Annotated in this window: 39 protein-coding genes and 1 other RNA gene; 24 read left to right on the forward strand and 16 right to left on the reverse strand. The window is 59.8% G+C overall.

Annotated elements, in window-relative coordinates; all coding sequences use genetic code 11:
• Positions 1-92 precede the first annotated feature (92 nt).
• Entirely contained in the window at positions 93-2,162 is a 2,070-nt protein-coding gene (locus tag ACZ5DH_RS01670; protein WP_464255436.1) for an ATP-binding protein, read from the forward strand.
• A 2-nt stretch (positions 2,163-2,164) separates the two neighbouring features.
• Here the strand turns inward: ACZ5DH_RS01670 and ACZ5DH_RS01675 are convergent, their stop codons facing one another.
• Complete coding sequence (locus ACZ5DH_RS01675) at positions 2,165-2,326, reverse strand: hypothetical protein (protein WP_464255437.1); 162 nt, start codon at positions 2,324-2,326, stop codon at positions 2,165-2,167.
• A gap of 47 nt (positions 2,327-2,373) precedes the next feature.
• Here ACZ5DH_RS01675 and ACZ5DH_RS01680 point away from each other — a divergent pair, with 47 nt between their 5' ends.
• Together ACZ5DH_RS01680 and ACZ5DH_RS01685 are read left to right on the forward strand one after the other, a co-directional pair.
• On the forward strand, positions 2,374-3,735 hold the full coding sequence (locus tag ACZ5DH_RS01680; RefSeq protein WP_464255438.1) for a sigma-54-dependent transcriptional regulator: 1,362 nt from the start codon (positions 2,374-2,376) through the stop codon (positions 3,733-3,735).
• 41 nt (positions 3,736-3,776) lie between these two features.
• The gene (locus ACZ5DH_RS01685) at positions 3,777-4,142 is read left to right on the forward strand and encodes a diacylglycerol kinase (protein WP_464255439.1); all 366 of its coding nucleotides are present in this window, start codon (positions 3,777-3,779) and stop codon (positions 4,140-4,142) included.
• On the opposite strand, the gene ACZ5DH_RS01690 is transcribed toward ACZ5DH_RS01685, so the two are convergent.
• From ACZ5DH_RS01690 to ACZ5DH_RS01725, 8 genes are all read right to left on the reverse strand, one after another.
• Positions 4,128-5,624 carry a sulfatase-like hydrolase/transferase gene (locus ACZ5DH_RS01690; protein ID WP_464255440.1) on the reverse strand — a complete coding sequence of 499 codons (1,497 nt, stop codon included), beginning with the start codon at positions 5,622-5,624 and terminating at the stop codon, positions 4,128-4,130. The two genes, ACZ5DH_RS01685 and ACZ5DH_RS01690, sit on opposite strands and share 15 nt — an antisense overlap.
• 49 nt (positions 5,625-5,673) lie before the next feature.
• Positions 5,674-6,438, reverse strand: a complete 765-nt coding sequence (locus ACZ5DH_RS01695) for an NADH-quinone oxidoreductase subunit B family protein (RefSeq protein ID WP_464255441.1) — start codon at positions 6,436-6,438, stop codon at positions 5,674-5,676.
• 9 nt (positions 6,439-6,447) lie between these two features.
• Entirely contained in the window at positions 6,448-8,193 is a 1,746-nt protein-coding gene (locus tag ACZ5DH_RS01700; protein WP_464255442.1) for an NADH-quinone oxidoreductase subunit D-related protein, read from the reverse strand.
• 232 nt (positions 8,194-8,425) lie between these two features.
• Positions 8,426-9,919 (reverse strand): proton-conducting transporter transmembrane domain-containing protein, encoded by a 1,494-nt coding sequence (locus tag ACZ5DH_RS01705; protein ID WP_464255443.1) that lies wholly within the window; start codon positions 9,917-9,919, stop codon positions 8,426-8,428.
• A gap of 5 nt (positions 9,920-9,924) precedes the next feature.
• Positions 9,925-10,548, reverse strand: coding sequence for a hydrogenase-4 component E (locus tag ACZ5DH_RS01710; RefSeq protein ID WP_464255444.1), 624 nt, complete (start codon positions 10,546-10,548; stop codon positions 9,925-9,927).
• Positions 10,549-10,552: 4 nt separating this feature from the next.
• Complete coding sequence (locus tag ACZ5DH_RS01715) at positions 10,553-11,494, reverse strand: respiratory chain complex I subunit 1 family protein (RefSeq protein ID WP_464255445.1); 942 nt, start codon at positions 11,492-11,494, stop codon at positions 10,553-10,555.
• Entirely contained in the window at positions 11,491-13,539 is a 2,049-nt protein-coding gene (locus ACZ5DH_RS01720) for a proton-conducting transporter transmembrane domain-containing protein (RefSeq protein WP_464255446.1), read from the reverse strand. The genes ACZ5DH_RS01715 and ACZ5DH_RS01720 overlap by 4 nt, the downstream gene beginning before the upstream one ends.
• A 25-nt stretch (positions 13,540-13,564) precedes the next feature.
• Positions 13,565-14,521, reverse strand: coding sequence for a UDP-glucuronic acid decarboxylase family protein (locus ACZ5DH_RS01725; RefSeq protein ID WP_464255447.1), 957 nt, complete (start codon positions 14,519-14,521; stop codon positions 13,565-13,567).
• A 173-nt stretch (positions 14,522-14,694) separates the two neighbouring features.
• On the opposite strand from ACZ5DH_RS01725, the gene ACZ5DH_RS01730 reads away from it, so the two are divergent.
• The 10 genes from ACZ5DH_RS01730 to gcvPB all read left to right on the forward strand — a co-directional run bounded on the left by ACZ5DH_RS01730 (position 14,695) and on the right by gcvPB (position 26,309).
• Positions 14,695-15,516 carry a TatD family hydrolase gene (locus ACZ5DH_RS01730; RefSeq protein ID WP_464255448.1) on the forward strand — a complete coding sequence of 274 codons (822 nt, stop codon included), beginning with the start codon at positions 14,695-14,697 and terminating at the stop codon, positions 15,514-15,516.
• A gap of 522 nt (positions 15,517-16,038) precedes the next feature.
• On the forward strand, positions 16,039-16,875 hold the full coding sequence (locus ACZ5DH_RS01735) for a phosphate ABC transporter substrate-binding protein (RefSeq protein ID WP_464255449.1): 837 nt from the start codon (positions 16,039-16,041) through the stop codon (positions 16,873-16,875).
• Complete coding sequence (locus ACZ5DH_RS01740) at positions 16,862-17,815, forward strand: PstC family ABC transporter permease (RefSeq protein WP_464255450.1); 954 nt, start codon at positions 16,862-16,864, stop codon at positions 17,813-17,815. Before ACZ5DH_RS01735 ends, ACZ5DH_RS01740 begins: the two co-directional genes overlap by 14 nt.
• Positions 17,812-18,699, forward strand: a complete 888-nt coding sequence (locus ACZ5DH_RS01745) for a PstA family ABC transporter permease (RefSeq protein WP_464255451.1) — start codon at positions 17,812-17,814, stop codon at positions 18,697-18,699. The genes ACZ5DH_RS01740 and ACZ5DH_RS01745 overlap by 4 nt, the downstream gene beginning before the upstream one ends.
• Entirely contained in the window at positions 18,696-19,460 is a 765-nt protein-coding gene (locus tag ACZ5DH_RS01750) for a phosphate ABC transporter ATP-binding protein (protein ID WP_464255452.1), read from the forward strand. The genes ACZ5DH_RS01745 and ACZ5DH_RS01750 overlap by 4 nt, the downstream gene beginning before the upstream one ends.
• 489 nt (positions 19,461-19,949) lie before the next feature.
• Positions 19,950-20,936, forward strand: a complete 987-nt coding sequence (locus ACZ5DH_RS01755; protein ID WP_464255453.1) for a lipoate--protein ligase — start codon at positions 19,950-19,952, stop codon at positions 20,934-20,936.
• Positions 20,937-21,179: 243 nt separating this feature from the next.
• Entirely contained in the window at positions 21,180-22,262 is a 1,083-nt protein-coding gene (gcvT, locus tag ACZ5DH_RS01760) for a glycine cleavage system aminomethyltransferase GcvT (protein ID WP_464255454.1), read from the forward strand.
• A gap of 121 nt (positions 22,263-22,383) precedes the next feature.
• Positions 22,384-22,770: a glycine cleavage system protein GcvH gene (gcvH, locus tag ACZ5DH_RS01765; protein WP_464255455.1), complete on the forward strand. Its 387-nt coding sequence runs from the start codon at positions 22,384-22,386 to the stop codon at positions 22,768-22,770.
• A gap of 762 nt (positions 22,771-23,532) precedes the next feature.
• Positions 23,533-24,864, forward strand: coding sequence for an aminomethyl-transferring glycine dehydrogenase subunit GcvPA (gene gcvPA / locus ACZ5DH_RS01770; protein WP_464255456.1), 1,332 nt, complete (start codon positions 23,533-23,535; stop codon positions 24,862-24,864).
• On the forward strand, positions 24,861-26,309 hold the full coding sequence (gene gcvPB, locus ACZ5DH_RS01775) for an aminomethyl-transferring glycine dehydrogenase subunit GcvPB (protein WP_464255457.1): 1,449 nt from the start codon (positions 24,861-24,863) through the stop codon (positions 26,307-26,309). The genes gcvPA and gcvPB overlap by 4 nt, the downstream gene beginning before the upstream one ends.
• A 448-nt stretch (positions 26,310-26,757) precedes the next feature.
• Here the strand turns inward: gcvPB and secA are convergent, their stop codons facing one another.
• Together secA and ACZ5DH_RS01785 are read right to left on the reverse strand one after the other, a co-directional pair.
• On the reverse strand, positions 26,758-29,328 hold the full coding sequence (gene secA / locus ACZ5DH_RS01780; protein WP_464255458.1) for a preprotein translocase subunit SecA: 2,571 nt from the start codon (positions 29,326-29,328) through the stop codon (positions 26,758-26,760).
• A gap of 435 nt (positions 29,329-29,763) precedes the next feature.
• Entirely contained in the window at positions 29,764-30,129 is a 366-nt protein-coding gene (locus tag ACZ5DH_RS01785; protein WP_464255459.1) for a molybdenum cofactor biosynthesis protein MoaE, read from the reverse strand.
• A gap of 85 nt (positions 30,130-30,214) precedes the next feature.
• Here ACZ5DH_RS01785 and ACZ5DH_RS01790 point away from each other — a divergent pair, with 85 nt between their 5' ends.
• On the forward strand, positions 30,215-32,962 hold the full coding sequence (locus tag ACZ5DH_RS01790) for a tetratricopeptide repeat protein (RefSeq protein ID WP_464255460.1): 2,748 nt from the start codon (positions 30,215-30,217) through the stop codon (positions 32,960-32,962).
• Between the two features lie 436 nt (positions 32,963-33,398).
• Here ACZ5DH_RS01790 and ACZ5DH_RS01795 read toward each other — a convergent pair whose 3' ends face one another.
• A complete protein-coding gene (locus ACZ5DH_RS01795; protein ID WP_464255461.1) occupies positions 33,399-34,343 on the reverse strand; it encodes an AEC family transporter in 945 nt (314 codons plus the stop codon).
• A 234-nt stretch (positions 34,344-34,577) separates the two neighbouring features.
• Positions 34,578-36,200: a benzoylformate decarboxylase gene (gene mdlC / locus ACZ5DH_RS01800; RefSeq protein ID WP_464255462.1), complete on the reverse strand. Its 1,623-nt coding sequence runs from the start codon at positions 36,198-36,200 to the stop codon at positions 34,578-34,580.
• A gap of 671 nt (positions 36,201-36,871) precedes the next feature.
• Between mdlC and ACZ5DH_RS01805 the strand changes: the two genes are divergently transcribed.
• Complete coding sequence (locus ACZ5DH_RS01805) at positions 36,872-37,219, forward strand: DVU0772 family protein (protein WP_464255463.1); 348 nt, start codon at positions 36,872-36,874, stop codon at positions 37,217-37,219.
• A gap of 438 nt (positions 37,220-37,657) precedes the next feature.
• On the opposite strand, the gene mgtA is transcribed toward ACZ5DH_RS01805, so the two are convergent.
• The 3 genes from mgtA to ACZ5DH_RS01820 form a co-directional block, all read right to left on the reverse strand.
• The gene (gene mgtA / locus ACZ5DH_RS01810) at positions 37,658-40,360 is read right to left on the reverse strand and encodes a magnesium-translocating P-type ATPase (RefSeq protein ID WP_464255464.1); all 2,703 of its coding nucleotides are present in this window, start codon (positions 40,358-40,360) and stop codon (positions 37,658-37,660) included.
• Positions 40,361-41,382: 1,022 nt separating this feature from the next.
• Complete coding sequence (locus ACZ5DH_RS01815; RefSeq protein ID WP_464255465.1) at positions 41,383-41,922, reverse strand: protoporphyrinogen oxidase; 540 nt, start codon at positions 41,920-41,922, stop codon at positions 41,383-41,385.
• Positions 41,923-41,981: 59 nt separating this feature from the next.
• Positions 41,982-43,055 carry a spidroin-2 gene (locus tag ACZ5DH_RS01820; RefSeq protein WP_464255466.1) on the reverse strand — a complete coding sequence of 358 codons (1,074 nt, stop codon included), beginning with the start codon at positions 43,053-43,055 and terminating at the stop codon, positions 41,982-41,984.
• A 256-nt stretch (positions 43,056-43,311) separates the two neighbouring features.
• On the opposite strand from ACZ5DH_RS01820, the gene ACZ5DH_RS01825 reads away from it, so the two are divergent.
• From ACZ5DH_RS01825 to ACZ5DH_RS01865, 9 genes are all read left to right on the forward strand, one after another.
• The gene (locus tag ACZ5DH_RS01825; protein ID WP_464256586.1) at positions 43,312-43,893 is read left to right on the forward strand and encodes a manganese efflux pump MntP; all 582 of its coding nucleotides are present in this window, start codon (positions 43,312-43,314) and stop codon (positions 43,891-43,893) included.
• A 224-nt stretch (positions 43,894-44,117) separates the two neighbouring features.
• Positions 44,118-44,528: an OsmC family protein gene (locus ACZ5DH_RS01830; RefSeq protein ID WP_464255467.1), complete on the forward strand. Its 411-nt coding sequence runs from the start codon at positions 44,118-44,120 to the stop codon at positions 44,526-44,528.
• Between the two features lie 110 nt (positions 44,529-44,638).
• Positions 44,639-45,760 (forward strand): glycosyltransferase family 2 protein, encoded by a 1,122-nt coding sequence (locus ACZ5DH_RS01835; protein ID WP_464255468.1) that lies wholly within the window; start codon positions 44,639-44,641, stop codon positions 45,758-45,760.
• A 90-nt stretch (positions 45,761-45,850) separates the two neighbouring features.
• On the forward strand, positions 45,851-47,209 hold the full coding sequence (glmU, locus tag ACZ5DH_RS01840; protein ID WP_464255469.1) for a bifunctional UDP-N-acetylglucosamine diphosphorylase/glucosamine-1-phosphate N-acetyltransferase GlmU: 1,359 nt from the start codon (positions 45,851-45,853) through the stop codon (positions 47,207-47,209).
• Positions 47,210-47,468: 259 nt separating this feature from the next.
• Entirely contained in the window at positions 47,469-47,714 is a 246-nt protein-coding gene (locus ACZ5DH_RS01845; RefSeq protein ID WP_464255470.1) for a cell division protein ZapB, read from the forward strand.
• A gap of 6 nt (positions 47,715-47,720) precedes the next feature.
• Positions 47,721-47,993 carry a cell division protein ZapA gene (locus ACZ5DH_RS01850; protein WP_179981030.1) on the forward strand — a complete coding sequence of 91 codons (273 nt, stop codon included), beginning with the start codon at positions 47,721-47,723 and terminating at the stop codon, positions 47,991-47,993.
• Positions 47,994-48,003: 10 nt separating this feature from the next.
• Positions 48,004-48,188, forward strand: a non-coding RNA gene (gene ssrS / locus ACZ5DH_RS01855) — 6S RNA.
• A 211-nt stretch (positions 48,189-48,399) separates the two neighbouring features.
• Positions 48,400-49,959 carry a ribonuclease Y gene (gene rny / locus ACZ5DH_RS01860; RefSeq protein ID WP_464255471.1) on the forward strand — a complete coding sequence of 520 codons (1,560 nt, stop codon included), beginning with the start codon at positions 48,400-48,402 and terminating at the stop codon, positions 49,957-49,959.
• A gap of 32 nt (positions 49,960-49,991) precedes the next feature.
• Complete coding sequence (locus ACZ5DH_RS01865; protein WP_464255472.1) at positions 49,992-50,594, forward strand: TRIC cation channel family protein; 603 nt, start codon at positions 49,992-49,994, stop codon at positions 50,592-50,594.
• Positions 50,595-50,826: the final 232 nt, after the last annotated feature.

The following is a 50,826-nucleotide window of genomic DNA, read 5'->3' on the forward strand; positions in this document are numbered from 1 at the left end:
ATTGGCACGGCTGTGTCCAATTTTTACCAGCACCCTTGACCAGATGAGTAAAAAATACATAATAGGGACATTCAGCCACACAAGGACAGGCCATGAAGAGCAGATTTTCAAGATTATTCTCCATCAGAGGAGCGCGCGCCCTGCATTTGGGGCTTTCTCCCTGGATGATCGTGGGCATAGCCATTATTCTTGGTCTGACCATTTCGGCTCTTGCCGTGCGGAGCACCCAGCGCGGCAAGACGTATATGATACAGAACCTCCTGGACCGGGCCGAGGCCCTCATATGGGCCCTGGAGGCGGGCGCGCGCACGGGTTTGTGCACCCCTCTGGGCAATTCGGACGGGCTGCAGTCCCTGCTGGCGGAAACGGCCAAGCAGCCCGGCATTGTTTTTATGGCTGTGGCCAACAATGCGGGAGAAATGCTGGCCTACAGCGTGCCAGTGCGCACCCGCGACAGAAGCCGGGGCAATGATGGCAGATATGCAGCCGGGTCGGGATCAGTCGGCGACGGCAGGGTCGCCGCGCAGGCGCAACAGGGCGAAAAAGCTTTGACCATTATCATGCCCACGGCGGTGCAGGTGACGGAAAAACCCGCATGGCGTCTGCGCCAGTGGGGCGACAGAAAAGTTTTTGAGGTATACCGCGCTTTTGTTCCGCTGGAAGATGACCGCCCAATGCCTTTGCCCATGCGCGGGCACGGGCAGCACGGCATGGGGCGCAGCAGGGGCGTGGTGGGCACGGATATGCCCCATGGCCCCATGTCGCCCAGAAGAATGGAGCCACTGCCACAGCCCGCGGGGCCGGGCATGTCGGGCGTTACGGGCGGCCCGCAGCCGGACTTGAGGCGGCCCGCTCCCGGAATGCCGGGGGACGGCAGCGCCTGGCCGGCTGCCCAACTGCATCCGGGGCAGCCCCGTCAGCCGCAGGGCGTGGTCGTGGTGGGGCTTGATCTCAAACCCTTTGAGGCGGCGCTGGCGGCGGACCTGCGCTATAACGCCATGTCGGCCGCCCTGGTGGCGGCTTTGGGCCTTGCGGGCTTTGTTTCACTGTTCTGGGCGCAGAATTACCGCCATTCACGCAAGATGCTGCGCGATTCGCGGGCCATGGCGTCAGAAGTGGTCGCCAATCTGCCTCTGGGCCTTCTGACCAGTGATCCTTCGGGCAGGGTGGCCATGGTCAACGACACTGCCCTGCGCATGTTCGACCTTGACCGGGGCACGGCCTTGTACGCGCCCCTGACAGGGCTGCCGGGTCTGGACTGGAAGGCGCTGGTGGCGGAACTGGCCGGGGGCCGCAAGGTGCTTGAGCGCGAATGCGTCCTGACGACAGGGCGCGCGGGCGCGGTCATCAGCCTCAGCGCCGCCACCATGCGCAATCAGGACGGCGTTTTTCTGGGCAACGTATTTATTCTGCGCGACATTACCGAGGTCAAGCGCCTGCAGGCAGACGCGCAGCGCAACGACCGTCTTTCAGCCCTGGGGCATCTGGCTGCCGGTGTGGCGCATGAGGTGCGCAATCCTCTGAGCACCATCAAGGGCGTGGCCCTCTATATCGCCAAGCGCATGCTGCCGGGCGGCCGTGAAGAGGAAGCCGCCCAGCGCATGATTGATGAAGTGGACAGGCTGGACAGGGTCGTTTCCGAACTGCTGGAATTCGCCCGGCCAGGAGCCATCAGCACGACGGACGCCGACCTTGCCGAAATCATCAACCGGGCCCTGCGTCTGACCGAAGCCGATGTGCGCGCCAGAAACATCCAGGTCACTCTTGACGTGGCTTCTGACCTGCCGCCGGTAAGGGTCAATGCCGAACGCCTCACCCAGGCGCTGCTCAACCTTTTTCTCAATGCCGTGCAGGCCATGGGGGAAGGCGGGCAACTGCGCGTGGGCGCGCGTCTCTCGTCTGACGGGCAGACTTTCAGCCTTTCTGTCAGCGACAATGGCCCCGGTATCCCCAGAGACATTCAGGCGGCCATTTTTACGCCCTATTTTACCACCAAGCCCTCGGGCACGGGCCTTGGGCTGGCCATAGTCTACCAGATTGTCGAAGGGCACGGCGGCAGTGTGAGCGTCAATTCCGAACCGGGGCACGGCACGGAATTCATCCTTGTGCTGCCTGTCCGCGGCAGGGGCGAAGCCTTTTCGACCGGGCAGAGTAAAAAATAATTTCAGGACGCCGGGCCGGTACGGCAGGGCGTCCCCGGAGCAGCTTTACCCTGAAGCTGCTCCGGCAACTGCGGGAGCAGCCGTTCTCCGTGGAGGCGCAGTTTGTCCGCGCTGTTGCGCGCCGTAAAGGCCGTGCCGCAAGCCTTGGGAATGTATATTCGCATCGTTACCCTGCGCCAGCTATCAACCAGGATGATCAAGGAATATTGTCATGAGTGCGACTTCAGCTGTCAGACTGATGGTGGTGGACGACGACCGCAACCACCGCGAAATGCTGCGGGCCCTGCTGGAAGAATGGGGATATGACCCCGTTACCGTGGACAATGGGGAAGAGGCCGTGGCCATGTGCCAGGAAAGCCCCTTTGACCTCATCCTTATGGACGTGAGGATGGGGGGCATGAGCGGCATTGAGGCCACCCGCGCCATCAAAAGCTACAATCCCGCCATCCCTGTGCTGATCATGACGGCGTACTCCGATGTGGCCAACGCGGTGGAAGCCCTCAAGGCCGGAGCGTACGACTACCTTACCAAGCCCCTGGCCTTTGACGCCCTCAAGCTGGCGCTGGAGCGCGCGCTGGACCACGCCAATCTGCGCGACGAGGTGCGCGCCTTGCGTCACGAACTGGCCGCCAACGTCGATTCCCGCAACGTCATTGGCCAGAGTCCGGCCATGCGGCAGGTGCTTGGCCTGGTTTCAGCCATAGCGGCTTCCGAGGCCACGGTGCTCATCACCGGTGAATCCGGCACGGGCAAGGAGGTTATCGCCAAGCTGATCCACGCCAACAGCAACAGGGCCAAAGGGCCGTACGTGGCCGTCAATTGTGCGGCCCTTACGGAAACCCTGCTGGAATCCGAGCTGTTCGGCCATGAAAAGGGGGCCTTTACCGGGGCGGAAAAACGCCGCGAGGGGCGCTTTCTGGCGGCGAACAAGGGCACCATCTTTCTGGATGAAATTGGCGAGATTCCTTTATCCATGCAGGTCAAACTGTTGCGCGTCATTCAGGAGCGCGAGCTGCAACGTGTGGGCGGCGACCAGACCATCAAGGTGGATGTGCGCATTCTGGCCGCCACCAACAAGGATCTGGCCCTTGAAGTGGAGGAGGGGCGCTTTCGGCAGGACCTTTACTACAGGCTCAACGTGGTTTCATTGCAATTGCCGCCCCTGCGCGACCGGCATGAGGATATTCCTCTGCTGGCCATGCACTTCATGAAGATTTTTGCCGAACGTAACGGCAAGATGGTCAAGGGCTTCACCCCTGCGGCCATGGACAGGCTCGTCAAACACACATGGCCCGGCAACGTGCGCGAACTGGAAAACGCGGTGGAACGCGCCGTTGTGCTGCTGGTGGGGGAATACATCAGCGAGCGCGAACTGCCGCCCACCATTGCCGAAGCCGAAGAGGAAAGCCCGCGTTCGTCCAGACTGGATTTTGCCAACATGACGCTGGAAGAAATCGAGCGTCTGGCCGTGCAGGATACTCTTGAACAGGTCGGCGGCAATAAAAGCGAAGCCGCGCGGCGTCTGGGCATCAACCGCAAGACGCTGCTGGCCAAGCTGGGAGACGGCAAGTAGGGGGTAGGCATGATGCATGCGAACACAACCGGATTAATGCTATGCTAAAAACAATGTGCGATGTGTTGTATCGGCGGGCAGTCAAGGCGACGTTCTATTCGCTGGCGGGGTTTCGGGCCGCCTTTACCAAGGAAGAGGCCTTTCGGCTTGAGCTCACGGGATTGATCATCCTTGTTCTCATCATGTTTGTGGCGCCGTGGCCCCTCTGGAAAAAATTTGTGATGACGGGCTCGTATCTTTTGATCCTTATTGTTGAATTGTTGAACTCCGCCGTTGAAGATGTGTGCGACCTCGTGAGCACCGAATATTCCGATTTAATAAAAACAGCCAAAGACAAAGGGTCAATGGCTGTCTTAATGGCTTTGCTTGCCAATATGCTTCTGCTTGTGGGGCTACTGTTGTGGTAAATTGCAGCCCTGGGACAAAAGCGAAGCGAAGTTTCTTTTCAAATAAAAGTACATCTTGCTTCTGTTTAAAAGCGGATCTGACTCATGCAGGAAGGTGTGTTTTTGTCCGGTAATGAACAAAACAAAGGGGATGCATCCGGAACCTTCGGGGGTGTATGACCTGTGGTCACCCCAAAGGGCGACGGTGGTTCCTTCAGGCAGCTTGCTCGCATAGCTGGCAAGGGCTGCATCCGTATTTCTGCACAAAGAGTAGTAAACGTGCCGCGGTGTACCAGAAAAACACATGTTTTTGCAGACCTTTTCCGGCTGATCCATGACATGCATGTCCATTGTGATAATAAAATGGAAGAAGGAGCCGGTGTGGGGAATTTTTTGGGCGGCAAAGTCAAACAGGTCTGTGTCGGCAACAATGCCGTCAGTCCATACCTGGGTAATGCGAACCCCTTCGGCCTGCATTTTTTCCAGACCGTAATTATGCTGTACCCCCTGACTGCGATAGGTCTTTTCCTGATTCATATAATTGCCGGGTAAACCGTGAAAGAAATAGCTTGAGGCAACTTTTTTTGTCAAAAGCTGCGGTAATGCTTCTGAAAAATCCTTTTCATATTCGTAGTGCAGAATATTGTGCGAGGCGATGCGGCCAGTGAAGACTTCATAGTCGGAATTGGCGGAAGCCATTTTTTTTGTACCATCCAGGCGTATTGCCACTCCCTTTTCCTGAAGACTGTGCAGAAAAGGCATTACATACTCACCGTCAACATTGGCGGTGAGCATTTCATAATCTAATGATTCTACCTGAATACAAACGATTTTATCCGTGCAGGTAAGAAGCGGCAGACCTTCAGTGCCGTCCGGAGATTCCGTGGGTTGCGTCTGATCCTGCATGCGCCAAGGGTATCCTGTGGCAAGCTCCAGAACGAATGTGGCCAGATACCCCCGGGCGTGCAGTGAGCGCCGTTCGGGTGGAGTGGGGCTTACTTTGCCGCTTATGGAGTTTTGTGGCCAGAACGCCTTGAGCGGCAGGGTTGCAAAGCTGGTGGACATGGCAATGGCAAACGTTGCGAGAGCAAGACCGCCAACCCATTTACGACGCGGCAATTCTTTGATTTTGAATAAAAAAAAGAGTTGGGCAAAGGCGCAGACAACAAAGAATAACGATTTTAGCAGCGGCACGTGGAAGAAAAGTGAAAAACCAAGATGGCTTGCGTAACGTGTGCCGTGGACAAGTGTGGATAAATTCAAGGGCACTTTAAGGGTTTCGGCCACAGTCAGGCACACAATGCTGAACAGGCATTGCCCTATGATAAGCAATACGCAGATATCACGGCGAATCCAGGTGAAAAGGCACAGGGATGCAGCCAGATTTATGCCTACAACTGGAAAGCTCGGACGAATGCTCCACCATTGGCAAACTGAACTGGAAAGTGACATCAACAGAACCAGAAGCAACAGGTATAACCATGAAAGCTTCGCATCAGTCATGTCTCACTCCAGGTTTTGTTCACCCACTATTTCATATCACGAAAATCTTTTACCTGCGTAAAGCCAGCAGGCCGTCCAGTATGGTCCAGGGATTGGGCGGGCAGCCCGGCACAAAAAGATCCACTGGCAGGATGTCGGTAATGCCGTTATTGCACTGCGGCCCATTGCGGAAAAGCCCGCCCGATATGGCGCAGGCCCCCACCGCCGCCACAAGGCGTGGTTCGGGAATGGCGTCATAGGTGTCGATGACGGCCAGGCGCATGTTTTCAGAAACAGGCCCGGTGACCAGAATGCCGTCGGCATGGCGTGGCGAGGCCACAAAGTCAATGCCAAAGCGCGGCAGGTCAAAGACCAGGGTGCCAAGCACATTGCAGTCCGCCTCGCAGGCGTTGCAGCCCGCGGCGCTGACCTGACGCAGCTTGAGAGAACGCCGGAAAAGGGAAAATTTGCCGGGTGCGGAAGGTCTGGCCGCCTGCGGAGCCGGTTGGCCCGGAACCACCAGCAGGTCTTCACGCCTGAAAACCGCCATGCGGTGCTCGCCGGTGAAGGCGATGGCCTGTCGGGGGCAAACCTGGCGGCAGGCGCCGCAGAAGGTGCAGCGTCCCATATCCAGGGTGGGCGTGCCGTCGGGCGTGCCCTCGGTGGGCAGCAAGGCTCCTGTGGGGCAGGCCGCGTAACAGGCCGTGCAGCCGTCGCAGTTCACGGGCGTGAGGCTGGGCCTGCCCATAAACCTGGGCGAAAGCACGGGCTGCTGGCGGGGATAGTCCAGCGTGCGATATTTCTGACGGATGCGTTCCTTAATTATATGCAGCATGTCAAAGCCTTACAGGTCATGTCCGCAATAAGAGAGGTTGAAGCTCTTGTTGCAGAGAGGAAAGTCTGAAATCTGGTTGCCGCGCAGGGCCATGGCCAGTCCCGTCCAGTTGTGGAAGGAGGGATCTATCACCTTGTACACAAAGATGCGCCCACGCGAGTCGGTAAGCGCCACATGGCAGACTTCGCCGCGCCAGCCTTCCACCTGGGCCACGGCGAGGGTATGCGGCGGCAGGGCCGCAAAGTCGGTGGCCGGGCCGTCGGGCTCGTGCCCGGCCGTTGCAGAGTTCGTTTGTGCGGGTGCCGCATGGGCCTGGGCCGCATGGCCTGCGGACGCGGCGCAGGTGGGCGTTTCGACTTCCTGATCGGGCTGACCGGGCAGGGCCGCCAGACGGGTGAGGTCAAGCTCAAGCAGCCGCAGGCTGTCATCCAGTTCGCGGCTGCGCACACAGGTGCGCGCCATGACGTCCCCCGTGATCTCCAGCCGGGGAGCGCAGTTTTCGCAGGAAAGGTCGCTGAGGGGCATGTGAAAGCGCGCGTCCACGTCCAGGCCGCAGGCGCGGGCGGCCACCCCCACCAGTCCCAGTTCGCGGGCCACGGCGGGCTCCACCGAGCCGGTCTCCGCAAGGCGGTTGCGCACGGTCACGGCATCCAGCATGACATCCACAGAGCCGCGCGCGTCTTGCCAGGCCGACCGCACACGGTCGAGCAGATCCGCACATTCCTGCGGGGCGAGGTCATACGCCACGCCGCCGGGCCGCAACAGGCCACGCCCGAAGCGGTTGCCGCACAGGCTGGCGGTCATGTTCAGAAAATCTCCGCGAATGCGGCCGTTCCATGAGGCTGTGGGCAAAAAGCCAGTGTCCCCGGCAATGGCCCCAAGGTCGCCCGTATGGTTGGCCAGACGCTCCAGTTCCAGGCCGATACGGCGCACAAGCTGGGCGCGTTCGTCAGGCTGCTGCCCTTTCATGCGCTCAAGCACGACGCAGTATGCCGTGGCGTGGGCCACCGTGGAATCTCCGGCTGCGCATTCCAGCAGGGGAAGGCGGCGGGCGGCGGGGCCGTGAACGAGCATGCTCTCCAGCCCCCGGTGCTGGTACCCCAGGGCAATTTCCAGATGCAGCACATTTTCGCCATAGCACTGAAAACGGAAATGCCCCGGCTCTATGATTCCCGCGTGAACAGGGCCAACGGCCACCTCATGCACGTCCACGCCCTCGACCCGGTAAAAGGGGTAGGGCTGGGCTGGGTGCGGCGGGGCGGATTTTTCCGCCAGGGCTGCCGCTGGCGCAGCTTCGGGTAACGCGGCGGACTCCGCGCCCGAAGCGTCCGAGCCGGAAACATTCGCGCCAGAAACGCCCGCCGCAGTGCGCGCCTGGGCCTCGAAGCTGTCAGGAGTGCGCCGCACGCTTTTGAGCCAGGGATGTCCCACGGGCTCCACGCCCCATTGTTCGTAAATTTCGCGCTCGAAGTAGTGCAGTTGGGGCAGGTCTGGCGTCATTGACACAAAGGCCGTCACCGGCGGCGTGCGGCGGGCCATGAGACGGCGCGTGCCGTCATGGGCCAGCACGCAGCACAGGCTGACGGGCACGGGCTGTCTGGGTATGGTTTCTGCAACGTCTTCATCGGGAATGCCAAAAAAGGCCAGAACGCGCCAGCCGCCTGCAATGGCGTGGCGCAGGTGGTCACGCAGTTCGGTCACGGAGAAACGCGCCAGATTTTTCAGATCAACCGCCTCGCGGTAGTCGAACGACATGGTATCCTCCTGGACCAGATTGCCTTTGAAATACTTTACATCTCAATTTGTTATTCCGCCGAAAATATTATTTGCGGTAGCCGTTAGCGGGTCTTTGCCGCTTACGGATAGCGACAGCCATCAGTAGCTTCCTTCGTCGCAACGGCTAAAGCTCGGCAGAATCCGCGCACGTTGGCGCGCTGCGCTTTCGCGCAGCGACGGAGCATGTCCCTTTTTTCAAAGGTAAAAGGCTCTAGCCGCCGATGAGGGCAGCGCCCTGACGCAAAAAATTCCAAAGCCAGTCGGGTATCCACAAGCCAAGGGTCAGCACGGCCCCCCCAAGAACCAGGGGCGGCAGCACGCTCAGCAGCGGTTCCCGCACGGTTTGGGGCATGTCTATGGGGCGGTTGCCCTGCACCATACGCAGAACCGCGACGGAAAGGCCGACAAAAATCACGGCAAGGGCCAGCATATAGGCCGCGGCCAGCAAGGGCGAATTCGCCGCCAGCATGCCCTTGAAGATGATGAATTCACTGATGAAGATGCCGAAGGGCGGCGAACCGGCCACGGCCAGAAAACCGGCCATCCATAAGGCTCCTGTTACGGGCATGGTCCAGCGCATGCCACGGATGTCATAGCTGGAAAAGGTGTGGTAACGGGCCAGAATATTTCCGGAAAGCAGAAAGAGCATGCACTTGGTCAGCGAATGGCAGACGGCGTGCAGCATGGCTCCGGATACGGCCAGGCCGCCCACGCCTATGCCCAGGGCCAGAATGCCCATATGTTCCACGCTGGAGTACGCCAGCATGCGCTTGTAGTGTCCCTGCCCCACAATGAAGATGGCCGCCGTGATAAGCGAGATCAGGCCGAAAAAGCTGAGCAGCCCGCCGCTGAAGCCGCCAAGTCCGGCGGCCAGCATGATCTGGTGTCCGCGCAGGATGCCAAGCAGGGCACAGTTGAGCAACGCACCGGAGAGCAGGGCGGACACCAGGGAGGGGGCCTGACTGTGGGCGTCGGGCAGCCAGTTGTGCAGAGGGGCCAGGCCCATCTTGGTGCCATAGCCCACCAGCAGAAAGATATAGGCCGCCTTGAGCCAGGTTTCTTCACCGGCACGGGCGTGACTGACAAACCAGCCAAGCTGGTCCATGCCTTCCAGCATGGCTTCCATGCCTTCGGGCGTGTAGAACGCCACGGAAAGCAGAATGTTGCCCACCATGGCCAGGGCAATGCCCACGGAGCAGATGATAAGATACTTCCACGTGGCCTCGAGGGAACGCTGGTGCCTGTGAAAATAGATGAGCGGCGCGCTGGAAAGGGTGGTGCCTTCTATGCCCACCCACAAAGCGCCCAGATGGGGCGTGGTGGTCACAAGCGTCATGGATGAAAGAAAAAAGCACAGGCAGGCGGCAAGGCGGCGCTGGGGCGCGTTGGTAAAGCCGGGGCCGCCGTGGATGTCCGTATGGACTTCCAGTCTGTCTTCCTCACGCAGGTAGTAGACCGCATATACAGAAGCCGCCAGAAAGAGCAGGCTGGCCAGCATGAGAAAAAGCGCGCCAAGAGGGTCGGGGGCCAGCAGACCGTTCATGGCTCTGGGCTCGGCCCCCGTGCTGACGGCATGTGTCGTCCAGGCGGCCAGAACCGTATGGGCGAGAGCGGTCAGTGGCAGAAGAACCCGGCACATGGCCTTGGTGCCGAGCAGGATGATACAGCCCGCCCCGAGCGGGAGAAAAAGCAAGGCTTCCAGCATGGCGGTCAATCCCTGAGGCTGCGAAAGCGGCCAACGTCAATGGACTCAAAAGTGTTGCCAATATGGTTGATGGCAATGCCCATAACGAAAACAGCCACAAACACGTCCAGCAGCAGGGCAAGCTCAAACCACGTGGTTGCTGCGGTCATGAGCGGCATGCCCAGCAGAAAGATGCCGTTTTCCGCCACCAGATAACCAATGACCTGGGCCAGGGCCGTTGTGCGCCCCACCACCAGGATAAGTCCGCAAAACAGTGTGGTCAGGGCCGTGGGCAGCACCAGCGGCGGAAAAAGGGCAGGCAGGGTGAGCAGTCGCGCTTCAAGCCACAAAGAGAGCACAAGCCCCCCCATGCCGGCCAGTACGCCGATGGCCACGTGCATGCGGGGTCTCATGCGATGGTGGGAGTGCAGGCGGTTACGGGTGCGCCAGAGCAGGCCAGGCAGAAGCGCCCCCTTGATGAGCAGCACGGCGGCTGCCAGCAGGGCGTGGTCCATGCTCAGCAGCATGCCCGCCAGCAGTAAGCCCTGAAAGGCCGTGAAGCGTATGAGCCACATGATCCGTGTTGTGCCCAGCATGAGTAGGTTGTTCAGCATGAGCAAGAACAGGCAGCTTTGCAGTGCGGATTCCACGCTTTTACCTCGCCTGGGTCAGGATGAGGGCCAGAGCCGCCATGGCCGATGCGCTGCCCAGCAGAAAGGGCACGCGGTCCATGCGCAGACGGGCCATGACAGATTCGACAATGCCCACAATAACGGCCAGCAGCACCACGGTGGCAAGGCGCAGCCCCGCCTGTTGCCACAGGGGCAGGGCCGGGGTCATGAGACCGGCGATAAGCGCGGCGAAAAACCACAGCTTGAGGGCCGCCCCGTAGATGACCATGGCCAGGTTGGGGCCGGAGTGGTCAAGCACCATAACCTCGTGGATCATGGTCAGTTCCAGGTGCGTGTTGGGGTCGTCCACGGGAATGCGACAGTTTTCCACCAGCAGCAGAATAAAGAAAATGCAGGGCAGAAGCAGCAGTTCGCCCCGGCCCATGGCCCATGCCCCGGCGATCTGCCCGCCGAACAGGGATGAGAGGGAGAAGGCCGTATGCGGGCCGCGCCCCGTATCCAGCGTCACGCTGGTGAGCACCAGAAGAGCCAGGAAAAAAAGCGGTTCGGCCAGGGCCGCAAAAGTGGCCTCACGGCTGGCGCCCATGCCTTCAAAGGCCGAGCCGGTGTCCAGGGCGGACAGCATGATGGCGAAACGCCCCATGCCCAGCAGATAGGCCGCAAGAATAAAGTCTCCGGTGAAGGCCAGGGGCGAGGTGGCCCCGCCCAGGGGCAGCAGGGCCATGGCGCAAAACGTCGCGGCCAGGGATACGGCGGAGCCGCTGGCGAAAACCCAGGTGGTGGTGTGGCTGACGACCTCGCCCTTGCGCATGAGTTTGGCAAGGTCGTAGTAGGTTTGCAGAACGGGCTTGCCGTGCCTGCCCGCAAACTTTGCCTTTACCCGGTTGATGATGCCGGGCAGCAGGGGCGCCAGAACAAGCGCCAGAACAAGCTGCGCAAAATAAACGACCATGTCCTGTTTCATGCGCTCAGCCCCCAGATAAGCAGGCCCACCACAGTGGCAAGAATATACAGGATATAGAGGTGGATCTTGCCGTGCTGTATGATTTTACAGGCATTGCACAGGCGTTCCACAGCTTCGAACAGGGGTGTGTAGAACCCGTTGCGCAGGCGGTCCGGCGCAGAAACGCTCAAGGCGCCGCTTTGGGGAAACAAACGGGAATCAAGGTTCATACGCACGTTAAGCCCCATGCCCGGCGCAAAGATTTTGGCCAGTGGTTCGGAAAAACCGGCGTCCGTGTACTGGATGCGGGCCGAACCGCCCTGGTAGCCGCAGCCCCATGTGGGCATGGAACTCACGCTGCGTCGCCGGAGCATCCTTTTGCGCAGGATGATGCCCGCGAGGGAGAGCCCGAGGGCAATGGAACACACAAGCGATACCATGGCGAGACTGGCGCGCGCCTGATCCTGGCCTGCGGCGGCTGCGGCCTGCATGTCGTTGGGCATGGGCAGCGCGGCAAGGCCCGTCATGGAGGCGAGGTCAAAAAAGACCGGGGCCGCCAGCCCGCCAGCCACGCAGACGGCGGCGGGCAGCGCCAGAGGCCACAGGACCTTCCAGCCCAGGGGGCGCGCATTGGCCGCAAAGCCGGTGCGTGGCTCGCCAAGAAAGGTGATGCCATAAGCCTTGGTGTAGAGGACAGCGGCGAGCCCGCTGATGAGAGCGAGGCCCACCAGTGCCAGCAGAAGCCCCACCTGCCGCTCCAGCCCGGGAAGGCTGGGGCCGTCCAGAAGTGAGAGGGCCAGCACAAGTTCGCCCGCAAAGCCATTGAGCGGCGGCAGGCAGGCAATGGCGGCCGCGCCGAGGGCAAAGGCCGCGCCCAGCAGCGGCAGGCTTTTCTGCAGTCCGCCCAGCAGTTCCATACGCACGGTGCCCGTGGCGTGCAGCACTTCGCCCGCGCACAGGAAAAGCAGCCCCTTGAAGCCCGCGTGATTCAGCATGTGCATGAGGCAGCCCGCCATGCCGAGAGTCGCAATCCAGGCGTTGCCGCAGGACAGGCCGATAAGGCTCGCGCCTGCGCCCATGAGCATGAGGCCCATATTTTCAACGCTGGAATAGGCCAGCAGACGTTTGAGATTGCTCTGTCCCAGAGCTTTCAAAATACCCATGAGGCCCGTGCCCAGACCCACAAGCAGCAGGGCCCATCCCCACCATTCGGGAGCCGCGCCCGGCGCGGCCAGCATGCCCAGGCTGCGGATGATGCCGTAAAGGCCGGCGTTGATCATGGCCCCGGAAAGCAGGGCAGATACGTGGCTGGGGGCTGCGGGGTGCGCTTCTGGAAGCCAGACGTGCATGGGGGCAAGGCCCATCTTGGCTCCAAAGCCCAGAACGGCCAGCACAAAAAGGGCCGTCAGCACGTGGGGGCCAGCGTCGCGCACTACTCCCAGCATGACAGCGCCGCCCTGCAGGGCATCAAAGGACGTGGTGCCCGTGCTTTGCCAGAGCAGGACAAAAAAGGCCATGAGTGCGACCGCGCCAAGATGGGCTGCCACAAGGTAGACCCATGAAGCGTCGCGCACCTGACGGTCGCCGTCGTTAAAGTCGATGAGAAAAAAGGGCGCGAGGGACATGAGTTCCCACGACAGCATGAAGAGCACGGCATCGCGCGCGGCCATGACGAGAGTCAACCCCAGGAGCAGCAGCAGGTAGAAGAACCAGTGGGCTGCCAGGTTGTGTTCCTGCGGCCGCTCATGGCGCAGGGCAATGCCGCCGGAAATGGCGCACACAAGGCCAAGACCGAAGACCGGCAGCAAGAAGACCCTGCTTAAGGGGTCAAGCCCCAGGGTACAGGCCCCTATGGGCAGTCCCCAGGGCAGGCGTACTGCGACAGCCTCGCTCCAGGGGGAAAACGCCAGGGCGCACAGGCCAGCCACGCAACCCGCCGCGGCTCCGCAGGAGCCCAGAAGGTTGGCGGCCCGGCCATTGCCCGCCGTTGGCGGCAAAAAAGCCAGCAGCGCCGTTCCGGCGGCTGTGGCCGCCAGGATGAGCAGGGTTATGATAAAGAGCGTCATGGTATACGGAGGTTGCGGCCGGCGTTTAGGCCATGCCCTGTTTCAGCATGTCCTCAAAGTGCGCAATGGTTTTTTTCAGGCCGTCTTCGAGTTTGACCTGAGGCTCCCAGCCCAGTTTTTCACGGGCAAGGGTGATGTCGGGCTTGCGCTGCTTGGGGTCGTCGCCGGGCAGCGGCTCGTAGGTGATGGCCGATTTGCTGCCCGTCATTTCCACTACCTTTTCAGCCAGTTCGCGGATGGTGAACTCACCCGGGTTCCCCATGTTCATTGGGCCGATGAAATCCTCCGACGAGGCCATGAAGCGCACCATGCATTCGATGAGATCATCCACATAGCAGAAGGAGCGGGTCTGGCTGCCATCGCCGTAAATGGTGATGGGTTCGTTCTTGAGAGCCTGGATAATGAAGTTGGACACCACGCGCCCGTCGTTGGGGTGCATCTTGGGGCCATAGGTGTTGAAGATGCGTCCCACCTTGATGGGCAGGCCGCCCTGACGCCAGTAGGCGAAGAACAGGGCCTCGGCGCAGCGCTTGCCCTCATCGTAGCAGGAGCGGATGCCGTTGGGGTTCACGTGGCCCCAGTAGTCTTCGGTCTGCGGATGGATTTCGGGGTCGCCGTATACTTCGCTGGTGGACGCCTGATAGATGCGCGCCTTGAGCCTTTTGGCCAGGCCCAGCATGTTGATGGCCCCGTGAACGCAGGTCTTGATGGTCTGCACGGGGTCGTGCTGGTAGTGTATGGGCGAGGCCGGGCAGGCCAGATTGTAGATTTCGTCCACTTCCACGTAGAGGGGAAAGGTCACATCGTGGCGGATGAGTTCAAACCTTTTGTTGTCGAGAAATTCTTCAACATTGGCGCGGGCGCTGGAAAAAAAGTTGTCCAGGCAGAGAACCTCATGCCCTTCGTTGAGCAGTCTTTCGCACAGGTGGGAACCGAGAAAGCCTGAACCGCCTGTAACCAGTATACGTTTGCGGAGATGCATATTTCCCCCGGGAAGGTATTGTTAAATCATGCGTCGGTACAACAAAAACGCTTAAGCATAGTCCTATTGTTCAGGCTTTGCAATGGCATTCACGGCCACCTGGGCATATGTACGGCATGGGGGACGGCTTGCCCTTGCCTGCACGCGTTGCTATGTATCGGCGCGAGGTACACATGTCCAAGAAATCCGTTGAACGTATTGATCCCGTAACCGTGGCTCTGCCGCCTGAAGGCGTGGACAGCCATGCCCATCTGGACGGTGAGGAATTTGACCAGGACCGTGAGGCCGTGCTCGCGCGCGCCAGCGCCAGCGGCGTGGCCCATGTGGGCAATGTTTTTCTGGGGCCGGAAGACTTCGCCGCCAGACGGCGGTATTTCGAGGCCCATCCCCAGGTGTTTTTCCTGCTGGGCATCCATCCCTGCCACGGACAGAACTGCACGCCGGAAGCTCTTGCGGCCATGCGGCGCGCCTTTGGCCAGGACCCCCGCCTCAAGGCGGTGGGTGAGATAGGGCTGGATTTTTACTGGGACGACTGCCCCCGCGAGGTGCAGTACGAAGCCTTTGCCGCCCAGCTGCATCTGGCACGCGAAGTGGGGCGGCCTGTGGTGATCCATTGCCGCGAGGCTGAAGAAGAAACCCTTATGGTTCTGGAATCGCAGGGCTTTAAAGACTATCCCCTGCTGTGGCACTGCTTTGGCAAAGGGCCGGATCTGGCCGCGCGCATCCTGCGCAACGGCTGGCATATCTCCGTTCCCGGCCCTGTCACCTATAAGGCCAACGAAGACCTGCGGCAGGCTGTGGCCCGTATTCCGGCCGACCGCCTCATGCTGGAGACCGACGCTCCCTATCTCGCGCCCCTTCCCTGGCGCGGCAAGCGCAACGAACCCGCGTTCACCGTGTTTACGGCCCGTGCCGTGGCCGAGGCGCGCGGGCAGGAACCGGAAGAGGTCTGGCGCGTGTGCGGGCACAATGCCCGCCGCTTTTTCGGCCTGTAGCCCCGCATCGCACGGGCGGTCAGGAATAGTCCGTCTTTGCCTGCTGCTGACAATCCTGTCGCCCCATGCGCGGGGGGCGGCCACAGCCGTGGATGTGCGGAAGGGCGGGCAGGCCTGTGACCTTGCGTCGCACGGGCGGCCTTTGTTTTTTTCGCTGCAATATGGCGGAAAAATGCGAATTTTTGCCTCGCTTGACCAGATAAAGACCCTCGGATACTGTTTTTGCCATGGTTGACTTTTGCAACACTTCATCTCCCTCTCTGTGGGGGCAGCGTCGGCGCGGCACTCCGTTTTTTGTGGAATCCGCGACCGCAAAAGCATCCCTGTTCTGTTTTTTCGGCGTCACCTGACCGTTTGTCAGGTGGGGCTGGATGTCTCCCGCGCTCCATTAGCGGACAGTCTTCATGCTGTCCGCGAGGGCGGCTTCTTCCTACACCTGACTCCCGGCGGCGTGGTCACGCCTTTTGTTGTGTTGTGCGGCGCATGCGCGCCACCCGTTCACGCTAACCGTAGGAGACAGTCATGAAACGTGGAATCCTCGCGGCTCTTTTGCTTTTGTGCGGCATGGGCACGGCCCTGGCCGCCGCTCCGGCAGCCCCCCTTGACGCCTTCAAGGGGCAGAAGGGCGTTATAGACATCGCGGGCGGCACTGCCCATATCCCTGTCATGAAAGAAGCCGCCAGACAGATTATGGAGGCCAATCCCGATGTGCGCATCACCGTGGCTGGCGGCGGTTCCGGCGTGGGCGTGCAGAAGGTGGGCGAGGGCATTGTGCAGATCGGCAATACGGGCCGCGCCCTCAAGCCCGCCGAAGTGGAAAAGTACGGCCTCGTGTCCTTCCCCTTCGCCATTGACGGCGTGGCCGTGGCCGTCAACCCGGCCAACAGGGTCGCGGGGCTGACCAAGGCCCAGATCAGGGATATCTTCGCCGGCAAGATCGCCAACTGGAAGGAAGTGGGCGGCGCTGACGCCCCCATATCCCTCTATGTGCGCGAAGACGGCAGCGGCACCCGCGAAACCTTTGAAGAGCGCGCTCTGGACAAGGGCGTATCCGCCGCCGGGGCCAACGTGGTCAACTCCAACGGAGCCATGAAGACCGCCATCGGTCAGGACCCCAACGCCATCGGCTATGTGGGCATCGGCCATCTGGACAAGAGCATCAAGGGCATAAGCGTGGACGGCATGGCCCCCAGCCAGGAAAACGCCGCTTCCGGGCAGTACACCGTCACCCGTCTGCTCTACATGAACACCAGGGGTGAACCCCAGGGCATCACCAGGGGCTTTGTGGACTACATCTTTACTCCTGCCGGACAGGAGATTGTGTCCAAGGCCGGCTACATCCCCTATGTCAAAAAATAGGGCGCAGGCGACCCTTCAAGGCGGGAGCGCTGCGGCGCTCCCGCCTGCGGGTCCGCAGACGGCGGATCATACCGACAGTCCGGGCCTTGCCCTGCGTCTGTCGGTGTGGGTGGCGGTGCTGGCCGTGGCGCTGCTTTTTGTCATGGTCGTCATGGCAGCCCTGCCCGCCATAAAACTCCCCGGCCCCGGCGGCCCCCTTGACTGGGTCTGGCAGCCCGCGCAGGGGAGGTTCGGCATCCTGCCCATGTGCGTGGGGTCCCTGGCCCTTGCCGCAGTGGCCCTTCTGCTGGGCTGGCCTCTGGCCGTGGGGCTGTGCTGCTGGCTGCTTACCGAAGAGTGCTCCGCCTTGCAGCCCCTGGTTCGCTTTGTCGAGGCGCTGGTGCGCTTCATGACCACGGTGCCCACCGTTGTTTACGGCTTTGCCGCCGTATTTCTGCTGACGCCCTTTGCGCGGGCGCTGCTGGGCGGCACGGGCATGTGCCTGGCTGCCGCTGGCGTGATGCTGGTTCTGCTGATTTTGCCCACAATGACGCTGATTCTGATGGCGGGCCTGCGCCCCCGGCTTGAGGGGCTTTGCCCTTGGGGCCTGGCCATGGGTTTCAGCCGTTTTGACCTGGTGCGCCTTTTTGTGCTGCCCCGGTCTGGCCGCAATCTGGCCAGCGCCGCTGTCCTGGGCTTTGGCAGGGCCGTGGGCGACACGCTCATTCCGCTCATGCTGGCGGGCAACGCCACGCACGTTCCCGGCGGTCTGGCCGAAAGCATGCGCAGCCTCACGGCGCACATGGCGCTGGTCACGGCCAATGAGGTGGGCGGGGCGGCGTACAATTCCCTTTTTGTGGCCGGGCTGGTTCTGCTGGCGGTCAATACGGCTGCAAGCCTGGCCCTGCGCCGCCTCGTCAGGCAGAAAGACGCCACGGCGCAGCGGGAGGCGTCAGCATGAGGCGCGGCGCTCTTGTGCGGGTATGCGTGCGCTGGCTGCTGCGCGCCTGCGCCCTGATCCCGTGTGCGGCCGTGCTTTTTTTATTGGGCTTTTTGACGGTCAAGGGCGCTCCACAGCTGGGAGCGCACCTGCTTTTTGGCGATGTGCCGCCCCTGGACGCCCTGCTGGGACGCCGTCCTGTGTGGGACGGGCTGTGGCCCGCCTGCGCGGGAACCCTGTATCTTGTGGGCCTGACCATGGCGCTGGCTCTTTTTCCCGGCGTGGGCTGCGGCCTGTATCTGGCGGAATTCGCCCCTGCGCGTCAGGCCGGGCGCATCCGTCTGGCCATGGATGTGCTGGCGGGCACGCCGTCCATCGTTATGGGGCTCTTCGGCTTTACGCTCATACTCTTTCTGCGTCATTCCGTCTGGCCCGGAGCCAACACGTCCCTGCTGCTCTCGGCCTGCTGTCTGGCCCTTCTGGTTCTGCCGGTCATTGTGACCACCACCTGTGAAGCTCTGGAGGCCGTGCCCGACAGCCTGCGCTTCACAGGGGCCGCGCTGGGGTTTACCCGGCGGCAGCTTGCCCGCCGGGTTCTGCTGCCTGCCGCCGGGCCGGGCATATGGGGCGGCGTGCTGCTGGCCACGGGCAGGGCGGCCGAAGACACGGCGGTGATCATGCTCACGGGCGTTGTGGCCAATGCCGGACTGCCCGGCGGGCTGGCGGACAAGTTTGAGGCTTTGCCTTTTTCCATTTACTATACCGCGGCGCAGTACCAGAATACGGACGAGCTGCTGCGCGGTTTCGGAGCGGCTCTGGTGCTGCTTTTGCTGTCGTCGGCCCTGCTTTTTTGCGCCCGGCGTATGGAAAAGCGCTTTCGCCGGCGCTGGCAGGGGGTAGCGTGAGTTCTGCGGTTCGCATCAATGACCTGTGCGTGTACTTCGGGCAGCAGCAGGTGTTGCACAATGTCTGCATCGATGCCCCCAGGCGGGGCATCACCGTGCTTGCCGGACGTTCCGGTTCGGGCAAGACCACCTTGCTGCGCGCCATGAACCGCCTGAACGAGACTTTTTTTCACTGCCGCACAACGGGCGTGGTGGAGCTTGATCTGGGGCGGGGGCTTGAGGCCATATATCCCGCGTCCGGCGTGAACGTGCGCCCGCTGGCGCAACTTCGCCGTCTGGTGGGCATGGTTTTTCAGACGCCCAACGTCCTGCCCGTCAGTGTGGAGCGCAATCTTGCCCTGCCCCTTGAAGTGGTGGCGGGTCTGCACGAAAAGGAGCGAGGCCGGAAAACCCGGGAGGCGCTCATGAGCGTGGGCCTGTGGGCGGAGGTCAGAGACCGTCTTGATATGCCCGCGGAGCGGCTTTCCGGCGGGCAGCAGCAGCGCCTTTGTCTGGCGCGGGCACTGGCCCTGGAACCAGCCATGCTGTTGCTGGACGAGCCCACGGCATCTTTGGATGTCCACGCCACGGCGGAGATTGAAGGCCTGCTGCTGCGTCTTGCCTGCGAGTACCCGCTGCTGGTGGTTTCGCACAATCCGGAGCAGGCCGTGCGTCTGGGAGAGCGGCTGGTCATCATGGCTGACGGGCATGTGCAACAGGTTTTTGAGCGCGGGCAGGCGGACGGCGAGGCCGTGGCCCGTGCCCTTGCGGACGCGGGATAGCGCGAGCCCACCCTGAATCGGCGTTGGCGGCGAATACCCCCGGATTGGTCATTGAATCGACGCGCGTGCCCGCGAAAAAGAACGCTGTGCCCCGCGCCTGTCCACCCTTGCCGCAATAGAGCATTTTAACTTTGAAAAAGTGTAAATGCTCTGACGCTGCACGAGAGTGCAGCGCGCCACAACGTGGCGTGGATTCAGCCGAGCTTTAGCCGTCGCAACGGCTGAAGCCTGCGTCACAACGGCTAAAGCAACGGCTGCCGCAAAGACAGCATTGATTATCCGTAAGCGGTAAAGCCCCGCTAACGGCTACCGCAAATCGCATTTTTTGGCTGAATGAAAACTTTGAAATATGAAGTAGTTCAAAGTTAATCCGCTCTAGGGCGAAATCCTTTATGCCTTGACAAATTTGTCAATAATTTTGGAAATATCCTCCCACTCCCTTGACCTTGCCGCCTGAAGCACGGCATTCTCTTTTCCGAAGGAGGAAGCATGGAGCATCTGACTTTTTCGACCCTTGATCCAAGCTTCAATCTTGCACTTGAAGAAGTTCTGTTCCAGTCCTTGCCTGCTGGCCATCCCGGCTGGTTTCTGCTCTGGCAGAATGGCCCTTCGGTCATCGTGGGCCGCCATCAATGCACAGCCGATGAGGTGAACGCGGACTTCATCCGCCGCGAAAATCTGCCTGTGGTGCGCCGTATAACCGGCGGCGGAGCCGTGTACCACGATACGGGCAATCTCAATTTTTCCTTTATTGAACACGCCAATGGCCGCGAAAAGGTGGACTTCAGGCGCTATCTGGAACCCGTGTGCGCTGCTCTGGCCGATCTTGGCGTGCAGGCCGTGATATCGGGCCGTAACGACATTGAGGCCAAAGGACGCAAAATTTCCGGCAGCGGGCAGATGCTGCGGCGGGGCAAGGTGCTGCACCACGGAACCCTGCTTATTGACGTGAATTTTGAGCGACTTGTGGATGCTCTGAATGTAGACCCTGAAAAAATGCGGTCCAAGGGCGTTGCCTCGGTGCGGTCGCGGGTGGGCAATATTTCGGAATACTGGCATTCCGGCAGTGATATCGCGGCTCTGACAGCGGCCCTGGTGCGCCGTTGCGCCGACGCTCCCGGCACGGTGGACGAAGCCCTCGTGGCCGAAGCTCAAAGGCTGGCCGATGAAAAATACCGGCAGTGGAGCTGGAACTACGGCGCCATGCCCAATTTTACCGAACGCAAGCGACAGCGCTTTGATTGGGGCACGGTTGAACTGCGCATTGACGTAAAAGGCGGGCACATATCCGCATGTAAAATATTGGGAGATTTTTTCTGCAATGCAGGAGAGGGTATTCAAGAGTTGGAGCAGCGCCTTACTGGTGTTTCACGAGAGCCGGAACAGCTGGAACACGTTTTGAAACAGACTGATTTGTCCTGCTATTTCAGTAACTGTGAACCATCTGTTATGACACGGTTTTTTGTTCAGACGTAAGAAACTGAACCACAACGGGCAAGTGTGAAAGATAATTTGGTGAATGTTTGAGGCGCGTTGCGTATTGTAGAATGCGAACCGCAATGAATATGGAATGCTGATAATTTTTTCACACTTCTTGTGTCTGTTCTTTGCAAGTGGTATCCCTTGTATATAAGTGCATTGTTGGTTTCCTTCGGGGCTGCGCCCAGTGCCTGGCATGACGCAGTTATTTTGTAACCACACCCAGACCAAGGAGAAGACATGTCGGATTTGCGAACTCCGCTTACTTCCTGGCATGAAGCCCAGGGCGCCAAGATGGCTCCTTTCGCCGGCTGGCTCATGCCCATCCAGTATGAAGGAATTCTTGCGGAACACCTGCATACCAGAAAGCATGCCGGTATTTTTGATATCTGCCACATGGGCGAATTCCGCATTGAAGGTCCCGGCGCGGCTGAGGCCCTGTCGCTTGCCGTCAGCCACAACCTTGAAACCCTGGCTCCGGGCAAATGCCGCTACGGCTTTTTGCTCAATGCCAAGGGCGGCGTGCTTGACGACGGCATCATTTACCGCTTTGGGCCGGAATCCTTCATGGCGGTGGTCAATGCCGCCTGCGCGGCCGACGATCTGGCCACCCTGCGTACCCGCCTGCCGGAAAGCGTAAAAATTACTGACATTTCAGACGATACCGGCAAGGTGGACCTGCAAGGCCCGGATTCGCTGGACGTGCTTGAAAAGCTCATGGGTCAGAACTTTCATGACCTCGGCTATTTCTCTTTCCGCGAATCGCAGTGGCAGGGCGTGCCCGTATTGGTGAGCCGCACGGGCTACACCGGCGAACTGGGCTATGAACTCTATCTGCCCGCCAGCAAGACAGAAGACTTCTGGAAGGCCCTGCTGGCCGACGAGCGCGTGAAGCCCGTGGGGCTTGGCGCGCGCGACACCCTGCGCCTTGAGGCGGGCCTGCCCCTGTACGGGCATGACCTTGATGAAGACCACAGCCCGGCCGAGGCTGGCATGGGCCGCATGATGACAAGTCAGGCGGACTATGTGGGCAAGGAAGGGGCGCAGGTCATCCGCGAGGTTCTGGTGCCCCTGAAGATCGAGGGCCGCCGCGCCGCCCGTCATGGCGATGCCGTGGCCCTGCCCGGCGGCGATGTGGTGGGCCGTGTTACCAGCGGTTCTTTCGCGCCTTCTCTGGGCTATGTCATTGCCTTTGCCTGGGTGGACGCCGCCCATGCCGACAAGGAAAACTTTGTGGTGCGCGCCTCAAGAACGGAACTGCCCGCCGTGAAAGTGGACGTTCCCTTCTACAAGGACGGCACGGCCCGCAAAAAACTGGCCTGACGCCCGCGTGGGGCGGCCAGTGGACCGTAAGGCCGAGCGCCGCCCGCGGGGTTGAATCTGTGATGGTTTGCGTGCCGCCACGGCGCGCACTTTGCTCCCAATAACTTTCAGGAGAACGCATATGGCTACCAATCCCACGGATCTGTTGTACAGCAAAAGCCACGAATGGGTGCGCATGGAGGGCGACGAGGCTGTGGTGGGCATCACCCACTTTGCCCAGGAATCCCTCGGCGACATCACCTATGTGGAACTGCCCCTGGTGGGCGACGAAGTGAGTGCGGAAGGGGAGTTCGGCTCCGTTGAGTCCGTCAAGGCGGCCAGTGACCTGATTTCGCCGGTAAGCGGTGATGTCACCGGCGTCAACACCGCTCTGGAAGACGCCCCCGAAAAATGCAACAGCGACCCCTACGGCGAGGGCTGGCTCATTCGAGTCAAGGTTTCCGGCAAGCCTGAAGGCCTTATGGACGCGGCTGCGTACGAAGCCTTTTGCGCCACTGAAGGACACTAGAGCATTTTACTTTTGAAAAAGGGTAAATGCGCCAACGCTGCACAAAGGTGTGGCGCGCCGCAACGTGGCGCAGATTCAGCCGGAAATCATATTTCGGCAGAATGACACCTTTGAACAGCGCGACATTTCAACGTTAATCTGATTGAGAGGTTGCCCCACGGGGAATTTGTTTTTCGGCTGAAATCCTCGTCATTCCGCACGATCCGGAGTAAGCGGAGGCAGGGTGGCAGGGGCCTGCCGCACAAGGCGCAAACTTTTGGTTATCACGCCTTTGCAGGGTGGGCTTTCATGCCGGAGCGCGACAGATTCCCCGGTATTGCGCTTTGCGTCTGGTTTGGATTCTGGGGCAGGGTGCCTTTGAGAATGTGCGTTCGCAAAGGTAAGGGTGCGTGATCCGCGGATACGCCGCGCCTGGCTTTCACGGCCAGCCCTGCTCACGCAGCCGCCAGGGGGTTTTTGCAACTGTCCTGCTGGCGGTGCTGCCTTTATCCGCAAGCCCTGTGGGCACGGTTGAAGTTGCGTTTCGTTTTACGGGGGCGTCTGCGCACGCAGATGCCCGGGCATTTCAAGGTGAAATGCCCCAAGCCAGCCCCCCCAATGCCTTGGGACCGGTAACGGCGCCCGGGGTTGCGGCCCGGAATATGGCGACGCGGCATACAGGCCCGCCCGCTCAAAGTGAGCGGCGGGCGCCGCCGCTGATTCCAACGGATTCGCCCCTACCTTCCAGGCATCCGTCACGCGTAACATGTTCAAGGAGCAGATATGCCATACATCCCCCACACACCGGAAGAGTTGCAAGAGATGCTCTCCGTGGTTGGTGTGCGCGATCTGGACGGCCTTTTTGCCGATATTCCTCCGGAAATGCGCCCCAAACAGTTCAATCTGCCCAAAGGTCAGTCCGAAGCAGCCGTTTGCGCCTACTTTGAGGGCCTGGCCGCCAAAAACTGCCCGGATATCATGTCCTTCCTTGGCGCGGGCTATTATGCCCACGACATCCCCAAGGCTGTGGACGCGCTTTCAGGGCGCAGCGAATTCTACACCTCCTACACGCCCTATCAGCCCGAGTGCTCGCAGGGAACCCTGCAGGCCATTTTTGAATTCCAGACGGCCATAAGCCGCCTCATGGGCATGGATTGCGCCAATGCCTCGGTGTACGACGGCGGTTCCGCCATTTTCGAGGCCGCCATGATGGCTGTTCGCGCCACCCGCCGCCGCGTGCTGGTGGTGGACGAGGCCGTCAACCCCATCTGGCGCGTCATGCTGGCATCCTATATTTCCAGCCTTGACCTTGAACTCAAAACCGTCAAACAGGAAAAGGGCGTGAGCCGCCTTGACGCGCTCATGGCTGCCATCGACGACACCACTGCCGCCGTCATTGTGCAGAATCCCAACTTCTTCGGCGCGGTGGCCGACTATACCCAGGTGTTCGCCAAAGCGCGCGAGCACAAGGCTTTCGGCGTCATCTCCGTGTACCCGGTCATGCAGTCGGTGCTGAAAACGCCCGGCGAAATGGGCGCGGATGTGGCCGTGGCCGAAGGGCAGAGCCTCGGCATGCCCCTTTCGTTCGGCGGCCCCTACCTTGGCATAATGACCTGCCGCAAAGAGCATATCCGCCAGTTCCCCGGCCGCATTGTGGGCCGCACAAACGATCTCGACGGCAAAACGGGCTATGTGCTTACTCTCCAGGCCCGCGAGCAGCATATCCGCAGGGCCAAGGCCACGTCCAACATCTGCTCCAACCAGGCGCTGTGCGCCCTGAGATCGCTTATCTACATGTCGCTGCTCGGCCCCTGCGGCCTCACGCGGCTGGCTGAAAACAACATGGCGCTTACCCGCTATGCCGTGGAACGCCTCACTGCCATCAAGGGCATTGAACTGCTCAACGATGCTCCTTACGGCAATGAAGTGGCCCTGCGTCTGCCCATCCCGGCCCAGTCGCTGGTGGACGCCCTTGCCGGACACGGCTGCGTGCCCGGTTATCCCCTTGGCCGGTACTATCCCGGCATGGAAAACGTCTTGCTGCTGGCCTGCACCGAACGCAACAGCCGTCAGCAGATCGGCATGCTGGCCGAAACCGTGGGAGGTCTGTTGTGAAAACCATATTCGCAAAATCCGTGCCCGGTCGCAGCGCCTTTTGTTTAGAATCCGACGCCCCCAAGGCCGCGGACATGCTGCCCGCAGGCTTGCTGCGCAAGGAAGAGCCCCGCTTGCCCCAATGCTCCGAACTGGACGTGGTGCGCCATTTTACCGGCCTTTCCAAGCTCAACTATTGTGTGGACGGCAATTTCTATCCCCTTGGCTCCTGCACAATGAAGTATAACCCCAAGTTCACGGAGTATGTGGCCTCCTTGCCCGGCTTTACGCGTCTGCATCCCATGCTCGCCCAGTTGGGCAGCGGCGTCGGCTGCACCCAGGGCGCGCTTGAGTGCGTGTATCAGGCCGAAAATCTGCTCTGCGAACTCACCGGCATGAAGGCCTTTACCCTGCAGCCCATGGCAGGGGCCAACGGCGAATTTGTGGGCGTCAAGCTCATCGCCGCCTACCACAAGGCCAAGGGCCGTAACCGCAAAAAGATGCTCATCCCCGACGCCGCCCACGGCACCAACCCCGCTTCGGCGGCTCTGGCGGGCTTTGAGACCATCAATATCGAATCCCGCGACGGCATGGTGGACCCCGACGCCATTGTGGCCGCCATCCAAAAGCACGGCGAGGATGTGGCGGGCCTCATGATGACCTGCCCCAACACGCTGGGACTTATGGAAGTGCACCTGCCCCGCATCGTGGCGGAACTGCGCAAGATCGACGCCCTGCTGTACTACGACGGCGCCAACATGAACGCCATCATGGGCAAGATGCGCGTGGGCGACGTGGGCTTTGACGTGGTGCACCTCAACGTGCACAAGACCCTGTCCACCCCGCACGGCGGCGGCGGCCCCGGCGCCGGGCCAGTGGGCGTGGGCGAGCGCCTCATCCCCTTCCTGCCCGCCCCGCGCGTGCGCAAGGGGCCGGACGGCATGTTCAGCCTTGATTATAATGTGCCGCAGTCCATCGGCTATATGGGGCCCTTCTACGGCAGCTTCGGCATACTGATACGCGCGCTTGCCTACATGATGCGCCTCGGGGCCGAAGGGCTCACCAGGGCTTCGGAATACGCGGTGCTCAATGCCAACTACCTGAAAAAGCGTCTGGAAAAAGTTCTGGACATCCCCTATGCCGCACGGCTGTGCGCCCACGAGTTCGTGGCCTCCGCGCCTCAGGGAACCCGCGCGCTGGATATAGCCAAAGCCCTGCTGGACCGTGGTTTCCACGCGCCCACCATCTACTTCCCGCTGATCGTCCATGAGTGCATCATGGCCGAACCCACGGAAACGGAAAGCAAGGAAACCCTGGACTCCTTTGTGCAGGCTCTGGAAGACATCATGCTCGTGGCCAAGAACGATCCGCAGGCACTGCTGGACGCTCCCGTGACCCTGCCCGCTCGCCGCATGGACGAGACGGCGGCGGCCCGCAACATGATCCTTACGGAAGACATGGCTTAAGGCTTTATTTTTGAAGTGGTTTGTGGGGGAGGGACCCTTTTGAAAAAGGGTCGCCTCCCCCAGACAGTGTCGTCACGAGCGCCTTTCCTGATATTTCTGCGTCGAACTTCGCCTTTTATTCCGGTCGAGTACCATCAGAGTACACTCCCTGCATAAAAGGCTTGTTCTCCTTGATATAACAGGAAATTCATCTCGTGACGACGCTGTCTCGAACTTGTACCTTTGCTTCAGTTTTTGCAGAGAGCCTCCTGATTTGAAAAAGGATTTTCAGGGGCAGCGCTTTCGAGTGTATTTCAAAGAGCCAGATACAAATAGAGGGGGCCGCGCTTTGCGCGGCCCCCTCTTGCTATCGGGCTGTCAGGTTCGTGGGAGCCTGGTTTCACACCCCATGCGGGGCGTACAAAGGGCCAAGACACTTGCCGGGAAGGCATGGCCCTGAAACAGGCTGTTATTTATCCGCGCCGCAGCACTTTTTGTACTTTTTGCCGCTGCCGCAGGGGCAGGGGTCGTTGCGGCCGATACGGGGCGCGGCCTTGGCCGGGGTGTTGGAGGTTTCGACATCGCCGCCACCGGAGTAGGACAGACTGCTGGCCCGTTCTTTATGGCGGAATTCACGCGCAAGCGGCTGGCCCTGGGGCTCGGCCTCTTCCGGGGCCACCTCGATGGCGTCCACCACGGGTTCGGCGGGGGCCACGCGAATTCTGGTCAGGGCGCGGAAGACGCTTTCGCGGATCTGGAAGAGCATGGATTGGAACAGCTCAAAGCCTTCACGCTTGTATTCCAGCTTGGGATCGCGCTGGCCGTAGCCGCGCAGGCCGATGCCGTCACGCAGGGCGTCCATGTTGCGCAAATGTTCCTTCCAGCTTCGGTCAAGCTCTTCAAGCATGAAGTAGCGCTGGATGTCGCGGTAGCTGTCGCCGGTTTCGGCCTTGAGACTGCCAAGAATCTTGTGCACCAGGGGGCCGCACTCCTCGCGTTCGGGCAGGCGGGCATTTTCAGGCAGCACGCGGTCAAGGTTGAACACGTCGCGCAGGCGGGCAAAGGCCGCCTGACGGATGCCGTCCTGATCGTCCACGGGCACGTTTTCAAGCGAGCCGTACACGTCGTCCAGCACGTCGTTCATGAACTCGTCCATGACGGGATCAAGGTCTTCTTCCACCATGAGTTCACGACGCAGCGCATAGATGACTTCGCGCTGCTGGTTCATGACGTTGTCATAATCCAGCAGGGTTTTACGAATTTCAAAGTGATGCGCTTCAACACGCTTTTGCGCGCCTTCAACCGCACGGGTGACCATGGCGTTTTCAATGGCTTCGCCATCACGCAGGCCCAGCTTTTCCATAAGGCCCTTGATGCGGTCGGAGCCGAAAAGGCGCATGAGGTCGTCCTCAAGCGACAGGTAAAAACGGGAGGAGCCGGGGTCGCCCTGACGGCCTGAACGGCCGCGCAACTGGTTGTCGATGCGGCGGCTTTCGTGCCGCTCGGTGCCGAGGATGTGCAGGCCGCCCAGGTCCACCACGCCTTCGCCCAGCACGATGTCCGTGCCGCGCCCGGCCATGTTGGTGGCGATGGTGACCTTGCCCGCCTGACCGGCCTGGGCGACGATTTCGGCTTCTTTTTCGTGCTGCTTGGCGTTGAGCACGTTGTGGGGAATGCCCAGCTTGTTCAGGCGGTGCGAAAGCATTTCGGACGTTTCAATGGAAATGGTGCCCACAAGCACGGGCTGCCCTTTTTTGTGCAGCTCGGTGATGGCTTCCACAATGGCGTCGAATTTTTCCTGACGGCTGCGGTAGATGAGGTCGGGGTAGTCCTTGCGCACCATGGGCCTGTTGGGCGGGATGGAGATGACCTCCAGATTGTAGATCTGGTGGAATTCCACGGCCTCGGTGTCCGCCGTACCCGTCATGCCCGAAAGTTTTTCGTACAGGCGAAAGTAGTTCTGGAAGGTGATGGAGGCCAGCGTCTGGTTTTCGGCGGCGATGGTCACGCCTTCCTTGGCTTCCAGCGCCTGGTGCAGACCGTCGGAATAGCGGCGGCCAGCCATGAGACGGCCCGTAAATTCGTCAACAATGACCACCTGGTCGTCCTGCACGATGTAGTCCACGTCGCGCTTGAAAATCTGGTGCGCCTTGAGCGACTGCATGACGTGATGTTGCGCCGTGATATTGGCGGGGTCGAAGAGGTTGTCGACCTTGAGCATCGCTTCGCAGTGGGCCACTCCCTCGTCGGTGAGCATGGCGGTGCGGGCTTTTTCGTCAATGGTGTAATGCTCGGGCTGGAGCTTGCGGACTATTTCGTCCACAGTGCGGTAAAAGCCCACGGATTCGTCGGAAGCGCCGGAAATGATGAGGGGCGTTCTGGCTTCGTCAATAAGGATGGAGTCCACTTCGTCCACAATGGCGTAATTGTGGCCGCGCTGCACCAGCTGGTGGCCGTAGAACTTCATGTTGTCGCGCAGGTAGTCGAACCCGAACTCGTTGTTGGTGCCGTAGGTGATGTCGGCGGCGTACTGCTGCTTGCGCTCTTCATCGTCAAGACCGTGAACGATGACGCCCGTGGTCAGACCCAGAAAGCCGTACAGCTGGCCCATCCAGGCCGAGTCGCGCCTGGCCAGATAGTCGTTGACCGTGACCACGTGCACGCCCTTGCCCGACAGCGCGTTGAGCACCACGGGCAGGGTGGCCACAAGGGTTTTACCTTCGCCTGTCTTCATTTCGGCGATTTTGCCCTTGTGCAGGACCATGCCGCCTATAAGCTGCACGTCATAGTGGCGCATGCTCAGCACGCGCCGCGAGGCCTCGCGCACCAGGGCGAAAACTTCGGGAAGAAGGGCGTCCAGGCTCTGGCCTTCTTCCTGAACGGCATTTTTGTACTGGAGGATACGGGCGGCGAAATCCTCGTCCGCCAGCTCCTGCATTTGTGGTTCCAAGGCATTGATACGCTGCACAAGGGGGCGCAGACGGCGCAAATAACGTTCGTTCTTGCTGCCGAATATTTTTTTGAAAAGAAAGCCGAACATGAAGTCTCCTCTGTTGGGCACGGGCAAGCCGCCTTTGGCCCGGATGCACGCGCCTTTATGGCGCGTCGGCGCAAACTCGGGGCCCACGGTCCTGAGCAGCCTGGGGGGCTGGCGGCATCTCCTTAAAATAAGACATAAATGCCGGGTTGGCAATGCGGGCGGGCGCGGCCTCCGCCGGGAAAGGTGAAATCCGGAGCCGCCGCGCCCTGGCGGCGGGGCAGCGCGCATGCGCGACGGTGAGGCTCGCTGTTTGCGGGTATTGCCGAGGCTCTTTTGCGCGGGGTCGCCGGCTGCCGTCAGGCAGGAAGAAAACCGCTGCGGGACTTATTCTCGCCACAGGACTTATCTTTCTGTTATCGCTGCCGATACAATACAAAGAGCGCCGCTCGTGAAATCATCTTTTGGGCGTTGGACGGGGCCGTGGCAGGATCGCGGTCAGTCTTGCAGATGTTCCTGCTTTATGACGGCTTCGGCCTTGATTCTGTCCAGCAGTTCCGCAAAGACGGCCTTGACGTTTTCGCGTATGTCGCCGGCCACAACCAGAAAGAGCACGTCGTCGCCGGGTTTGAGCAGGCCCTCTTCGGCATCGGCCACAATGGCGAAAATGCCGGGGCGTTGCTCCATCTCGGCCACAATGGCGGCCATCTTTTCCCGGTCGGGTGTGATGTCTACCGAAGTGACCGGGGAATGGTCGTTGCGGGACCATCCCCGTACCACACCGTTGTGAACGAGCATCATACCCACGTGGTCGGTGAAGCCGGGGCGGGCTTTGAGTTCCTGAAGAGTTTTGTTAATATCCATTGGGAACCGCCTTGGTTTGATCCACATCCGATTGTGGCGCTGGGCAGTATATACCAGGCCCGCGCCTTCATAAAGGATTTTGTTCATGGCCCAGCTATCGCAGTTATTGTCCCGACTTCCCGAGACCCAAGACATGAGCATGAGCACCATGGGCCATGTTCTGTGGGTCTGCTGGCATGGCAAACTGGCCCCTGCCGTCGGGCAGACGCTGCTCAACTACGGCGGCATGCTGGTGGGCGAGGAAGAAGAGCAGGCCCTGTGGTTCTTTTTTACCGATGATGTCTTTCTGGCATTGGCCCGGCTTATGGTCTGGGGCAACTTTAACGAACTGCCTGTAAGCATAGAACTTTTTCCTGGACGTTTGCAGTTTGGCCGTAAGCGCGACGTGAACCTTTTGCTGGACGCGACCCTGCAGACGCAGGAAATGCTGGTGCGCGACAGCCTTGAAGTATGGGTGCATCCCAAGAGCCGCGAAGGCAAAAAGAATCTTCCCGGTATTGATTTTGAGCGCCGCGCGGGCCGCCAGGGCATGAGCCCGGTAGACTGGGCTACCATGCTGGTGGACGTGCGTATGCCCTATGCCTCCACCCAGGCCTGGTTCGCCATCCTGCACCCCCTGGGCAGTCCTTTGGACAAAGCCTACCAGAGCGGCTGGAGCGCCATGTTCAAAAAGATCGAGGCGCTGTTGCAGCGGCTCAAGATAAAGTCCATTGTCAGCGGCTCCTTTGTGATGCTGGCCATGGACAATCTGCTTATGCTGCGCACCTTTCTGCGCGACTATCTGCAGGGCTGCGACAAGGAAAACGGGGAGGCCGGGGCGTGCTGGCCCTGCGTCTGCGTGGTTGCCGACCGCAACAATCTCAATTTCAACAGCGACCTGCCCAAGAAGATCGGCCTGCAGTGGGACAACCTCATGCCGGACTTCCCCTACCTGAGCTATCGCAACGCCTATCTGCTGGGCGAGGGTTTTACGGTTCGCGACCTGCGATATACCGGCGAACAGATGAGCATGGACAGCTGGTGCAACGTGCTGCTGGACGAGAACAGCCTCAGCGAGCGTTCCATCCCCCTGCTCATGCCCGCCCAGCTCACAGCGGGCGACGCGGCGGAAACCGGGTGTTTTTACTGCGGCATCCACAGCCATACGGCGGCCCAGTGCCCCACACGCCAGATTCCGCCCAGCGGACGGGATTTGTGGGACAAGGTGGCGAATCTGGACCTGGACGCCATCAACGATGGCTTCCGTCGCGTCGAGCAGGTGCTTACCGAGCAGCATACGGCGGGCTATGGCGTGCTGCTGGAAGAGGGCGGCGACGCGGGGCTTGTGCTGCAAGGCGTGCTGGACATCAATGGCATGTGCCAGTTGCGCAATGTGCCCCAGCACTGGCTGTACCGCATGCGCGACCCCGAACCTGGCGATAACCCACCCCCCCGTGACGACAGCCCGGCCTGGGATTTGCTGAAAAAGCTCACCGCCGCCCCACCCGAAGGGCTGGCGGAGATTGATAAAAAAACAAGCCAGAGCATCGGGCGGCATCCGCGCGACTGGCGTTTGCGGATGGTTCTGGGCTTCTGCCATGTGCAGCGGCAGGATTTCGCACGCGCCGACGCAGCCTTTGGCGAAGCGGCCATGCTCGCCCCATCGCCCATGCTTCAGGCCTGGAACGAGTTTTTGCAGGCCAGACTTGAGGAAGAGCAGGGGCATTTTGGCGCGGCCATTGAACAGTATGGCCAGATCTGGCGCGTCATGCCCCAGTGGCGTGAAGTCCGCTACCGTGAAATGGCCTGCAAGGTGAAAATGGGCTTTGCCGAAGCGGTGCAGGATCTGCTGATAAAGCTTATCCGCGAAGATCCCACCTACTTCAATCGTGTGCTGGTGGACCCTGCACTGGAGCGGGGGCGTCTGCTCATTCTTTCTTCCCTGTATGATCTGTGGGCCGAGGCCAAGAAAAAGGCCGAGGCGGACGGCGGGGCCATCAATGCCCTGCATGCCCGGCTTGACGACTGGTTTCCGCCCGAGCATCTCGTGCAGTTGCAGCTTGGGGCAAAGGTGCGACAGCTCGAAAAGCTCGCCAATACCAATACCTATATTGCCTATCTCAAGGTTGTGGAAGAACTGCCTGCTCTGGAAAAAGAGCTGGAAGCCTGCATCAGTCACGAAGTGGAAGACCTGCGCAATAAATACAAATATTATCTTGATATTATTCAAGAAGTTCGCGATGAAGCCTCCTGGTTCCCCTTTCCCGCTGCCCTGCGCCAGTTCAGTCGTGACTTCAATGAGAGCGCGGGCATTATCAACCGTGCCTTTTCCTGCAATTTCAAGGAAGCGGAATCGTTCAAGCGCACGCAGGCCGATACGCCGCGTCTGGCGGAGTTGCTGCGCAACCTGCGCAAGCGTCTGCAATTCTTGCGTATGGTGCGCGACGGGACGCTTTTCGGCCTCACCATGGGCAAAACTTTTTTGTGGCTGGAACTCGTCGGGCTGCTGCTCTGCTTTATTGGCGTGCCCGTGGTGGTCTTTTGGGGCGACAGCCTGCGCCTGGGCTGGCTGCGTGACATTCTGGGCGACGACCAGTGGTCCATCCAGAAGGTGCTTATTCTCATCGTGTCCGTTGTGGCCCTCGGCATTGCGGCCCTGCGTTCCACCCTTGTTTTTGACAGCAAACGCGAAAAACTGCTGGAACAGGCGCGGCAGCAACGTGAGCAGGCCCAGCAGGCGCGCCTTGAGCGCGTCCGCAAACAGCGCCGCGCCGAAGAGGAAAAAGCCCGGAAAGCGCGTGAGGCCATGGCCGTCCGTGAGGCGCAGCGCAAGTATAAGGAAAAGAGTGGGTAATACTTTGTGAGGGAGAGAATGCTTTTGGGGGAGGGTCCCTTTTGCAAAAGGGTCTCCTCCCCCAGGCCCCCACCCCCTAGACCAGATTAACTTTGAGAATGGACATTCTCAAAGTTTAAGACACGCATACTTCGGCGCTTAACAGCGCAAATAAATTGCGCTTACGCCTTCGCTGCGGGCGCCTGCTCACGCAGTCGCCAGAGCAATTTCAAAGTGAAAATGCTCTAAAACTCTTGTTGTGTTGCCGTGCGGCACAGCGAGTTTTCTGACCTGAAATGAGGGGAGCCGGGGCAGCGCCTTTCAGGCAGCACGCCATTGTAACGTTTGTCCGCTCCAGCGCCCGGAACCGGATCGGATGTAAAAGCTGAGAAGCCCGCCAATCCCTGCAATTCTTTGCAGGTGGCGGGCTTTTTCGCATGGCATCTGTCACGCGGCATTATGTCAGCCAGATAAAGCCGCCCATGGTGAGGACTGACAGTATGGTGCTCCAGAACAGGGTTGAAGCCATTTCCTGTTGGCCTGTGCCATATTCCACAGCAAAGATGACGGCGATGGAGGCCGTGGGAATGGCCAGCGTCACGGCAACCAGCCCGCGCTCGGTACCCGGAACAGCCAGCCAGATCATGGCCAGAAGGGTCATGCCCGGCAGCACGATGTTCTTGGCAATGACGTTGACAACCACAGGCAACGACACGCTCACCTTTTGCGCATAAAGCACCGCGCCCACCGCAAACAGGGCCACGCCGCCGGTCGCCTGCCCCAGCAGCAGAAATGAGCCCTTGAGAACCTTGGGCATGTCCAGCCCCAGCAACAACAGGGTGAAAGCGAGCACCGGCGCCCACACGACGGGTTGCCTGACCGCATTGACAATGCTCGCAGCCACAATGCGCGCGGCGCTTTTTTTCTGTCCGTCGCTGGCGCTTTGCGCTGAACCCACAAGAAAAACAAGGGCCAGGGGAACCTGAACAAGGTTCAGAAGTATGCTGCCTGCGGCTACGGAGAGATCGGCCTCCACCGGAAACAGCAGGCCCAGTACCGGGGTGCCCACAAAGGGCACGGCAGGCCCGGCAATGGCCAGACCGCGCAGGGCCGCCAGCCTGACGTCCGACCCGCATACAAAGCGGGAAATCAGGAATACCAGTATAAAGCCGCCAGCCATTCCCACAGCCAGCCACAAAAAAACCTGGACGTTTTTCAGCACTTCAGCAAGGGGAGTGCCCAGAATGCCCGCGAAAAGAAGCATTGGCAAAGCATAGCCCATAACCATGCGGTTGAGTATGGAGGCCTGATCCTGGGTGAAGTCGTGCCGCCACCCGGCCAAAAGGCCCAGGAGCAGTGTGACCACAATGGGGAGCAGGGCCATGATGATCGTTTCAAGCATAGAAGGTTCCTTTTTTGCCGTGTGGTCTGTCGCTCACGCCGAAAGCGCGTCTGACGGCGAACCGGCGTGGTCGCATGCATGCGCCACGGTTGTCAGCCGTGTTTTTTGACAGGAAAAACCGAAAACACCATGGGGGCGCTGCCGCGCTGTTGTGGTTCGTGCGCAGACTTACGGCTGCTGACGGATGGATGGCCGCTGCCCGGCCTTTTTTACAGGGCCGGGCAGCGTTTTTTGCTAAAGCAGGGAAGGAATGGCGGGAATGATGGGCACTTCAAGCAGCGTGGGGCCGGAACGCTTGAAAGCCTGGGCGCAGGCCTTGCGCACGCCATCCGCGGTTTCGACGCGCTGGGCTTCGCAGCCGTAACCCCTGGCAAGGGAAACGAGGTCAAGGCCGGGCAGGTCAAGACCGGGAACGCCGGGGGTTTCTTCCAGAGCGGCAAAGGATTTCAGGATGGCGTATGCGCCGTTCCTGGGTATGACAAAGAGAATGGGCAGATCCTGCTGGGCTGCTGTCCAAAGTCCCTGAACCGAGTATTGCATGGAGCCGTCGCCAATGATGGCCAGAACCGGGCGGTTGCGGCCACTGTCGCGTTCTGCCAGGGCAATGCCCACGCTGGCGGGCAGGTTCCAGCCAAGGCTGCCGCTGGCAAAGGTGTAAAAGGTGTCTGGCAGCTTCACGGGCCAGGCCGCGTGCAGTTCGCCGAGATTGGACGGCGATTCTTCCACCAGAACGGTCTCGGCAGGGGTGGCTTCGCGCAGGATTTTAAAAAGCTCAAGTGCTGTCAGCATGTTGCATTGACAAGGCTCGGGCGCGGCCGGTTGCGGGGCCATACGGTGCGCCTGCTTTTTGACTGTCGGGGAATTGGGACGCGCTTTAACGCGGGCTTCCAGCGCTTCCAGCGCCAGTACGGCGTCGCAGAGCATGCTGTCGCCCACCGGAGCGCGTCCGGTTTCTTCCGGGTCGTCAGAAATGTGCAGCAGGTGCAGTTTTTCAGGAATATAGGGGCCTTTCACATAGGGATAGTAGCGAAAAACCGGCGCGCCGATGACAATGGCCACATCGTGCCCTTCAAGCTTTTTGGCCAGCGGCCCTATGGCAAAGGGCAGGCCTCCGGCGTAAAGGGGGTGGTCTTCGGGGAAGGGGGGCCGCTCAGAGGCGGGAGCCGCCCAAACGGGGGCGTTGAGCTTTTCGGCTAGGGCAATGGCCTGCTTCCAGCCGTTGCCCCTGGCAATGGCCGCGCCATAGATAAGCGCGGGCTTCTTGGCTTTGGAGAGCAGGTCGGCAAACTTGGCGATACGTTCGGGATCCGGCCCGATGCGGGTCGCCACGCACCGCGCCACGGGTTCTCCAGGGGCGGGTTTGTCCCAGTCATCAAGCGGGATGGACAGAAAAACAGGCCCGGCCGGGGGCTGTAACGCCATGGCGTACGCCCGCATAAAGGCTGCGGGAACATCCTCCGCGCGCACAGGTTCGTAACTCCACTTGACCCAGGGTTTGGGCAGTTCCGCTGGCTGCACATTGGTGAGCCACGGTTCCATAAGGAGCATCTCGCGGGTCTGGTTGCCCGCCGTGATGATCAGGGGCGTCTGGTTCATCCTGGCAGAAAGAATGTTGCTCATGGCGTTGCACAGCCCGGCCGAGGTGTGCACATTCACCAGCGCCGGTCTGCGGGTGGCCTGGGCGTAGCCGTCGGCGGCCCCTACGGCGGAAGCTTCTTGAAGGGTCTGTATGTAACGGAAGTCTTTTGGAAAATCCTTAAGAAAGGTTTCTTCGGTGGAGCCGGGATTGCCAAAGATGGTGGTAAGGCCCAGTTGGCGCAAAAGCTTGAAGGTCGCCTCTCGGATGGTCATAACCATAAATATCTCCGTGATTGACGGTTAACATTACTATTACTCCTATGGGGTAGCATGGCCGAAGTCGCCTGACAATATAGTATTTGCCATGACAATATTTATGATTTGATTAAAGATCCTGCCCGATTACGACGCCGTCAGGGCAAGCACTGCGCGGATGTGTATTCTTACCGCTTTGAGTCGCATAGTCTGGCGCCTGCGCTGTGGGCAGACCGCGCGCGTGCCCTTGTCAGCCGCACGCATGCCAAACAATCCCTCTTTCCGCGGTCAGAGCGCGCATGCCTTCAGCCGCGTGACTGCGTGTGGAGCTGCGTAAGCGCGTTGCCCCAGGCGTGTTTGGGGCTTGAAAATATAGGGTTGCTGCGCGTCCTTTCATTACGCTATGATCTAGAGCACATTAACTTTGAGAATATACATTCTCAAAGTTTAAGGCACGCTCACTTCGGCGTTTAACCGCGCAGATAAACTGCGCTTACGCCTCCGTAGCGAACGTCTGCTCACGCAGCCGTCAGAGCAATTTAAAAGTTAAATTGCTCTAAAGTACTATTTAAATAATAAATAGCCATATGAATTCAGCAGCATTGCCAGCAGGTTGCGGCTTTTTGGGGCCAGTATGTCTTGCCAAGGCTTTCAAGAATGATTATTGATAGAACAAGACCAATGAGGAGGACGCCATGTCGCAACTAAAGGACTTTGCACTTTACGATATAGACTGGAATCTGACCCCGGAGCATGCGGTGACCATGTATCTTGAATGGGGCAATAATGACTGGCATTCGGAGTATCCTCCGGTTCGTTCCAAGGACGATGTGGCCCACTACTTTGTTGTGGACAGCTGGCAGAGTCCCCCCATGGTGCGGCTGGTTCGGCGTAACTCCGAAAGGGCGGACGATCTCATCAGCCTGCCCCTGCCCAAGAATCTTATGGAAGATTTTCGCAAGGAGCATGGCGACTGGCGAGGCATCAGCGCGCCGACTCCTGAAGTAAAGTCCTGGCTCAAGCGCGAGCTAGAGCAGGATTAGCCCACTTGGGCGCAGCAGTCTTGCGTTTTCGCAACATATCTGGTCGCAGCAGCGCATACAGGCTGTGGCCAGGGAACCGTACATGTACTGAAGTGAAACGCGTAAGGGGCCGCATTGCGGCCCCTTTACAGTTCTGTCCCGGCAATTCCGCACAGGAATTGCCGGGCTTTTCAGTTTTTATACTACAACACAGTAAAAGTTTTAGGGGGAGGGGGCGTGGGGGAGAGGACCCTTTTGCAAAAGGGTCCTCTCCCCCGCAAAGTACTGCACCATGTTCCCCTATTGCTAAGGAAGCACTGATTAAAGAGCCTCCTGGAAACGCGCAGTTATTTTGTTTGGCAAGGCGCGATCTTTTTTGAAACAGGAGTGGACTCTTCCGTCCTCGACTGTTTCAAAAAAGTGAAGCAACGCCGCCAAACGAAATAAATCAGCGTTTCCCTAGTACCAGCGGCCGAACTTACGGATGTACACCACCTTCATGCCCTGCGCCACAACGCAGTAGCACAGCAGCGTGGCCGCCAGCCAGGGGAAGTAGCTCCAGGGCAGGGGCTCGAGTCCCACCAGGGCGCCCAGCCCGGAAAAGGGCAGGTATATGCCCAGCGCCATGACGGTTCCTGTCAGCAGCAACACCGGAAGGGCGGCCGTGCTTTGCACAAAGGGAATTTTCCTTGTGCGCAGCATGTGCACCACGAGGGTCTGGGAGAGAAGGCCCTCAACAAACCAGCCGGACTGGAAGAGCGACTGCATCTCAACGCTGGTTGCGCCAAAGACAAACCACATGAGCGCATAGGTGGTTATGTCGAAAATGGATGAGGTGGGGCCTATCCAGACCATGAAACGGCCGATGTTCTTTGCGTCCCATTTGCGGGGTTTTTGCAGAAACTCCTTGTCCACCCTGTCCCAGGGTAGTGAAAGTTGCGAGAAGTCATACATGAGGTTCTGGAGCAGCAGCTGGATGGGCAGCATGGGCAAAAAGGGGATGAACGCGCTGGCCACCAGCACCGAAAAAACGTTGCCGAAGTTGGAACTCGCCGTCATGTTGAGATATTTCATGATGTTGCCAAAGGTTTCCCTGCCTTTGACAACCCCTTCTTCCAGCACCATCAGGCTTTTTTCAAGCAGGATGATATCCGCGGATTCCTTGGCGATGTCCGCGGCGGAATCCACGGAAATGCCCACATCCGCATCCCGCAGGCCGGGAGCGTCGTTTATGCCGTCGCCAAGAAAGCCCACGGTGTGGCCGCCCTGTTGCAGCGTCTTGATAATGCGTGACTTCTGCAAGGGGGTGAGCCTTGCGAACACGTTGTGCTCCCGGGCGGCCGCAAGCAGTTCCTGCTCGTTCATGGCGTCCATCTGGTCGCCGGTGAGCACGGTTCCCGGTTCCAGGCCGACTTCACGGCAGATCTTGGCCGTGATGACCGGCGTGTCGCCCGTGAGCACCTTGACGCCCACGCCGTGTTCGCGCAGGGCGGCAATGGCGGATTCGGCACTGTCTTTGGGCGGATCAAGAAAGGTAAGAAACCCCCTGATGATCAGGTCTTTTTCCGCTTCTGTGGTATACTGCTGGCGGATGTCGTCGCCCTTGATGGCCTTTGCGCCCAGGGCCAGCACCCGGAAACCGTCACGGTTGTAATCCTCGGACAGATCAATGATTTTTTGCCGCCACTGGGCGTCCATGGGTACGACCTGCCCGTGCACGTAGACACCCGACGCGATGGAGAGCATTTCTTCCACAGCGCCCTTGCATACCAGAAGGTGCTCGCCGGAAGTGTCGGACACGATGACCGAGAGACGGCGGCGCACAAAGTCGAAGGGAAGCTCGTCCACCTTGTGCATGTGACGGGGCAGGCCGTTTTCAGGGTGCTGCTCGCCAAAATGGACAATGGCCTTGTCCATGAGGTTTTTTATGCCGCTCTGATGATAGCTGTTGACCCAGGCGAGGCGCAGCACGTCATCGTCCCTGTTTCCCAGAGCGTCCACATGGCGTTCGAGAATGATCTTGTCCTGCGTCAGGGTGCCGGTTTTATCTGTGCACAGGATGTCCATAGCCCCGAAGTTCTGGATGGAATTGAGGCGCTTGACCACCACCTTGCTGCGCGACATGGCCACCGCGCCCTTGGCCAGGTTGGCGCTGACAATCATCGGCAGCATTTCTGGCGTGAGGCCCACGGCAATGGCCAGGGAGAACATGAAGGCGTCGCTCCAGTCGCCCTTTGTGAAGCCGTTGATAAAAAAGACAATGGGCACCATGCAGAGCATGAAGCGGATGAGCAGCCAGCTTACGCTGTTGACGCCCCTGTCAAAGGCCGTCTGGGAGCGGGTGCCCACAATGCTTTTGGCCAGCGAACCGAAATAGGTGCTGGCCCCGGTGGCCACCACAAGGGCCGTGGCGGTGCCGATGACCACATTGCTTCCCATAAAGCACATATTGCCCGCATCAAGGGCGCGACCAGAGGGAACGGTTTGCCCGGCGGTTGCGGCGGATTTTTCCGCCACTGCGGCAAGGGTGTCGTATTTTTCCACAGGCAGGGATTCCCCGGTAAGGGCAGCCTGGCTGACAAAAAGGTCACGCGACTCAATCAGACGGACGTCAGCGGGGATCATGTCCCCGGCGGAAAGCCGCACAATATCGCCGGGAACCAGCTCTGCCAGCGGGATTTCCCTGGTTTCGGACTGTCCCTCATCATTGCGGCGGGTCACGGCGGCCGTTGTGTGCACCATGGCCTGCAAGGCTTCGGCGGCCTTGTTTGAGCGATATTCCTGCCAGAAGCGCATGAACCCGCTCAGAAGCACCATTACCAGCACAATGGCGGAGCTGGTGCCGTCGGTCTCTTCGCCAGCGCCCAGCGGCAGCCAGTAGTCGCTGTAAAAGCTGACGACGCTGATAAGAAGCAGCACGTAAATGAAGGGATTATTAAAAGCCCCGGCGAGCTGCACCAAGGGGTTGGGCACACGCTCGCGCGCGACGTCGTTGCGGCCTTCAGTCTCAAGCCGGGCCTTCGCCTGGGATTCCTGCAGGCCTTCGCCGCACGAATCAAAGCTGGCGAAAAGCTCGTTAAGGCTTTTTTGGGCGGCATCGGCGGCCCTAAGGGAGGTGTGGGCAGGCGCGGGGCGCGCCCCCTTGCGGAAATCGAAAAACATTGGCATGGCCTCCTGCCGCTTCAGGCGCGCGGCGGAAGCATGTCCTGCCTATGCGGTATAGGAGAGGAAATGCAGCCTTGCGGCCGGTGCGGCGGTAATAATGTTGATGCTCATGTCCGCAGCGAACACTGTTGGGGCATTCGCTGCGAAGCTACTAGGGGGATGGTCCATGGCTCAGGAACTCCTTTTTCGCGGGCCGCCTCTGGGGCGGCGGTTTTGCGCGGCGTGCGCGTTAAGGAAACGCTGATTTATTCCGTTTGGCGGCGTTGCTTCACTTTTTTTGAAACAGTCGAGGACGGAAGAGTCCACTCCTGCTTCAAAAAAAGAGCGCGCCTTGCCAAAAGAAATAACTGCGCGTTTCCAGGAGGCTCTTTAATCAGTGCTTCCTTAAGGTGATTTCACGTCGGGCCTGCTCAGCGGCTGCGTGGGCAGGGATTCGCCGTGAAGGCGTATACGCAGGTTGTCTGCGCTGGTACGCGCCGCAGGGGCGGCTTCAGGTTTTGAGAGGCACAGTCTCAAAACCGGTTTGCGTCAATGAACAGGCCGTTACACAACTGCCTGCCGGCTACGGCTATCTTGCGGGAGTGACGCAAGAGAACGCAGACGCGGGAAAATACGCTCGAAAATTCCGGGGTGACGCGGTCAGCACCAGAAAGAGATTGATGGCGAAAAACGCCACAGCCAGCATAATGCAAAGAAAGAGAGAGAATTTCATGGCTCGCCTCCGATGCCCGAAACAGGCTGCGGCGAGCGGGAAGGAACCGTTACAGGCCGTAGCGTGCTATTTCAGGCAAGCTGATCGCACAGGTTTGACTACTACTGGGTAAACTGTCCATAACGGGTCTTGGTTTAGGGTTAAAGGTGCATAAGACAAAAAAGCTCTAGGTAATTTTGCGTGAGGAGTCAAGCTTGCGCGAAAATCCTTTGGGGTTGCCATCAAGGGGCGCGCGGATTGCGAAGACGGCAGGGGCAAGGAACCGCTCTCTGCTGCCAGGCGAGCGGTTCCTTCGGCCTTTGGACGCTTACTGACCGAGCAGGTCGCGGGTTTGCGGCGTAAGTCCTTTCAGGCTGTCGAAAACGGCTAGGGCGCCCTGGTTTTCCGGGTCCTGGATGATGGCAATAAGCACCATGTCAGGCGTGGCGTGAACCCTGGTCAGGGCAGAAGCCTTGAAGGCCTGACTGCGCGGTTCGCCGCTGAATGACCAGAAGTGGCCGTCCTGTTGCGGTTCTGTGGCCCCGGCCTGAAATTGGCGCAGGTTTTCGGCCAAGCTTTCGCTTGTGGCTTTTGTCTCGTTGGGCAGAACAAAAACGCTCACCAGCGCCCTGTAATCGTCGCCCGTCGGATCCTTGAGGCCGAGAACGAGCATGCACTCGTCATCGTTGCCGGAACGGAAGCCGGTGCGTTCTTCGCCATCCCAACCCTCTGGCAGGTTGGCGCTGAAGCGGGCAAAGTCTCTGGTCGCGGCCGGCGGCGTCTCGGAAGCCGCGTGCGCGGCAAGGACGCCGGAACCCAAAATCAGCACGCAGGCCAGAAGAAGGGGGAAAAAAGCGGGGATACGCATGCGAACCTCACTGCAGACTGCATTTGCGCGACACGCTCTGGCGGCGTGGAGTACCCGGATCAGGACGCGCTTCGCAGCAGGTATAGGATGAAGGGCAGGCTCTGGCGCACAACCAGCAGCGCCAGGGCCAGCCAGTTGAGCCACAGCAGCCGCACGCGGGAGCGCACGGTAAACAGTATGGCCCAGCAGGCCACAGCCAGCGTCATGGGCACGAGGCCGGCAGCCTGCGGCATGAGCCAGTCGGGCAGACTCTGGCCGCTGAACGACAGTCCGATGAACAGGCCCCATCTGTCAATGCAGCGGGGTATGTATCCTATCAGGGCCCACAGGGCGCACCAGCGGGCGGCCTTTTCAAGGTCGGCAACGGCGGGAAAAGGCTCGCCCTTGCGGTGGAAGAAAAACAGGGCCAGCAAGGCAAACGCGCCCGCAGGGGCAAAGCAGGTGAAGTAGTTGTGCGTGGCTGCGCCAAGCAAGGCAGAAACCATGCGCCCCCATTCCATGCCCTGCGGCGGCCCGGAAAAAGACCAGTTGGGCAGAAGCTGCGCGGCAAAAAAGCAGACGGCGGCCATCAAATACAGGCACAGCCTGCCGCGCATGGCTTCGCCCGCCAGCTGGTCGCTTCTGCCGGAACCTTCCACAGGGGCCGGGGCGCGGCGCGCCTTGCGAGTTGACCGGCTTTTGGAGGCAGCGCCCGCGCCGCTTTTCGCCGCAGGCCCGTCTTTGTCAGGGGCGCCTTCGTCAGGCAGCCCTGCGGCAAGGGGAGAGCGCCCATCCAAATAGGCCACAATCCACAGGCAGCACAGGCCGCCAATCCAGGCCAGCACCGTGGTGGTGTAGGGAAGCACCGCGTCGTCCCACAGGGAAAGGCTGTTCAGGAGGCTGGACGAACCGCCGAGGCTGATGAGCGTGGCAGCCAGGTCGGTGGCGGTCAGCAGCGGGCCGAGCAGGCCGAGCCCAAGGGCCAGCCGCGTGAGTTTTTGTGTTCCCAGAATGCAGAGGCGGGCGTTGCCGCGTCTTCCGGCCAGCAGGGTCAGGGCCATGATGACCGGCAAGGCGGCAGCGGCGCTCATGCCGATATTCAGTATATTGGAGGCCCATTGCCAGTAAAAAAGCCCTTCAGGTATGTTTTGCATGCCGTCTTGTAGCCCGTGACGCCCGGCGTAGCAAGATGCCCATAGGGCTGGCGGCATGAAAAAATGTGGACGACGCTGTCTTAAAAATGGCTGTAGTGCAGGATTTGCGGGGTGTTTCCAGCGCCGCGGCGTTTCAGGCGGCCTGATTTTGTGTCCAGCGCATGCGCTTGTCCGGCGGCATGGCATGATCTATAGTGCCTGGACCCGACAAACCATAAACCAGATACGTGGCCTGCCCACGCACGAGACGCGATCCATGACGTTTTTCGCCGTATTTCTGCTTGCCGTTGCCCTGTCCATGGACGCTTTTGCCGTTGCCGTAGTCTCTGGCTGCGCCCTGCAAAAGCCCAGCCCGCGCCATTATGTGCGCCTTTCAGCCGCCTTTGGCTTTTTTCAGTTCGCCATGCCCGTTATCGGCTGGTATCTCGGGGTGTCCGTACGTGAATATATGGAAGCCTGGGACCATTGGATAGCTTTTGTCCTGCTGGCCTGGATAGGCGGCAAGATGGCCCTGTCAGGACTGCGTGCTCTCAGGCACAGGGAGTCCTGCGCCTGTCCCGCCGTGGACCCCACAGCGGGCAGCAATCTTTTGGTGCTGAGCGTCGCCACCAGTATTGACGCCTTGGCTGTTGGGCTGTCGCTGGCCATTCTTGGAACGCCCATATGGGGCGAAGCCGCGCTGATAGGAATTATTTGCGCGGGCATCACGGCTGGCGGTGTGCGTATTGGTAAGACACTGGCCAATCTCTGCGCTTTCAATGGGTGGGCGGAACTGGCGGGAGGCTTGACGCTGCTCGCCATTGCCTGCAACATTCTGCGAGAGCATCAGGTTTTTTAAGGAAACGCTGATTTATTTCGATTGGCGGCGTTGCTTCACTTTTTTGAAACAGTCGAGGACGGAAGAGTCCACTCCTGCTTCAAAAAAAGATCGCGCCTTGCCAAACGAAATAACTGCGCGTTTCCAAGAGGCTCTTTAAGCAGTGTTTTCCTTAATCAAACCTGTCCGCCGTGCTTACAGGCGTACCATGTCGGCCGCCAGGCCGTGCGGAAAAAGGAGTTCTCATGGCTACTATCAGCGCCAGATATCTTGGCGACCTGCGTATGGAATGCGTGCACAACCAGAGCGGCACCAGGATTATCACCGATGCCCCCAGCGACAACCAGGGCAAGGGTGAAGCCTTTTCGCCCACAGACCTTTGCGCCACGGCGCTCGGCACCTGCGCCATGACCATTATAGGCATATACGGCAAAACCCACGGGGTGGATGTGACCGGCACGGAGGTGGAGATCACCAAGACCATGAGTGCCGACCCGCGCCGCATCGGCAAGATTGAGGTTGTGTTCAAGATGCCGCCGCGCACTTACTCCGCCAAGGAAAAGACCATCATAGAGCGTTGCACCGCGTCCTGCCCCGTGCATCTGACGCTGCACCCGGAAGTGGAGCAGGTCTTTACCTTTATCTGGCAGGATTAAGCGCCCGGCATCAAGACATCCGGCCCTTTTGCCTGTCACCTGCGCCAGCGGCGATGCTGTTCGGGCAACCGTTGGCGCGCACATTCCTTCCATCCGTCACAGGACACGTCATGTCATCTCCTCCGTTGGTTTCCGTCATTATTCCTACCCACAACTATGGCCGATTTCTGCCTGAAGCCGTGCGTAGCGTTTTGCGCCAAAAGGCTGACAATCTTGATGTGGAAATCATCGTGGTGGATGATGGCTCCACGGACAATACGCAGGACGTGGCCCATGCAATGCTGCGGGACATTGTGTATGTCCGGCAGCAAAAGAGCGGGGTGTCGACAGCGCGCAATACAGGCATACAAAAGGCACGTGGTGACTTTGTCGTTTTTCTGGATGCCGACGATGTGCTGATGGAAGAAGTTCTGTCCACCCACCTGGGTATGTTTGCAAAGCATCCCCATCTGGACATGTCATTGTGCCGCTGCTTTGATTACCACACGCACGGCAGCGACGGGGCCAATTGTTTGTGGCCGCTCATGCGCGGGTATTGGAATATCCATATATGTTGCGCCAATGTTGCGCCTCTTCACTGCTTTATGCTGCGTGAAAAGGTCATACGGCAGGCAGGCCTGTTCAACGTGTCGCTTACAGGTTGCGAGGATTATGAATATTGGCTGCGCTGTTTCAGCACGGGATGTCGCGCTGGTCTGGCTGCTGAAGGATTGGTTATCTACCGCAGGCATCAAACAAGCACCACCGCCAACAGACAACACATGCTTCTGCATGAGGTGTCCCTTCGAAGCCTTATGGCCAATATGCTTGATTCGTCGAACCTGACGGACTCGCAGGAAAAGCTGGGCGGATGGCTGGCCCTGGCCAGCGGCTGCCTCAATCTGGCAAGCCAGGTTACATTCTGCAAGGCGTTTGCTTTTAAAATGCAAGACATGTTTGTTCGGGCGCTTCAGGAAGCGGAGCGTCTGTACGCGAGTTCAAAAGGCAGCAACGCGGATCTGCGCTGCATACAGCGATATTATCCGGCCCAAGCCATCAAAACCGCCGGACTTATGGCCGAAGATCTGACCCCTGATGCGATTAACGCTGTAAAATTGCTTGTAAACCGCTATCCTCATTTTGCGGAGTGCAGCGCGGCGGAGCTCGACAGTCAGATTTCTGCCATGTCGCAGCATCTTCAGGTTTCTGGAATTCCTGGCGTTTTACAGCGTTTTGCTGCATCCGGCAGTTGAGAACCTTCGTGCATTTGCCTTGCCGTTTTTGACGCAAGAGGCTATTGCACTGCGTGAAGTTTTCCGTTGTTACGTGGAGATAAGGAGATAGTGATGCCAAAGAACGCGGCCCTCATTCTGGCGGCAGGCAAGGGCACCCGCATGCATTCAGACAAGCCCAAGGTTTTGCAGACCATGCTGGGCGAACCCATGCTGGCCAGCGTGCTCGCGGCTTTGCGCCCTGTATTTGCCGAGGACGTCTGGATTGTGACCGGCCACAAGGCCGAAATGGTGCAGGCCGCCTTTCCGGACGCGTCCTTTGTTCTGCAGAAACAGCAGCTCGGCACCGGGCACGCTCTCATACAGGCTTTGCCTGCCCTGACCAAGGCTGGCTGCACGCATCTTCTGGTGGTCAACGGCGACGCGCCCCTGCTCTCGGAATCGCTGGTGCGCCAGTTTCTGGCCGAAGCCGTGGGCGCTGACCTGGCCTTTGCCACCATTGAGCTGGACAACCCCGGGGCTTATGGCCGCGTGGTGCGTCAGGGCGACGATGTGCGCGCCATCGTGGAGGCCAAGGATTACGACCCGGCGCTGTACGGGCCGCCAACCAATGAAGTCAACGCGGGCATGTACTACTGCGCGCTGGACGCGGTGGAAAGCCTGCTGCCCCGAATCAACAACGCCAACAAGAGCGGCGAATACTATATCACCGACCTCGTGGGTCTGGCTGTGGCGGAAAAATACAATGTTCTCGGCGTGCGTTGCGGGCGCGATGATGGGCTCATGGGGGTGAACTCGCCCCAGGAACTGGAGCGGATGGAAGAAACCCTGCGTGAGCGCCGGGTGCGTGATCTGCTGGCCTCGGGCGTCATCATTCACGCGGCCGCCAGTGTGCGCGTGGGCCTTCTGGCCGAGGTGGAGCCCGGCGCGGAGCTTACCGGCCCTTGCGAAATTTACGGGCATTCGCGCATCCTGCGCGGCGCCTCGGTGGCCTCGCACTGCGTGATCCGCGACAGCGTCGTCAGCAATGGGGCGCAGATACGCTCTTTTTCACACCTTGAAGGCGCCCAGGTGGGCGACGATGCCCTTGTGGGGCCTTACGCGCGGCTGCGCTCCGGCGCGGTGCTTGAGGCCCAGTCGCATGTGGGCAATTTCGTCGAGTTGAAAAAGGCGCGCCTGGGGCGGGGGGCCAAAGCCAACCACCTGAGTTATCTTGGCGATGCGGATGTGGGCGCGGGCAGCAATATCGGCGCGGGCACCATCACCTGCAATTATGACGGCAAAAACAAGCATGTCACCAAGATAGGCCAGCGAGCCTTCATTGGCAGCAATACTGCCCTGGTGGCCCCGGTGAGCGTGGGCGACGATGCGCTTGTGGGGGCGGGGTCGGTCATCACCGTGGACGTGCCTGCCGGTGAACTTGGCATTGCCAGAGGCAAGCAGAAAAATCTGCCACGCAGAAAAAACTGACGCGTAGTTTGGGTGTCGCCTGCACGGGGCATGCGCCTCTGGTTTGTGCAGGGCGCGGGCAATACAAGGTGGAGCGTGATTTCTTCACTGCCCGGATTTTGTGTCTGGAGCCGGAACCAATTGTTTCAAAATTGTCGCAAACCCGCTGCCATGGCGCATAAATGGGGACTGCGCCGCCAAGCCATGCGTGGCGCGGGTTTTTTTCGAATTTACCGCATCCATTCTTGCCAAGGCTCTGGTGCGATGCTATCTATGAACCATGGAACTTCTGGGACAGCTTGAAACACAAGTTGCGGCTCTTTTGGCCAGGCTTGACCGCCTCAAGGCGGAGAATGCGCGCATCAGCGCTGAGTCTGCCGCTATGGGGGCGGAAAGGGCTGCTCTGGAAGATGAAAACCACAGGCTGCGCGAAGCTCTTGAGAATGAAGAACAGTTGCGGGCTCAGGCGCTGGCGCGCATTGACGCCGTACTGCGCAACATTCAGGAGCACGACAGCGTAGAGTAGGTTTTTGTGAATCAGGACGCTATCAACCTAACCGTTCTAGGCTTAAGCATTGCTTTTAAGCCTGGTGCAGATATGGACCGTGTTCATGAGGCCGTGCGGCTTGTTGAAGAACGGTTTGCTGACCAGAAGCTGAGGTTCCACGGAGGGCAGACCAAGGATATTCTGCTGACCTTTATGGCCCTTGGACTGGCGGATGATTTGTTGCAATCGCAGAAAGAGCAGGCGGACGCGCGCGAGCGCGTAGAGGCCATGCTTTCGAAGATAGAGGGGTCTGATTAGACCTCTGGGCGTTTCCCTGGGGAGCGCGTGATTTATGCCTCGGTGCTAACCTGACAAGTATATAAAAGGGAATCGTCACTGTCCTCAGTGTGCAAGCCCGGCCACGACCGGGACGCCTGAAGGGGACATAACAGGCTCCCGACCTGGTTATCCAGGTTCTGTACCGCAAGCATGACACGGCTCTCTGGGGAAAAAGCCGCTTTCAGCAGTAGTTTGGAATTCCAGCTTCCGCTATGGGGCCGTCACTTCTTCTTGCAACGCCATCCTTATTGCCGCGTTTGCGGCGTCCAGCCAGGGATACAGCAGCCCTTTGGGCTCAATTGCTACGGCGGCCAGCATTGGCTGCCGGTGTTCGCCGGGCTGGTTCTAGGACTGGTCCCGTATTGATAAAAGAGAGGCTGGATTCATGGACCCATTGTTCATCGTGGCGCTGCTTGCGTCCGTGCTGCTGGGGGCGGCACTGGGCGTGGTGGTGTATAAGCGGTCTACCACAAAACGCATCGGCGATGCCGATGACCTGGCCAAGCGTATTGTGGCCGAGGCCCGCAAAGAGGCTCAGGCCCAGAAAAAAGAAATTCTGCTCCAGGGGCAGGACGATCTGTTCAACCAGAAGCGCGAACTTGAAAACGAGTTCAAAGAGCGGGAACGCGAAGTCAAAACCCGCGAGCGCAAGCTGGAAGAAATGAGCGGCCGCCTTGAAGAAAAACTGGAAAAAGCCACCGCCAAAGAGCACGAACTGCTCGCCTCCGAAAAGGATCTGGCCCGCAAGGAGCGGCAGCTGGCAGAATCCGAGATGTTTCTGCAGACCCGCATAGAGGAGCAGGAACAGCGACTGGCGCAGATATCGGGTTTTACCGTTGAAGAAGCGAAAGCCCAGCTTTTCATGGAAGTTGAGGCCAAGACGCGGCACGAATCTGCAAAGATGATCCGTCAGATTGAGATGGAAGCCCGCGAAACCGCAGACCGCAAAGCCAAAGAAATTCTCTGTAACGTCATTCAGCGCTACGCGGGCGACTACGTGAACGAGCAGACCGTCACCGCCGTCACCCTGCCCAGCGAAGACATGAAGGGACGCATCATCGGCCGTGAAGGGCGCAACATCCGCGCGCTTGAGGCTGCCACCGGCGTGGATCTCATCATTGACGACACTCCGGAAACCGTCATCCTTTCCGCGTACAGCCCCCTGCGCCGTCAGGTGGCCAAGATGGCCCTGGAGCGCCTTATTCAGGATGGCCGCATCCATCCCGCCCGCATTGAAGACATTGTGCAAAAGTGTGAGCAGGAGTTGGACACCCAGGTGCGCGAAGTGGGCGAGCAGGCCACCTTCGATGCCGGGGTGCACGGCATCCACCCGGAAATCGTGCGTCTTCTCGGGCAGTTGCGCTATCGCACCTCCTTTACGCAAAACGTGCTGCAGCATTCGCTTGAAGTGTCCGCCCTGTGCGGCATGATGGCGGCGGAGCTCGGCATGGACGTAAAGAAAGCCAAGCGCGCCGGACTGCTGCACGACATCGGCAAGGCGGTGGACCATGAAGTGGAGGGCCCCCATGCCCTCATCGGCGCGGATCTGGCCAAGAAGTACAACGAAAGCCATGAGATAATCCACGCCATCGCCGCCCACCACGAGGATCAGCGCCCGTCCACGGCCTTGGCCGTGCTGGTTCAGGCTGCGGATTCCATTTCCGGCGCACGCCCCGGCGCGCGCAAGGAACTGCTCGAAAACTACGTGAAGCGCCTTGAAGACCTTGAAGGCATCGCCACCAGTTTTGAAGGTGTCAGCAAGGCCTACGCCATCCAGGCCGGACGTGAGATTCGCGTTATGGTCAACTCTGATCAGGTGGATGACGACACAACCTATGTGTTGTGCAAGGATATTGCTGAAAAAATTGAAAAAAATCTGACATATCCCGGGCAGATCCGCGTCACGGTCATCCGTGAACGGCGTGCCGTGGGCCTTGCCAAATAGGTTCGGTTCAGTAAGGGGACAGGTCATATGCTATGACGCAAGACCTTCTGTTATATGTTTTTGATCTGGCGGCCAGCTTTATGCTGGCCGCCGCCGCATCCTGCCGTGCGCGTTCGGGCGGGGCGCATTTCAGCGGCGCGGCGGTGCTGGCCTGTCTGGTCGGCCTTGCCGCGCCGCTGCTGCGTGAAGGGCTGCTTGGGCATCCGGTGCTGGCCCTGAACCGGGGCGACTATCTTGCCTCGGCTGTGGTGGGCGGGCTGGCCGGTATTCTGGCCGGGCGCTGGCGACGCTCGTGGCTGTTTTTTTACTGGCTGGACAGCCTGGGCCTGGGGCTGGCCGCAGGCGTGGCTACGGTGCTGGGCTTGTATTCCGGACTTGGCGTAACGGGTTGTCTGATACTTGGGGTGCTGACCGCCCTGACCGGCGGCTTTGTGCGCGACGTGGCTCTGGGCGACACGGCCCGGCTGGTTGAGGACTATCTCTACGCCACGGCGGCGGCCCTGGGGGCCATGCTGGCTCTGGCGACCCTGATGTACGGCAGGATGCCTCCCTGGCAGTGCGCCCTGGCGGGGTGCGGGCTGGTACTTGTACTGCGGGCTTTGCGCCTGCGAAAGGGCGGTTTTGGCGCTGTATGAGCCACGATTTTAGAAAGTGTCGAAAAATGCAAAATGGCTCTTGACTCTTTGGTATAGTTTCACTATCTTCTCGTTTCGCGCAACGGCACTGACTTTGAAACGGCACGCAGGCGAAACAAGTTTCGCCGGGCCGGAAGAAAGTGATTGACGGGGTGCGAAAAGAGGGGCATAAGTCTCCCGCGCTCATACAAAACTGAATAATGGCTTTTAGTTGCGATGCCGGAATCATTTC

The sequence above is a fragment of the Desulfovibrio simplex genome, assembly GCF_055387835.1.

What these genes read in the sequence shown, in the direction of transcription:
- ACZ5DH_RS01670 (WP_464255436.1), top strand. Translation starts at nt 93, where the DNA reads ATGAAGAGCAGATTTTCAAGATTATTCTCCATCAGAGGAGCGCGCGCC.
- ACZ5DH_RS01675 (WP_464255437.1), bottom strand. Translation starts at nt 2,326, where the DNA reads ATGCGAATATACATTCCCAAGGCTTGCGGCACGGCCTTTACGGCGCGC.
- ACZ5DH_RS01680 (WP_464255438.1), top strand. Translation starts at nt 2,374, where the DNA reads ATGAGTGCGACTTCAGCTGTCAGACTGATGGTGGTGGACGACGACCGC.
- ACZ5DH_RS01685 (WP_464255439.1), top strand. Translation starts at nt 3,777, where the DNA reads ATGCTAAAAACAATGTGCGATGTGTTGTATCGGCGGGCAGTCAAGGCG.
- ACZ5DH_RS01690 (WP_464255440.1), bottom strand. Translation starts at nt 5,624, where the DNA reads ATGACTGATGCGAAGCTTTCATGGTTATACCTGTTGCTTCTGGTTCTG.
- ACZ5DH_RS01695 (WP_464255441.1), bottom strand. Translation starts at nt 6,438, where the DNA reads ATGCTGCATATAATTAAGGAACGCATCCGTCAGAAATATCGCACGCTG.
- ACZ5DH_RS01700 (WP_464255442.1), bottom strand. Translation starts at nt 8,193, where the DNA reads ATGTCGTTCGACTACCGCGAGGCGGTTGATCTGAAAAATCTGGCGCGT.
- ACZ5DH_RS01705 (WP_464255443.1), bottom strand. Translation starts at nt 9,919, where the DNA reads ATGCTGGAAGCCTTGCTTTTTCTCCCGCTCGGGGCGGGCTGTATCATC.
- ACZ5DH_RS01715 (WP_464255445.1), bottom strand. Translation starts at nt 11,494, where the DNA reads ATGAAACAGGACATGGTCGTTTATTTTGCGCAGCTTGTTCTGGCGCTT.
- ACZ5DH_RS01720 (WP_464255446.1), bottom strand. Translation starts at nt 13,539, where the DNA reads ATGACGCTCTTTATCATAACCCTGCTCATCCTGGCGGCCACAGCCGCC.
- ACZ5DH_RS01725 (WP_464255447.1), bottom strand. Translation starts at nt 14,521, where the DNA reads ATGCATCTCCGCAAACGTATACTGGTTACAGGCGGTTCAGGCTTTCTC.
- ACZ5DH_RS01730 (WP_464255448.1), top strand. Translation starts at nt 14,695, where the DNA reads ATGTCCAAGAAATCCGTTGAACGTATTGATCCCGTAACCGTGGCTCTG.
- ACZ5DH_RS01735 (WP_464255449.1), top strand. Translation starts at nt 16,039, where the DNA reads ATGAAACGTGGAATCCTCGCGGCTCTTTTGCTTTTGTGCGGCATGGGC.
- ACZ5DH_RS01740 (WP_464255450.1), top strand. Translation starts at nt 16,862, where the DNA reads ATGTCAAAAAATAGGGCGCAGGCGACCCTTCAAGGCGGGAGCGCTGCG.
- ACZ5DH_RS01745 (WP_464255451.1), top strand. Translation starts at nt 17,812, where the DNA reads ATGAGGCGCGGCGCTCTTGTGCGGGTATGCGTGCGCTGGCTGCTGCGC.
- ACZ5DH_RS01755 (WP_464255453.1), top strand. Translation starts at nt 19,950, where the DNA reads ATGGAGCATCTGACTTTTTCGACCCTTGATCCAAGCTTCAATCTTGCA.
- gcvT (WP_464255454.1), top strand. Translation starts at nt 21,180, where the DNA reads ATGTCGGATTTGCGAACTCCGCTTACTTCCTGGCATGAAGCCCAGGGC.
- gcvH (WP_464255455.1), top strand. Translation starts at nt 22,384, where the DNA reads ATGGCTACCAATCCCACGGATCTGTTGTACAGCAAAAGCCACGAATGG.
- gcvPA (WP_464255456.1), top strand. Translation starts at nt 23,533, where the DNA reads ATGCCATACATCCCCCACACACCGGAAGAGTTGCAAGAGATGCTCTCC.
- secA (WP_464255458.1), bottom strand. Translation starts at nt 29,328, where the DNA reads ATGTTCGGCTTTCTTTTCAAAAAAATATTCGGCAGCAAGAACGAACGT.
- ACZ5DH_RS01785 (WP_464255459.1), bottom strand. Translation starts at nt 30,129, where the DNA reads ATGGATATTAACAAAACTCTTCAGGAACTCAAAGCCCGCCCCGGCTTC.
- ACZ5DH_RS01790 (WP_464255460.1), top strand. Translation starts at nt 30,215, where the DNA reads ATGGCCCAGCTATCGCAGTTATTGTCCCGACTTCCCGAGACCCAAGAC.
- ACZ5DH_RS01795 (WP_464255461.1), bottom strand. Translation starts at nt 34,343, where the DNA reads ATGCTTGAAACGATCATCATGGCCCTGCTCCCCATTGTGGTCACACTG.
- mdlC (WP_464255462.1), bottom strand. Translation starts at nt 36,200, where the DNA reads ATGGTTATGACCATCCGAGAGGCGACCTTCAAGCTTTTGCGCCAACTG.
- ACZ5DH_RS01805 (WP_464255463.1), top strand. Translation starts at nt 36,872, where the DNA reads ATGTCGCAACTAAAGGACTTTGCACTTTACGATATAGACTGGAATCTG.
- mgtA (WP_464255464.1), bottom strand. Translation starts at nt 40,360, where the DNA reads ATGTTTTTCGATTTCCGCAAGGGGGCGCGCCCCGCGCCTGCCCACACC.
- ACZ5DH_RS01815 (WP_464255465.1), bottom strand. Translation starts at nt 41,922, where the DNA reads ATGCGTATCCCCGCTTTTTTCCCCCTTCTTCTGGCCTGCGTGCTGATT.
- ACZ5DH_RS01820 (WP_464255466.1), bottom strand. Translation starts at nt 43,055, where the DNA reads ATGCAAAACATACCTGAAGGGCTTTTTTACTGGCAATGGGCCTCCAAT.
- ACZ5DH_RS01825 (WP_464256586.1), top strand. Translation starts at nt 43,312, where the DNA reads ATGACGTTTTTCGCCGTATTTCTGCTTGCCGTTGCCCTGTCCATGGAC.
- ACZ5DH_RS01830 (WP_464255467.1), top strand. Translation starts at nt 44,118, where the DNA reads ATGGCTACTATCAGCGCCAGATATCTTGGCGACCTGCGTATGGAATGC.
- ACZ5DH_RS01835 (WP_464255468.1), top strand. Translation starts at nt 44,639, where the DNA reads ATGTCATCTCCTCCGTTGGTTTCCGTCATTATTCCTACCCACAACTAT.
- ACZ5DH_RS01845 (WP_464255470.1), top strand. Translation starts at nt 47,469, where the DNA reads ATGGAACTTCTGGGACAGCTTGAAACACAAGTTGCGGCTCTTTTGGCC.
- rny (WP_464255471.1), top strand. Translation starts at nt 48,400, where the DNA reads ATGGACCCATTGTTCATCGTGGCGCTGCTTGCGTCCGTGCTGCTGGGG.
- ACZ5DH_RS01865 (WP_464255472.1), top strand. Translation starts at nt 49,992, where the DNA reads ATGACGCAAGACCTTCTGTTATATGTTTTTGATCTGGCGGCCAGCTTT.